Genomic DNA, 57,671 nt, shown 5'->3' with positions numbered 1-57,671 from the left:
GCCACGTCCGGACCCACGTCCGGGCGGGTCAGGAGCTTGGTGTAGTCCAGACCCTCGGCCTTCCAGTGGTTGATGGCGCGACGCATTTCCAGGCGATCTGCCTGGCCGATCATCTCGTCCATGGTGCGGAAGCCCAGCTTGGCCATCAGGCGGCGGACCTCTTCGGCCACGAAGAAGAAGTAGTTGATCACATGCTCCGGTTTGCCAGTGAAGCGCTTGCGCAACTCCGGATCCTGGGTGGCCACGCCCACCGGGCAGGTGTTCAGATGGCATTTGCGCATCATGATGCAGCCTTCCACGATCAGCGGCGCGGTGGCAAAACCAAACTCATCGGCCCCCAGCAGGGCGCCGATGACCACATCACGGCCGGTGCGCAGACCGCCGTCCACCTGCAGGGAAACGCGCCCGCGCAGACGGTTCATCACCAGGGTCTGATGGGTCTCGGCCAGGCCGATCTCCCAGGAGCTGCCGGCATGCTTGATGGAGGTGAGCGGACTGGCGCCCGTGCCACCGTCATAGCCGGCAATGGTGATGTGATCCGCGTGGGCCTTGGAGACGCCCGCGGCCACGGTACCCACGCCCACCTCGGAGACCAGCTTCACGGAGACGCGGGCCTTGGGGTTGACGTTCTTCAGGTCGTGGATCAGCTGCGCCAGGTCCTCGATGGAATAGATGTCGTGGTGCGGCGGCGGCGAGATCAGGGCCACGCCGGGGGTGGAATGACGCACCCGGGCGATCTGGGCATTCACCTTATGACCGGGCAGCTGGCCCCCTTCGCCGGGCTTGGCGCCCTGGGCCACCTTGATCTGGATGTCGTCGGCGTTCACCAGGTATTCGGTGGTCACGCCAAAGCGCCCCGAGGCCACCTGCTTGATGGCAGAACGCTCCGGGTTTCTGGCGCCGTCTGCCAGGGGCAGGAAACGCTCCGGCTCCTCGCCGCCCTCACCGGTGTTGGACTTGCCACCGATGGCGTTCATGGCCTTGGCCAGGGTGGAGTGGGCCTCGTGGGAGATGGAGCCGAAGGACATGGCCCCGGTGGCAAAGCGTTTGACGATCTCCTTGGCCGGTTCCACCTCGTCCAGGGGGATCTCGCGGTCAGCGAATCGGAAGTCCATCAGGCCGCGGAAGGTGAGCAGGTTCTCGGTCTGCTCGTCGATCATGCGGGAGAACTCGGCAAAGGTGGCAGCATCGTTGGCACGGGTGGCGTGCTGCAGTTTGGCGATGGTGTCCGGGTTCCAGACATGGCTTTCGCCACGCAGACGGAACGCATAGTCACCGCCCACATCCAGCTGGTCGCGGTAGATCTCTGCATGGCCATAGGCCTGCTGGTGCCAGCGCACGGCCTCTTCGGCCACCTGGGCCAGGCCAATGCCTTCCACGCGGGTCTGGGTGCCGGAGAAGTATTGGTCCACGAAGGGCGTGTTCAGGCCCACGGCATCGAAGATCTGGGCGCCGCAATAGGACTCCAGGGTGGAGATGCCCATCTTGGACATCACCTTGAGCAGGCCCTTGCCCACGGCCTTGATGTAGCGTTTCTGGGCCTCTTCAAAGCTCAGCCGCTCGGGCAGACGGTCCAGCATGGACTGGATGGTGTCGAAGGCCAGATAGGGGTTGATGGCCTCGGCGCCATACCCCTCCAGGGTGGCGAAGTGATGCACCTCCAGGGCGGCGCCGGTCTCGACGACGATGCCGGAGCTGGTGCGCAGGCCCTTGTCGATCAGGTGATGATGCACGGCCGAGGTGGCCAGCAGCATGGGGATCGGCACGCGGTCCTGGTTGGTGTCACGGTCGGACAGGATGAGGATATTGAAGCCATCCAGTACCGCCTGTTCGGCCTTGGCGCACAGGGTCTCCAGGGCGGTTTCCATGCCCTCGGCCCCTTCGGAGGCCGCGTAGCACACGTCCAGGGTGCGGGTGCGGAAGGCGCCGCTGGAGTTGTATTCGATGTGACGGATGCGCTCCAGATCCTGATTGGTGAGCACCGGTTGCGGTGTCTCCAGGCGCCAGTGCTGGCCGGCCTCGTTGATGCCCAGCAGGTTGGGGCGCGGGCCGATCATGCACACCAGCGACATGACCAGTTCCTCGCGGATCGGGTCGATGGGCGGGTTGGTCACCTGGGCAAAGTTCTGCTTGAAGTAGTTGGACAGGTTCTTGGGCCGGGTCGAGAGCACCGAGGGGGGGTTGTCCGCACCCATGGAGCCCACGGCCTCCTGGCCGGTGAGCACCATGGGGGTGAGCAGGAACTTGAGATCCTCCTGGGTGTAGCCGAAGGCCTGCTGGTAGTCCAGCAGGGTGGCGTCATCGGGGGCCATGGGGCCGACGCCGGTGGGCAGGTCTTCCAGGCGAATCTGGGTCTTCTTGAGCCATTCCCCATAGGGGCGGGCCTCGGAAAGCTGGGCCTTGACCTCGTCGTCACTGATGATGCGGCCTTCTTCCAGGTCGATCAGCAGCATGCGACCGGGCTGCAGGCGCCATTTCTTGACGATGCGCTCCTCGGGGATGTCCAGCACACCCATTTCCGAGCCCAGGATCACCATGTCGTCATTGGTGACCAGGTAGCGGGCCGGGCGCAGGCCGTTGCGGTCCAGGGTGGCACCGATCTGACGGCCATCGGTGAAGCACATGGCGGCGGGGCCATCCCAGGGCTCCATCAGGGCCATGTGGTATTCGTAGAAGGCGCGGCGCTTCTCGTCCATCAGGGTGTTGCCCGACCAGGCCTCGGGGATGAGGATCATCATGGCGTGGGCCAGCGAGTAGCCTCCCATCACCAGCAGTTCCAGGGCGTTGTCAAAGCAGGCGGAGTCGGACTGGCCCTCGGGGATCAGCGGCCAGATGGTGTCCAGGTCATCCCCCAGCACCTCGGAGCGCATGGTGTGGCGGCGGGCCGCCATCCAGTTCACATTGCCCCGCAGGGTGTTGATCTCGCCATTGTGGCAGACCATGCGGAACGGCTGCGCCAGATCCCAGGTGGGGAAGGTGTTGGTGGAGAAACGCTGGTGCACCAGGGCCAGGGCGCTGACGAACGTCTCATCCTGCAGGTCCAGGTAGTAGTGGCCCACCTGGCCGGCCAGCAGCATGCCCTTGTAGTTGACCGTGCGGGAGGACATGGAACACACGTAGCAGGCATCCACGCCGTGCCCGGCATCGCGGATGTCGTTGTCCATGCGCTTGCGGATCACGAACAGTTTGCGTTCGAAGGCGTCCTGATCGGGGCAGTTATCCCCCTGACCGATGAATACCTGGCGCACCACCGGTTCGCTGGGCAGCACGCTCTCGCCCAGGTCGCTGTTGTCCACGGGGACGTCGCGCCAGCCCAGTACGCTCTGGCCGCCTTCCTGGATGTGCTTTTCGATGATGGTCTGCATCTGTTCGCGCAGGCCGGCATCCTGAGGCAGGAAGATCACCCCCACGCCATAGCGGCCGACCTCCGGCAGGTCGAACCCGACCTTGGAGCGGAAGAAGGCGTCCGGAATCTGCACCAGGATACCGGCCCCATCGCCGGCCTTGGGGTCGGCGCCGACGGCACCCCGGTGATTGATGCGTTCCAGGATTTCCAGGCCCTGAGCGACGATCCGATGACTCTTCTCGTTTCTGATGTGGCACACAAAGCCGACACCACAGGCATCGCGCTCCAGGGATGGATCATATAGGCCCTGTTCGGGCGGTAAGGCGTGAAAACTCATCGTTGACCTCGCTGATATCTGGTCGCTGGTCGGCATCCGCGGCAATCTGACGCAGGGGGCTGGCGTTGCAAGGGCTGGGGATCGCCCACTCTCACAGGCCCGCGCGGAAGGCCATCAACCGGCGGGCTTGGGAGAGTAAAGCGAAACTTTTCATTGTGCCAGTGTTTGTCACCTAAAAGGGCAAGGAATTGTGTGGTATGCACTATTTCAGTGCGCACTTGCGCCATTTTGGGGCGCTATTGACCTCCTTGCAGGCTGGCACCCGTGGCCGCCAGAGGCGTCATGTCCCGAATATGCAGGTCCATCTGAGGATAAGCAATTTCGATGCCCTCCTTACGAAAGCGCTTGATGATGGCGTGATGCAGTTCGCTGATGGTGAGCAGCCGCTCCCGCAGCTGGCACACATACACCCGCAATTCGAAGGTGAGCGCGCTGTCGCCGAAGTTGAGGAAGAACACCGTGGGTTCCGGATCATCCAGCACCTGGGGGTTCTCCTGGGCCACTTCCATCAGGATCTCCTGCACCTTGTCCACATCCGAGTCGTAGCTGACGCCCACCGGGATCACCAGGCGGGTCGTGGTGTCGGAGAGGGTCCAGTTGATCAGGCGTTCGGTGATGAAGTTCTTGTTGGGTACAACCACTTCCCGGTTGTCCCAGTCCACGAGGGTGGTGGCCCGGGTGCGTATGCGGGCCACGGTACCACTGTATTCACCAATGGTGATGGTGTCGCCCACACGGATGGGGCGCTCCAGCAGCACGATCAGGCCGGAGACGAAATTGGCCACCACCTCCTGAAGGCCAAAGCCCAGACCCAGGGTGAGCGCCGCCACCATCCACTGCAGTTCGCTCCAGCGCAGGCTCAGCAGGGAAAAGACAGTGATCACCGCCACCACAGCCAGCACATAGCGCAGCAGCATGGTGGTGGTATAGCGGCCGGCGGCGTCCAGTGTGGTGCTGCGGGCCAGCAGGATCTCCACCAGCCCGGGCAGATTGCGCGCCGCCAGGGTGAAGACGACCCCCAGGAATCCGGCCAGCAGGAAATCCTGCAGGCTCACCCGACTGAGTATTTCAGCATCGCCCACGACGATGGTGCGTGACCAGAGGGTGACGCCATCCAGCCAGGTCAGCGCCGGCAGCATGTCCGACCAGGCCCAGAACAGGGCCAGGATCATCCCCGCCCCGGCGGCGGTGCGCAGCAGGGTGCGGGTCTGCTGGTTCACGTCCTCCAGGCTCAGGTGGCGCTCGGGGATATCCAGGCCGCCCTCGGCGCCGGCGATGCCGCTGCCCTCCGCGGCAGCGGCCTTGGCCCGTTGCTCTCGCATGCGGCGGATGAGCAGGCGGGTTTCGCTGAGGATCAGTGCCCGGGCGGCCAGGCTGGAGGCCAGCCACACCAGCCCCAGGACAATGACCGTATCGATGATGCGTGCCATCAGTTCGCCGACGGTGAGCAGGTATCCGGCCAGGGTCAGGGTGGCCAGGATCAGGGTGGCGGTTGCCAGGGTCATGCGCAGCAGGCGCCGGCGTCGTTCCGGGATCGGGAAAGGTGTGCCCTCGGGGGGCTGCGCCAGCAGGTTCCAGCCCAGCAGGCCCGTGATGATGACGGAGGCGAGCAGGCCCAGCCGCCCGAAGATATCGAAGACCAGCTCGCTGGGATGGGCAAAGGCCAGTGCCAGGAAGAGGATCAGCGCCAGTTGCGTGGGCAGGTACCAGGTGAGATGGCGGCGCAGGCGTTGCAGGGTCAGTTCATTCCAGCCGAAATGGGCGCGTGCCACGCCATGGGTCGATGTGAACAGCAAGACCAGGTGACCCGCCATCCACCAGATGGAGGCACTGAAGAGCATGGTGGCCAGGACCTCGACGCCGAATTCCACCTCCGGCATCAGTTCCAGGCGCAGCGAGGTGATCATCAGCAGTAACGGGATGGGGGCGGCTCGTACCAGGCTCCACCCCAGGGCCAGCAGGGTCAGTTTGATGTGATCGGTAAAGCGGTGCCGAGTCTTTTCCGCCAGCGCCCTGAGTTGACTCGGCGTGCCCCGGCCCCAGGCGTAGAGCACGCTCACCACCAGTAGGGTAAGCAGCATCTCCACCGGGCTGCCAATGGTCACTTCCCGAAGTGCCCAGCGGATTTCCCGCCATGAAGCGGGGTCCGCCAGGCTGTTGACGGCGCTGGGGGCCGCCATGGCCCAGTCCAGGCTCACTGGCGTGTGGCTGGGCCACCACAACAGGGTTTCCCTGAGGATCTGTTGCAATTCGTCCACCAGTGCCACCACGGACCGGGCACGCAGGTCCGCCTGGCGTAGCTGGTCGGCCAGGACCTCCTCCGCCTGCAGATGAACCGCCAGCGCCTCCTGCTGGATGCGTGTCAGTCCCGCCCGGGCCCGGTCGTCGGCGGCAGTGATGACCGGGGTGGGAGAGGACCGCACGGTCTGTTCCCGCAGGCTGATGCTCTTCAGTCTGGCTTGAGCCAGTTCCTGCTCAATGTCAGCCAGGGCGTAACTGATTTCGTCCAGGTCGCGCAGGCGTCGCTGCTCTTCAAGGAACAGTCCGCCCAGGGCCTCATTGAGGCCGCTGACCTCCAGACGCTCGCGTACATTCGTCAGCGTTTGTGTCAGTTCCCGCTCCAGGCGGGTGTAGCGTTCCCGGTCCGCCTGCAGTTCCCGGATGCGGGTCTGGGTGCGGGCAATCTCCTGGAAGCGGGTATTCAGGGACTGAATTTCGCCAGCAAACCGTGTACGGGCATCCGGTTCCTGGTTTACCAGGCGCCGCAGGTCGGCGCGCAGGTTGCGCAGTTCCTCCGTGGAACGCTCATTCAGTTCTCGCTGTAATTGGGTGGTGCGCAGGACCAGCCAGCGGGACTCCAGCTCCAGGGCCAATGCCTCCAGGGACAGGGTTTCCATGCGCGGAGGCAAGGTCTGGGCATCCAGTTGCGCGGCGATGATGCGGGCATCCGCCTGGCGTATCAGGGCCTGGGAAGCGGCTTCCTGTGCCTCGTTCATCTCCGCGCCATTGATCGTCTGGCCCTGATCCATGGCCTGTTGACGCTCGCGGCTCAGACGTTCCAGGGTTTCGGCTTGGCTGCGGGATTGCTCCTCCAGACGCGTCAGGGTGATTCGCTTCTGGTCCAGCTCCAGCGCGGCCTGCTGGCGTCGACGCTCCAGGGTCGTGAAGTCCTGGTCGATATCCTCAATGGTCCGCTCGGCCTCGATGGGGGTCAGGGGGGCCACCGATTGCCGGATTCGGTCCATCACATCGTTCAGCCGCTGCGGTGTGGAGCGGGCCGTGTTGGCCCGTTCCAGTGCGCCACGCACGCGGTCGGCAGCCGCCTGCTCCCGCTCCAAGGCGCTCTGCCAGAGGGCTTGTTCAGTGCCTTCCAGGCTTTCGTCCCCGGCCCGTTGAGTCAGGTGTTGCTCGGGACTCTGCTCCAGCCAGTCTTCGGCTGGCCGGGTGTCAATGGAATCAATCAAGGGGCCCAGGCGGTCGCGGCCCGCCGCCATTTCGCCCAGCAGTGCCTCTATCTCCGCCTGGGTGACCTGGGACAGGGGGGCGGGGCCTTGCGGCTCCTGGGCATGCAGGGGGAATGACAACGGCAGGATCAGACACAGGATCAGCAGGCTGGACAGGATGCGGTACATGGTCTTCCGAGGGGTTGAAAAGAGGGCGTCGCGACCCGAAGGTATCCGCGATACCGCCCGTTACATTATCTTGTCAGTTTATACACATTGCCGGTGTCGCCCATCATGAATACAGCAGAATCCACGTCTCGATCTTCCACTGCCCGCACCGTCTCGCTGGTGCTCGGTTCCGGCGGTGCCCGCGGGCTGGCGCACATCGGCGTGATTCAGGAACTGGAGGCTCAGGGCTATGAGATCCGGGCCATCGCTGGCAGTTCCATGGGGGCGCTGGTGGGCGGGATTTATGCGCTGGGGGAGCTGGATACCTATGCAGAGTGGGTCAAGGGCCTGGAGCAGTCGGATGTGCTGGGTCTGCTGGACTGGAGCTTTTCCGGGGGAGGAATCATACGGGGTGAAAAGCTCATCAAAAAGCTCAAGGAGCTGGTGGGGGAGCGCGACATCGAGCATCTGCCCATCAGCTATACGGCGGTGGCCGTGGATATCGAGCGGGGCAAGGAGCTTTGGATTTCCGATGGTTCACTGTTCGATGCCATCCGCGCCTCGATTGCCATTCCCGGGGTGTTCACGCCGCATTGCTATCGGGGGCGCACCCTGGTGGATGGGGGGCTGCTCAATCCGGTGCCGGTGGCGCCGACCCTGCGCACCCTGACGGATCTGACCATTGTGGTGGATGTGAATGGTCCTGCCTCCGAGTCCAGTTCGGAGACGGACGAGGAAGGCGCACCGGCCAATGGCAAGCAAGGGCTGCTGAGGCGGATGCGTGGCTATGTGGAATCCTTGGGTAGTGATGGCAGTCCGGAGGCTCCCGAGGGGCTGGCGGTGTCCGAGGTGTTGATGCGCTCACTGGACACCATGCAGGCGGCGCTGACGCGACAACACCTGGCCGTGTTTCGCCCGGACCTGGTGATCAGTGTGCCCAAGAATGTCTGCATGATCCATGAGTTTCACCGCGCGGGGCCGGTGATTGACCTGGGCCGGGAATTGGCTCGGGAGGCCCTGGACAGCGCCCGGAGGGCGTCTTCAGGGCCGCCATGAGGGGAGGGCACGCAGAGTCTACTTTCCCCGTTCGCCTTCCTTCGGTTCCAGCCCGTAGGGCTCCACCAGGCGCCATACATGGTCCGGGATCATGTTGTGCATGCGCTTGGGCAAGGCCCGACGCAGGTGCAGGACCGTCTCCACCGCCTTCATTTCCACCCGGGCGCGGGCGAACTCCAGGCCGCGGGGGCCGATACGCGGCATCAGGAAGGCGGCGAGGGGGCGGGCCCAGTCGGGCATGCTGCGCAGCGGCAGGCCGCCGGCGGCCCGCTCGGTGTTCTTCATGAACCCGGTCACCGGCCCCTGGCGCTTGCCGGCACTGGTGGGCGCCTTGAGGGTGACCTCGTCCCCCAAAAGGTCCAGCATCTCCTGCCCCCGGTCATTGCGAACCACCAGCCACTGCTCCCCACGTCCGGCCATGTAGCCCACCGTGATGTCCGCCAGCACATTGGTGTAGTCCACGCAGGTCTGGCAGGTGAGGGGAAAGAAGTCCCTGGGCAGCTTGGAGATGGGCAGTTTGAGGAAGGGGATGGTGCGTACCCGACCGTCGGTGAAGCGCAACTCCACATGGTAGTCGGCGCGAAATTCCAGGTAGGTGACGGTTTCCGGTTGTTCCGAGAGCAGGGTCAGAAACTCGTGAAAGTGCTCTGTCGTGGTGTTGTCGGAGCACGGGGTGCCGATCACGTAAAGTGACTCGATATCCAGTTCCTGCTGCAGGGCGCGCAGGGGGTACACCTGGCAGGGTAGACCGATGATCGCCAGTCGCTTGTAGCCTTGTGCCAGTGCCGGTTCCAGGTGTGCCAGCAGCGGGGCATAGCCCATGCGCATGCCCCGGCAGCGGGCCATGTCCTCGGCGCGGGTGACGAGCACCGGTTCCGGGCGCCAGAAATCATCGGCGGCGGGTTGCATGGTGAGTACCGCATCCACACGGCTTGTCTCCAGCAGGCGTTCGGCCAGTCGGGTGGTGATGCCCGTCCATTGGGCGCCCTTCCGCGGCGGTTGCAGCGCAGCCTGGTGCATCGCCTGATAGGGGCCGAAGAAGCCTTCGTCCTCGTGCTCCGGGTTGCGGGCACGGCCGTGCACCTGGGCCTCCATCCGGGGGTAACGGGGATGGATGAACTGGCAGGCATGGCCGCAGCGGCGCGGATCGTGGGTGCGGGTGATGCCGCAATCGGTGCACAGGTCCCGGTGAGGGAGTGCCTTGTCGGTGGGCGCATTCTGCTGCGTGGGGGACTGCAGGGGCATGGAACAGGCTCCTGATCGGTGCCGGGCGGTAACTGGAGGGGGTGAGCTTACTGCATTTCATGGGGCTTATCCCAGTTGCCACCCGCCACGATGCTGAGATGCTTACGGCAGCACCCTGTCGATACGCAGATTGACCCGGCCCTCCGGGTCCGACGGATCCACCGGGTCGCTGATGCCCTCCAGGTCGCCGCTGCGGGCCTCGGCCATGCCGCTGCGGCTGACGCGGGCGACCACTTCAATCCACTGGTACTGAGTCATGGAGGTCTGTGTGGCCATCCCCATGCCACTGCCATCCTCCAGGCTGACCTGAAGTGGGAAACGGGCGTCGGTGCGGACCACGGCCAGGGGCATGCGTGGACCGTCCACCGGACGGGCGAAGACCATGACCTGCTCATCACCGGTGAGCCGCTCGGCCAGGGCGTTGTCCAGTTCGATGTTCACTTCCAGTACCGTGGTATCACCCTGCGGGTCAGTCCCGGCCGGGGCGCTATCGGTCTGCTCCTGCTGCATGGCTGCGCCCACCTCCCGCAGTGCATCCTGCACTGCGCGGGCCGATCCGGTGTCGGGGTCCAGCAGGGTCTGGAGGTGCTCCAGATGCTCCCGGGAGCGGGTCAGTTCACCTGCCTGGAAGGCGCCGATGGCCGCCAGCCAGAGGGCATTCTGGTTGTCCGGCTGTTGTTCCAGGGCGGTGTTCAGTAGCCGGGCAGCCTGGCTGGATACACGACCGTCCTGGGCGACCACCAGGGTCTCGGCATAATCCACGTTCAGCATGGGGTCATCGCCGATGATCCCATGGGCGCGCTCGTAAGCCTGGGCGGCGTCGTCGAAGCGTTCCAGGAACCGATAGGTGCGCGCCAGGACCACCCAGCCTTCGGCATCGTCGGGCTCCTGCTCCAGACGGGCCTTGAGTTGGTCAATCATGCGCTCCACTTCATCAGGATCGTGTTGAGCCGCATCCTGACCCATCTCCGGGTTGTTGGAGGGGGCCTGTCCCATGGCAATGGTCTGGCGTGGGTCCGGCCCGGCGGGAGCCAGTTGGAAGTGGATCAGCAGGGCCAGGATGGGGATCAGGATGGCGGAGACCAGCAGCACCATGCCGCCCTGATGCTGACCGGACCCGGTGCTGGGTACCACGGGAGCCTGGGGTGCATCTTCCTCGTCCGTGATCAGATTGTCTTCCAGTTCCAGGCGCGCGGCCTCGTACTGTTCCCGGTTCATGAGTCCCGAGGCCAGTTCCTGGTCCAGTTCCGCCATGCGCTGCCGGTAGATGGTGAGGTTCAGGCCCCGGGCCTCCACTTGTGGCCCGGGCCGACGGCGCAGGAACGGCCAGATGACCAACATCATGGCCGTGAGCATGAGCAGCGCGGCCGCGATCCAAAAACCCATTGTCATACGTCTTTTCCTTCACCCAGCAGGCGTCGAGCCCGTTGGCGTGCGGCGCTGTCCACGCCGGTGGTCCCGGTGCCCTGACGGCTGCCCCGGGAGGTCAGATACAGTGCCACGAATCCCAGCCCCAGGAGCACGAAGGGTCCGATCCAGAGCAGGTAGGTGGCAGGCGAGAAAGGGGGGCGGTAGAGCACGAAGTTGCCGTATCGCGACACCATGTAGTCGATGATCTCATCGTCGCTGGAGCCGGCATGGATCTGGGTACGCAATTCCCGGCGCAGGTCCTGCGCCAGGCCGGCATCCGAGTCCGCCAGGGATTGGTTCTGGCACACGGTACAGCGCAACTCATGGAGCAGGCCGCGGTAGCGTTCTTCCAGTTCGGGCTTCTCGAAGTTCGTCGGGTCCACCCCGGCGGCCTGGACCGTCGGCGAGAACGCCAGCAGGGCCAGCAGTGGGATCAGGGGTAACCAGGTGGTCATAGGGTTTCGCTCCGCAGGCGCTCCACCAGGGGCAGCACGTCGTTCTGTATCTTGTCCCAGGTGAGTGGGCCAACGTGCTTGTAGCGGATCCGGCCCTCCCCATCGATGACAAAGGTCTCTGGCGTGCCATACACGCCCCAGTCGATGCCGACACGACCTTCCAGGTCATGGGCATTCCATACGTAGGGATTACCGAATGCCCGCAGATAGTTGAGGCCGTCCTCACGCTCATCCTTGTAGTTCAGCCCATAAATGGGCACGCCATACCGATCGGTCATGCGTGCCAGCAGTTGGTGCTCCTGACGACAGGAGACGCACCAACTGGCCCAGATATTGAGGAGCACCACCTCGCCGTTGAAATCCGCCGAGCCCACCTTGCGTGCGGGGTCTTCCAGGGCCGGCAGTTCGAAGGCCGGGACCGGCTTGTCCACCAGAGGAGAGGGCACCAAGCGCGGGTTGAGGCCCAATCCGATCAGCAGGAACAGGCCCAGCAGGAGCAGGAGCCCCATGGGCAACAGGTACATGAGTCGTTTCATGCCGAGGGGCTCCGTTGGGTGGGCTGGGGGGCCGTTTCCCGGTCATTGGCCACGCGGGCGTCTTCAGTCCGCGGGCTGGCCGGCTCGCTGGCCCGGCGTCGGGAGAAGACCCGGTAACGTCGATCGGCGGCCGCCACGAATCCTCCGAGCACAATCATCGTAGCCCCGATCCAGAGCCACATCTGGAAGGGGTTGTGATAAATCCGCAGCGACCACGTTTGGCCCGACATGGGCTCCCCCAAGGCAACCAAGATGTCGCGGGTGAAGCGGGATTGATACGCCGCCTGGGCCATGGGTTGGGTCTGCACCCGGTAGATTCGGCGCTGAGGATACAGGTCCGTGACCGGTTCACCGTCACGGGTGACGTGCACATGGGCCTCCAGGGCATCCCAGTTGGGGCCGGCCACATCGTAGACGTCCCGCAACTCATAGGTATAGCCCCCCAGTTCATGGCTCTGCCCCAGGCCCATGCGAACGTCGCGTTCCTGTTCAAAGGCCATGAGCAGGGTGATGCCCATCACCAGCACGGCAAAGCCCAGGTGACCGATGGTCATGCCCCAGTAGCTGGCGGGCAGTTTGCGCAGGGTTGTCATGGGCGTACCGCGCTGGCGCAGCCGGCTATAGAGATCCCGACCGGATGCCAGCATGACCCAGACGGCCAGGCCCACACCCAGGGTGATCATCAGCGATGTGCTGCCCATCAGGGCCAGGGGGAAGACCACGCCCACGGCCAGGGCCGCGAGCAGGGTATGCCACAGGCGCAGGGTCACCTCCCGGGCAGAGGCGCTCTTCCAGCGCAGCAGCGGCCCCAAACCTACCAGAAAGACCAACGGGAGCATCAGCGGCGCGAACACGGCGTTGAAGTAGGGAGGCCCCACGGAGATCTTGCCCATGTTCAGGGCATCCAGCAGCAGGGGATACAGCGTCCCCAGCAGCACGGCTGCCAGGGCCACCACCAGAATGACGTTGTTGGCCAGCAGGGCGCCTTCGCGGGAGATGGGCTGGAATTCGGCGTGGCTGCGCACGTTGGGGGCCCGCCATGCATACAGGGCAAAGGAGGCCCCGGTCACCGCCAGCAGCAGCGCGAGGATGTACACGCCCCGGGCGGGGTCGGTGGCAAAGGCATGCACGGAAACCAGCACCCCGGAGCGCACCAGGAACGTGCCCAGCAGGCTCAGGCAGAAGGCCATGATGGCCAGCAGCACCGTCCAGGTGCGAAAGGCCCCCCGTTTTTCCGTTACGGCCAGGGAGTGGATCAGGGCCGTGGCGGCGAGCCAGGGCATGAAGGAGGCGTTTTCCACCGGGTCCCAGAACCACCAGCCACCCCAGCCCAGGGTGTAGTAGGCCCACCAGCTGCCCAGGGCGATGCCGGTCCCCAGGAAGGCCCAGGCCACCGTGGCCCAGGGCCGGGTCCAGCGGGCCCAGGCCGCATCCAGGCGTCCGCCGATCAGGGCGGCAATGGCAATGGCGAAGGGCACGGCCAGGCCCACATAACCCATATAGAGCATGGGCGGGTGGATCACCAGACCCGGATCCTGCAGCAGCGGATTGAGGTCGCGCCCGTCAGCCGGTACCGGGAAAAGGGTTTCAAAGGGGTTGGAGGTGAACAGGGTGAAGGAGAGGATGCCCACGCTCACCAGGCCCATGACGGCCACGGTGCGTGCTGCCATGTCCGTGGGCAGCCCCTTGCTGAGCCAGGACACGGCCAGCGACCAGCCGCCCAGCATCAACGCCCAGAGCAGCAATGACCCCTCATGGCCGCCCCAGACTCCGGAGATGCGATACATCAGCGGCAGTTCGGAGTTGGAGTGGTTGGCCACGTAGGCCACCGAGAAATCGTGCGTGATGAAGGCATGGGTGAGCGCGATATAGGCGATCACCAGGAAAAGAAACTGACCGCCCACGGCCGTGTGTGCGGTGGCCATCCAGGCCGGTGTGCCCCGATGGGCGCCGATGAGGGGGATGATGCCCTGTACGGTGGCCATCAACAGGGCGAGGATGAGGGCGAGTTGTCCGATCTCCGGGATCATGATCAGTAGACCCTGTCGCCGAGATGTTCTTCGTAGCCCACGGCTTTCAGGGCGTCCGCCACCTCGGGGGCCATGTAGTTCTCGTCGTGTCGTGCCAGCACACGCTCGGCGCGGAAGATGCCATCGTTGCCCATGCGGCCGTGAGTGACCACCCCCTGACCCTCGCGGAACAGGTCCGGGAGCAGGCCGACGTACTGCACCGGGATGCTGTGGGCCGTGTCGGTGATGCTGAACTGCACGGTCAGGTCGGTATCGTTGTGCTGGAGGGAGCCTTCTTCCACCAGCCCGCCCAGGCGGATGATGCGTTCGCCCGGTGCCTCTCCCTGGGCCAGCTGCGAGGGCCCGTAGAAGTACATGAGGTTCTCGCTAAAGGCGCTCAGGGCCAGGGCCGAGGCGGTGGAAACCGCCAGCACGACGAGTAGCACCCCGGCCATTCGTCTCTTCTGTCGAGGTGTCATCGTTTTCTCCTGCCTGGGTGTATCCAGCTGATTATCATGGTGTTGCCGCTCACGGGCCCGGCTGCCCCCGGAGTGCCGGCCATAGATAGCACCAACGCGGTCGGGGTCGCAAGCAAACGGGCGCTTGCCATTTCTATCCGTATTGAAGACAACCTGGATCGTGTCAGGTTCGATGGTGTGGAGTCATCCATGTGATCCAGATCAGAAACCCGGTGCCTGCGTGGCGGGACGGATGGACCGCGGCGGGCGTGTACGCTGCCGGGTCCGCTGGTAACATGGGCCTGTGGATCATCTGGAGCGCCGTCATGGCTGAGCATCACTGGGGGTCATCCCTGGAATCCAATCGGGTGGCTGGTAGCCGACTCGAGTTGCTGTTGTTTCAGCTTCAGGGCCAACAGCTCTACGGCATCAATATCTTCAAGGTGCAGGAAGTCATTCCCTACCAGCCACTCTCCCATCTGGCGGGTGCGCATCCTCTGGTGAAGGGGATTGCCACCCTCAGGGGCATTACCATGCCCGTCATGGATCTTTCGCTGGCCATTGGTGGCCCGCCCCTCAAGGCGCCGGAGGAGGGTTACATCATCATCACCGAGTACAACCGCTCGGTGCATGGCTTCCTGATCCGTCGCGTGGAACGCATCATGAATACCCAGTGGGGTCAGGTTCAGCCACCGCCTCGGGCCACGGGTCGCAATGCCTTCGTCACTGCCATCACCCTGCTGGACGATCGCATCGTGGAGATCCTGGACGTGGAAAAGGTGCTGGATCAGGTGGTGCACGCCAGCACCCAGGTGTCGGCGGATCTGAGTGATGGTTTTCGTGCCGAGGACTGTAAGGTCCTGGTGGTGGATGACTCCACGGTGGCCCGTAATCAGATCCGTGCCGCGCTGGAACAACTCGGCGTACAGTGCACCCTGGTGACCGATGGCAAGCACGCCATCGACCTGATCGAGCGCATGCAGGCCGAGGGGGTGGATGTGGCCCGGGAATTCATCATGATGGTGTCCGATATCGAGATGCCGGAAGTGGATGGTTATCAACTCACCACCCGGGTTCGCGAGGACGCCCGCCTCAAGGATCTCTACATCCTGTTGCATTCGTCCATCAGCGGGGTCTTCAACGTGGACATGGTGCGCCGAACCGGGGCGGACAAGTTCGTTCAGAAATACCACCCGGATGATCTGGCTGAAGCCGTGCGTGAGCGCATGCAACAATTGGGGCAGTGGCCATCATGAGTGATGCGGCTGCCGCGCCGGCCCACACGCCGGGCACGCTCACCCCGCATCCTTTTCCCGCCCATTGCCTGGAAGTGGACAGTTTGGTGCTGGAGCGTGGAGAGCGCCTGCTTTTCAACGGTCTGACGTTCTGCCTGGACGCCGGCGAACTGCTGCAGGTGGCTGGCCGCAACGGGGCCGGCAAGACCAGCCTGCTGCGGGTGCTGTGCGGGCTCACCCGCCCCATGGACGGGGACATGACCTGGGATGGCGTGCCGGTGCGGCGCCTGGATGATGGCCCCGGCGGCCACCTGGCCTACCTGGGGCATCACAACGCCCTCAAGGATGAACTCAGCGCCGAGGAAAACATCCAAAGCCAGTGCCGTCTGCATGGCTGTCCACAAACGCCCGAGGCGGTATTCTCCATGCTGGATGAACTGGGTCTGGGCGGGCATGCCGACCTGCCCGTGAAGCTGCTGTCCCAGGGGCAGAAGCGGCGCGTGGCTCTGGCCCGATTGCTGTTGCTGAGACGACCCCTGTGGATTCTTGATGAACCCTTTGCGGCGCTGGACGTTCAAGTGATCGAGGTGCTCAGACAGGCCCTGGAAGCCCATCTGGCAGCCCGGGGCATGATTATTCTCACGACCCATCAGGTTGTCCCCGTGCGCGGTCCCCAGCGCACCCTGACCCTGGGGGACGGTGCATGATGGCGCTGCTGCGAGCCCTGCTGGCCCTGTTGCAGCGGGACCTGCTGCTGGCGGTGCGTCGTCGCCAGGATGCGCTGGTGGTGCTGGGATTCTTTGTGGTGGTGGTGTCACTGTTTCCGCTGGGGGTGGGGCCGGATCCGCAATTGCTGCGCAGCATGGCCCCCGGGGTGCTCTGGGTATCCGCCCTGCTGGCCACCATGCTTTCTCTGGAGCGCCTGTTCGCCGATGACTTCCGCGATGGGTCCCTGGAACAGCTTTTGCTGACGCCGCAGCCCCTGCCGTTGCTGGTGCTGATGAAGATCCTTGCCCACTGGCTGGTCACCGGCCTGCCGCTGGTGCTGATCTCGCCCCTGCTGGGCATGCAGCTGAATCTGGATGGCGCCGAGATCGTCGTGCTGATGACGGCCCTGTTGCTGGGTACGCCCATTCTCAGCCTGGTGGGTGCCATCGGTGCGGGGCTCACCCTGGGTTTGCGGGGAGGCGGTGTGCTGATCTCGCTGCTGATCCTGCCCCTTTATGTACCGGCACTGATCATGGGGTCGGGGGCTGTGGATGCGGTCATGTATGGGTCGAGCCCCGAGGCTCACCTGTCGCTGTTGGCCGCCTTGCTTATTTTCACCCTGTTGTTGGCGCCCTGGGCCATTGCCGCGGCGCTGCGCATCATGCTGGATTGATTGGAGGAAGGCCGTGGCTCAACCGCGTGTGCAGTGGTTCAAGTTCTCCTCACCGCCAAACTTTTACGACCTGTCGGGGCGCCTGATCCCCTGGTTTGGGGGGCTGGCAGTGGTCCTGTTCATCACGGGTTTGTACACCGGTTTCGTGGTCGCTCCACCGGACTATCAGCAGGGGGACAGTTACCGCATCATGTTCATCCATGTGCCGGCGGCCTGGATGTCCATGTTCCTCTACGTGCTCATGGCGGTGTATGCGGCCATCGGCCTCATCTGGCGGGTGAAGACCGCCGAGGTGATGGCCAAGGCCATCGCCCCCACGGGGGCCCTGTTCACCTTTCTGGCCCTGTGGTCGGGGGCCCTGTGGGGCAAGCCCACCTGGGGAGCCTACTGGGTGTGGGACGCCCGCCTCACCTCGGAGTTGATCCTGCTGTTTCTGTATCTGGGGTATATGGCGCTGCATGGGGCCATCGAGGACCGGCAGCGGGCCGCCAATGCCAGCGCAGTGCTCGCCCTGGCCGGGGTGGTCAACGTCCCCATCATCTATTTCTCGGTGAAGTGGTGGAATACCTTGCACCAGGGGGCCTCCATTACCGTGACCAGTTCACCCACCATGGAAACCGTGATGTTGACGGCGCTCCTGCTGATGACGTTTGCCTGCTGGATGTATTCCATTGCGGTGGTGCTGTGGCGGGCCCGGCTGGAATTACTGGAACGTGAGCGTCGCACCAAATGGGTGCTGGAACGCATGGGGGGCAAGGCATGATGGAATTTCTCGCCATGGGGGGCCATGGGTTGTTCGTCTGGGGCTCCTACGGGGTCACCCTGCTGGTGCTGCTGGGAGAGATGATCTGGCTGCGCCGCCGGCGCCTTGCCCTGCGTCGCCAGTTGGCGCGCCTGGCAAGGCTCCAGGGGGATTCACCCTCGTAGGCCGCCCCGCCCGGGCGCGTCTACTCCTCCTGGGTGAAGCGCGGTGCCTCGAAGCGCAGGGCCTGCAATTCCGGATCATGCCCCGAATCATCATGGCAGGCCTGGCAGGTATCGAAGTTCTCCATCATGCCCGTATGCTGGGCAAAGAACTCGGGTTCATTGGCCTCCACTTCGCTGGTCATGTGGCAGTCGGTGCAGTTGTCGCTGGTCTTCTCCGGGTACAGCCGTGACGGTGGATCGTTGTGGGGGTTGTTCTGGCCGGTGAACATCAGATAGACCTTGCGCACCCCATGCAGCTTGTCGGTCACCAGGCCCTTTGTATGGCAATCCAGGCAGTCGTTGAAGAAGTGGTCACCGTGGTCCCAGGAGACCTTTTCATAGGCATGGCAGGTGATGCAGAACGCGTTTTGCTTGGATACATGGTGGCCCCCCACGCCTCCGCCGACCAGCAGCGCCAGAACGACGACCACGATGGTGATGATCCAGAACCTGCCCATGACGAACTCCTTGGTCTTCGATAAAGAGGTTAACCCATACGTGCTGATTCCCCTGAAGACTGTAGCAGAATGCGACGAAATTCGGGTTGCAGCACAGGGGAAGTCTCCTCAATATCCGCACATAGGGGCAGAATCACCCAGCTCATTTTCCTGGGAGGCGATAAGGGATGAACAATCTACTGGAGCGCTTATCGGTGTTGATAGTGGATGATTTCCACGCGATGCGCTCCAATCTTTCAGGGATGCTGGTATCCATGGGGGCGCGTCAGGAGCCGGATGTGGCGGCCAATGCCCAGGATGCCCTGAGCCAGTTGCGTGCTCACCACTACGACATCATCCTGTGCGACTACAACCTGGGCGGCGGCATGGATGGCCAGCAGTTGCTCGAAACGGCTCGCCGCGAGGGGCGCGTGGGTGTGGGCACGGCCTTTTTGATGATCACCGCCGAGAACACGGCGGAGATGGTCATGGCCGCACTGGAGAGCGGTCCCGATGCCTATCTGGCCAAGCCCATCACCAAGGATCTGCTGGCCGTCCGACTGCTCCGGGTGCTGCGCCGCCGCCTTCCCTTGAGGCCGGTGGCCGAGGCGCTTTCACGGCAGGATCAGTCCGGTGCTCGCCATCTCCTGCGGGACATGCTGGAGACGGGGCGCGGGCAGCGAGCCGATGTGCTGCGTCTGCAGGCGGTTCTGGCTCTGGAGGACGGCGATGCGGACAGCGTGGAGGAGGCGGCTCGCGCGGCCCTGGAGGAGCAGGAGGTGGCCTGGGCCCATGTGGCCTTGGGGCAGGCACAAGAGATCCGTGGTCACGACGACAGGGCGGAGGCCTGTTTTCGCAAGGCCCTGGAGGTGACGCCCCACTTCATGTCCGCTCACGATTGTCTGGCCGGCGCACTGGAACGCCAGGGGCACAGGCAGGAGGCCTTCAAGGTGCTGATCGGGGCCGTGGCGCGCTCTGCTCGTTCCCTCGCGCGTCAACGTCACCTGGGGCGTCTGTCCATGGAGCTTCAGCACTGGGATCAGGCTGCGTCCTCCTGGAAGCAGGCTGTGCAGCTGGGCCAGTCTCAGGGTATGGGGCATCCCTCCGACCCTGTCTGGCTGGCCCACGCGCTGGCCCAGCATGGCCAGGCACGCGCGGCGGCGACGTGTCTTAAACAGATGCGCATCGACTGGAGGGGGCATGATGAGTTTCCCTGGTGGGAGCGGGTGGGGCTGATTCTGGTATGCGGTGAACTGGAACTGGATCAGGCTGCCATCCTGGACGCCCTGGATGTCCAGCTTTCCCGTGGGCAGCCGTCCGCTGCGGTCCGGTCTGCATTGATCCAGGCCCTGTCCCATCTGGGAGAGGTGGAACGGGCCGAGATGCTGCATCAGGAGAACCTCTGATGGTCTTGCTCCCGTGGAAACGGTTAGGATGACGGCAAACGCAACAGGGGGGAGGATGTGAGTCGACTGGATTTCAGCGCGGTGCTGGCCATCAGCATCCATGACATGAAGAATTCGCTCAATATGGTGCTCAATTCCCTCGACGCCCTGTTGGAGGATCATTCGGGTGATTCCATCCAGTGCGATCCCGCCCGTCTCACCCAGCTCCGGTACGAGGCACGGCGGGTCAACGATGCCCTGATTCAGCTGCTCACCCTCTACCGGAACGACAAAGGGGGCTTCACGCCCCGTTTTGCCCCAGTGATGATCCAGGAACTGCTGGAAGACTACTGGTTGAGCAACAAACCCCTCATGGATCACCGGGGGGTGAGCTGCCAGCTCCATTGCGATCCGGATCTGATCTGGGTGATGGATCGCGGCCTGGTGAGTAGCCTGCTGGAAAATGTCATCAACAATACCATCCGCTACACTCAGGATAAGCTGTCCATCTCGGCGTGTCAGGAATGGGGTTGGCTGGTCCTGCAGGTGGATGACAACGGTCCTGGCTATCCCGAAGCCATGCTGGGGCGTCGGTCGCTGGAGGATCAGGGTGATTTTGACCCCACGGAGGGGCGCACCGGGCTGGGACTGTATTTCTGCGCCCTGGTGGCCGACATGCATGCCGACGAGACGCGCCGGGGCTATGTGGAGTTGTCCAACCGGGGTAACCTGGGCGGCGGCTGTTTCACCCTGCGTCTTCCGGAAGTGCTGACCTGAGAGCCCGTTATGTACGACGCCTCCTTCACTGATCGACTCACCGAACTGGCCCGTTTCGTGGAGACCACGAAATCACTTGAGGAGGGGCTGGATCAACTCAGCACATTGGTGGCCCATGCCATGACCTGCCACCACTGCTCCATCATGCTGGTCAGCAGGAATGAGGGCGAGGAGCGGCCGCATCTCAGGGTGGAGGCCCATTGCGGACGCCTCACCGAGGAGGCCCGTCAGCACACGCAGCCCCTGGGAGACGGCATCGCCGGACGGGTGGCCAGTTCCGGCGAGCCCCTGCTGATCCAGGATCTGCATCATTCTCCTTATGCGCCGCTGGCCCGTCGTGGCGAGTCAGGCACCGTGGATGTGATCTCGGTGCCGGTGATCCTGGAAGATCAGGTGATCGGCGTGATCAATGTGGACAGCCCCATCGGCCGAGAGCGTCTGGATGCCTCGGATCTGCGCCTGGCCAGCATTCTGGCCCTGGTGGTGTCCAAGTCGGTGCACATTCATCGTCTTCAGGGCCTGCTCAAGACCCATTTCATGCAACTGACCCTGGCTCGCGAGGCCCGCCGCACCGGACGCATGACCCATGATCCGGAGAAGGTGGCGCGTTTGATGGCCCACACCCTTTATGACGAGATGATCGACGCGGGTTTTGCCCGGGATCATGTGCTGATGGTGGCCACCGAGATCCTCTCACAGGTCCATGATGCCCTGAGCAAGACCTGACCCGGTGCGCAAGGCAGGGGCGTGGCGGGTATAATCCCTCGCCCCTTTCATCATCGGTCACTTCATGTTCAAGAACGCCAGACTCTTCCGCCTGCAGGAACCCCTGAGCCTTTCTGCCGCCGAACTCGAAGACAAGCTCGCCGAACACCGCTTCAAGCCCTGCGGCCCGCTCACCCTGTCCACCATGGGCTGGACCGAACCCCTGGGGAACGACACCCAGGCACTGGTGCACGGTGCGGCCGGCTGCTTGCTGATCTGCGCTCGGCGTCAGGAGCGCCTGCTGCCCTCTTCGGTGGTGGCTGAGATGCTGGAAGAGCGGGTGACCGAGATCGAGGCGGGCGAGGCGCGCACCGTGGGGCGTGCCGAACGCAAGCAGTTGCGCGAGGCCATCACTGCCGAACTGCTCCCCCAGGCCTTCACCCGGTCACGCCGCCTGATGGCCTACGTGGATACCGTTGCCGGCTGGCTGGTGGTGGATGCGGCCAGCGAGCGTCTGGCGGATGACCTGGTCAGCCTGCTGCGGGAGACCCTGGGCAGCCTGCCCGCGGCCCTGCCGCAACCCGCCAATCCCCCGGCCTCACTGATGACTCGCTGGGTCTCCCAGGGTCACGGCGATGAAGGCTTTGAACTGGGCGATGCCTGCGAGCTGCGCGACCCCAAGGATACCCAGTCGGTGGTCCGTTGCCGGGGGCAGGATCTCGCCGGTGAGGAGATCGCCAAGCATCTGGAGGCAGGCAAGCAGGTGGTTCAACTGGCTCTGGACTGGACTGAGCGCCTGAATTTTGTGCTGGCGGATGATTTGTCCATCAAGCGCCTGCGCATGGCGGACGAGTTGATCGAGGAGGGCGGCGTGGCCGAGGCAGAGGATGCCGTGGCCCGAATGGATGCCGAATTCACCCTGCTGGGTCACGAGATGCGGGGGCTGATCCAGCGGCTGGAGGTGGTTTTTGAGTTGCCTCAGCCGGTGTCTTCCGAGGCGGTGCCCTGGTAGGTGATTGAGGGGCGCGTCGCCCCGCGCCCCTCTCCCACAAGCGGGGGGCGGCTATGACTCCGAGCCCGTCGCCCCCGGCATTGGCATCTTTTCCCCCGACTCATCCAGATTCACGAATGTGACGCAGGTGGAGAAGATCGGCTCTTCCTGGCCGCTCTCCAGGTCATCGGCAAAGGCGCTTACTGCGTATTGCACCGAGGTTCTCCCCCGGCTGTGCTCATGGGAGTGGAAGCGCAGCACCGTCCCCTGATGCACCCCCTTGTGGAATTCCACGCTGTTCATGGCCACCGTCACGAACCGGCAACCCGGGTGGTCACGGCTGGCGGCAATCCAGGCGATCTCGTCCACCCACTTGAGCAGAAACCCACCGAAGAGATAACCGTAGTGGTTCAGGTGTTCCGGTCTGACCAGCTTGAACGTGTCCAAGGCGGACTCCTTTCATGTTCTTGAGTGAAAAGGGGACGGATGCCCCCGATTGATGCGGTTAACGTGAAAGAAACAAGGTTCAGCTATAGAAGCTCCCTTCTCCCCTCGGGGGAGAAGGGCCGGGGATGAGGGGGAGGCAGGCACCGTGCCAGCCCTTGTCCCTCACCCCAACCCCTCTCCCCGCAGGGGAGAGGGGCTTGGATTGTGTCTTTCATGATTGGGGGTGCCTCACCATCGCGATGCATGACAGTTAACCCAGGATACGCCAGCCGGCCCAGACCAGGGAGAAGGCGATCAGGAAGAACAGCCCCACCCAGGCCAGGCCCAGCAGCACGGGGCCGGGCCGCGCTGCCGCTGGCATGTGCGCATCGGTGACCACCCGCAGGGTCAGCCAGGCCAGAATCGGGGCCGACAGGAAGGAAATGGTGGTGGCCAGATCCACAAAGGTGGTGAAGCGCTCACCGGCCAGGTGGATCAGGGTCAGGGCGCCGCCGAGGACCACCACCAGGGAGAGCACATAGGGCCAGCGATGGTTGTCCGGCGGGCCCGGCACCACACCCCGCTCATCGGCCCGAGCCGCCTGGATCAGGGCGGTGATCACCCTGGGATAGGCATCGGTCACCGCCAGGGTGGTGCTGAACATGGTGGTCAGGGCGGCCACGGCAATGAGCGGTCGGCTCCATTCGCCCAGGGCGCCGGCATACAGGTCCACCAATTGAGCCGCAAAGCCCACCGCCGAGTCGGCAAGCCCCTGCCCGCTGCCGTGCAGGGTCAGGGCCCCCAGCAGCAGGAAGGCCAGGGCCAGCAGGGTGGCGGCCGTGAAGCCGATGCGAAAATCCGTCAGTGACTGCCCCAGGGAGGGGCGGGTGCCGGTCTCCCGGGAACGTTCCAGGGTCCACAAGGAATGCCAGACGGCAACATCCAGGGGAATGGGCATCCAGCCCAGCAGGGCCAGCAGGAAGGCCACGCCGGCGGCGCTCCAGACCTGCGGGGCCTGCGCGATGCCGGAGAGGGTGGACCAGTCCGGCGCCTCGCCGAAGGCCAGGGCCACGGTGGCCAGGGTGGAGAGGGTCAGGGCACCCATGATCACCTTCATGCCCAGATCGACGCCTCGGTAGTTGCCGATGCCAAGCAGTATCAGACAGCCCCCCATGATCCAGGCCGACAGGGTGGCTGGTGAGGCCTCCATCCCGAAGACCACGCCGAACAGCCCTGCTGTCACCACGGTGACCACTGCCTGGATGATGAACATCGTGCCCAGCGTGACCAGGGCAAACAATGCCAGGGCCCAGCGTCCGAGGCGCCGGTAGCCGATCAGCAGGTTTTCGCCGGTGGCGGCGGCGTAGCGGGGGCCGAACTCCAGGAAAGGGTATTTGAAGAGACAGGCCAGCAGCACCACCGGCAGCAACAGCAGGCCATACTCGGCGCCGGCGCGGGTGGATTGCACCAAGTGCGAGACGCCAATGGCGGCCCCGGCCATGAGCAGTCCCGGTCCGATGGCATGGCGCAACAGACCCGGGCGGAGTGTGTGGTTCATGGGGTGGCCTCCGGAGCGGGCCGGCCAGCGCGGTGATCTTGGGCGGCAATCAACATGGGCGCGGATTATACGAAGCCTGAGGTGCCGGATGCCATGCCGGTGTGCCCCGGTATCGCTCGATCAGGACCGCTTGAGACACTTGAGCACCGGGGCCGGAAAGGGGCGCTCCCGCATCCTTTCACAGGCTACACCCCGGCGCTCCCGCAGCCAGGCCTCGATGGCGGCGTGCTCTTCCTGGCCGCCAGGGTGGCCCCGATACATCATCACGCTGATCACGCCCTCCGGGTGCAGCCAGGCCAGCGAGGCCTCCAGGGCGGCGAGGGTGTCCTGTGGGCGTGTGACGATGCCATGGTCGCCGCCGGGCAGATAGCCCAGGTTGAACATCACCGCCTTGACCTCCCCGCGCAGATTGTCCGGCAGGGAGTGCTCCAGATGCTGATGCCCGGCGTGGATCAGCGTGACCCGCTGCGCCAGCCCCTGGGCCTCCAGGCGCGCCCGGGTGGCCTCCAGGGCCCGGGCCTGGATATCAAACGCCCAGACGTGCCCTGTGGCGCCCACCTGGCGTGCCAGGAACAGGGTGTCATGGCCGTTCCCGGCAGTGGCATCCACCACCTGATCCCCTTCGGTGAGGCAACTCTTCAGATGGTGATGCGCCTGCCGGGTCAATGGCAGGGCGTCCATGGCCGGGGTTGTCTCGGGCCTCATGGTTGGGTGTGCGCCTGACGCTCGCAGGCCTCCAGCATGGCCTGCAGGGGTTCCGGGTCGGCCAGGCGATGATCCCGTCCCACTTCAATGAGGCAACCCTCAGGCAGGCCACTGCGCGCCACCAGTTCCTGGGAATCGGCGAATGGGATGGTCTCGTCCCCGCGCGAATGCAGGATCAGTGTGCCCGGCTTGACGCGGTCGGCGTGGCCCCAATGCCGCCAGGCAGGACATAGCAGAACCAGGGGGATGTCCCCTGAATGCAGGTTCATGGCCACGGCTCCACCCCGGGAGGATCCCACGATCACGTTGGGTTGATGGGCATGTAGGGTGGCCTGAGCGGTCTCCAGCGCCGCCTCGAAATCGTCATCGTCCAGGGGAGGGTTGATCACCTCGTGACCGTGACGTGCCAGATGACTGGGCTTGAGGCCGCCGGGGCTGGATTGCCAGCCGTGCAGGAAAAGGATGCGGATCGGATGCATGGGGATAACAGCCCTTTGAGTGGGATCGGCGCCAGAGATGACCGTATTCTAATCACCCTGTCACGAATCAGGCCATCCTCAGCCGGATGCGCGTGGGTTTCATATGAAATGAAAACCCCTTCGAGTATTAAAAACATCAAGAGTGTTTCCAGGAAGTCTCCTTGATGTTTTATGAGGCACCGCAGCAAAAGGCCGCGTGAAACTCTCGGACTTGCTCAGAAGGGTTCTGTCAGCGAAAATGCAGCGCTCCAAAGTTGTGACCAGGCCACGGAATGCGCAATGTCAAGGTGCCCTGAGGTTCGATCATTGAGGCACCCAAGGTCGTTGCTGCGCGGGTCCCGCAACGTCAGATTTCCGGTTGCCGCGACTGTTGACTGTCGCCGAGAAAAACAAGAACACCGCCACAAGGTGTCGTCGCGGCCACCCTTGTTTTCATCGCTTTAAATCACTTGAGGAGAACTGCATGCCGTCTCGCAAAGAGCTAGCCAACGCCGTCCGCGCGCTTTCCATGGACGCGGTCCAGAAAGCCAAATCCGGTCACCCGGGTGCCCCCATGGGCATGGCCGATATTGCCGAAGTGTTGTGGAATGATTTTCTCACCCACAATCCGGGCAATCCCCACTGGGTGAATCGCGACCGTTTCGTCATGTCCAATGGTCACGGCTCCATGCTGGTGTATTCGTTGTTGCATCTCACCGGTTATGCGTTGCCCATGGACGAGTTGAAACAGTTCCGCCAGTTGCACTCCAAGACCCCGGGCCACCCGGAATACGGCTACACGGCGGGTGTGGAAACCACGACCGGTCCCCTGGGGCAGGGTCTGGCCAATGCCGTGGGCATGGCGATCGCCGAGAAGGCCATGGCGGGTCAGTTCAATCGTCCCGGTCATGAGATTGTCGATCACTACACCTATGTCTTCCTGGGCGACGGCTGCCTGATGGAAGGCATTTCCCACGAAGTCAGTTCCTTGGCAGGTACCCTGGGGCTGGGTAAGCTCATCGCCTTCTACGATGACAACGGCATCTCCATCGACGGCGAGGTGGAAGGCTGGTTCACCGACGATACGCCCGCCCGCTTCGAGGCCTATGGCTGGCACGTGGTGCGCAACGTGGATGGACACGACGCCGAGGCCGTGAAGAAGGCCACCGAGGAGGCGCGCGGCGTCACCGATCGTCCCACGCTCATCTGCTGCAAGACCATCATCGGCTGGGGCTCCCCCAACAAGCAGGGCAAGGAAGAATGCCACGGTGCGCCCCTGGGCGATGACGAGATCAAGCTGGTGCGCGAGACCCTGGGCTGGCAGCACGAGCCCTTCGTGATCCCCGAAGACATCTACGCCGGCTGGAACGCCAAGGACAAGGGTGAGCAGGCCGAGCAGGCCTGGCAGGCTCGCTTTAATGAGTACCAGAAGGCCCATCCGGAACTGGCGGCCGAGTTCACCCGCCGCATGCGTGGCGACCTGCCCGCCGATTGGCAGGAGAAGGCCGCCGCCTTCATCCAGAACACCGTGGACAAGGCCGAGAAGGTGGCCAGCCGCAAGGCCTCCCAGCAGGCCATCGGTGGTTATGCCCCCGCACTGCCGGAACTGATGGGCGGCTCCGCCGACCTGGCCGGCTCCAACCTCACCCTGTGGGGTGGTGCTCGCGGTGTGAGTCGTGAGAACGCCGATGGCAACTACATCTACTACGGCGTGCGTGAGTTCGGCATGGCGGCCATCATGAACGGCATCGCCCTGCATGGTGGCTTCATCCCCTATGGCGGGACCTTCCTGATCTTCAGCGACTATGCCCGCAACGGCCTGCGCATGTCGGCCCTGATGAAGCAGCGTGCCATCTATGTGCTCACCCACGACTCCATTGGCCTGGGCGAGGATGGCCCCACCCACCAGCCGGTGGAACAGGTGCCCAGCCTGCGCCTGATCCCCAACATGTCCCTGTGGCGCCCCTGCGATGCGGTGGAAACCGCGGTGGCCTGGAAGTGCGCCATCGAGCGTCAGGATGGCCCCACCGTCCTGAGTCTGTCCCGCCAAGGCTTGCCCCACCAGCAACGTGACTCGCAGCAACTGTCCAACGTGGCCCGTGGGGGTTACGTCCTCAAGGACACCGACGGCACCCCCGATGCCATCCTCATCGCCACCGGTTCCGAGGTGGGCCTGGCCATTGATGCCGCCGACAAACTGGCCGACAAGGGCCGCAAGGTCCGCGTGGTCTCCATGCCCTGCACGGATCTGTTCGACGCCCAGGATGCCAGCTACCGCGAGTCGGTGCTGCCCACGTCCGTGCGTGCCCGCGTGGCCGTGGAGGCTGCGGCCACCCAGGGCTGGTTCCGCTATGTGGGCCTGGACGGCAAGGTGGTGGGCATGGAAGGCTTTGGTGAATCCGCCCCGGGTGACGCCCTGATGGACTACTTCGGCTTCACGGTGGACAACGTGGTGCAGGCAGTGGAAGACGTCATGTGATCCACCGGCCGCTGCCGGATCCGGTGGCGGCCAACCATTACAAAAATGATGACCCGTAAGATGGAGACAGTAACGTTATGACGATCAAAGTCGGTATCAATGGTTTTGGCCGCATCGGCCGCATGGCCTTTCGCGCCATCGCCCAGGAATTCCCGGAACTCGAAGTGGTCGCCATCAATGACCTGCTTGAGCCCGAGTACCTGGCCTACATGCTGCGTTACGATTCCGTGCACGGCCGCTTCAATGGCGATGTGTCCGTGGAAGGCGCTCACATGGTGGTCAATGGCAAGAAGATCCGCCTGACCGCCGAGCGGGATCCGGCCAACCTCAAGTGGGGCGATGTGGGCGTGGACGTGGTGATCGAGTCCACCGGCTTCTTCCTCACCGAGGAGACCTGTCAGAAGCACATCGACGCGGGTGCCAAAAAGGTGGTGCAGAGCGCCCCCTCCAAGGACGCCACGCCCATGTTCGTGTATGGCGTGAACCACAAGGAATATGCCGATCAGGCCATCATTTCTGCCGCCTCCTGCACCACCAACGCCCTGGCCCCGGTGGCCAAGGTGCTGAACGATCAGTTCGGCATCAAGCGGGGCCTGATGACCACCGTGCACGCCGCCACTGCCACCCAGAAGACGGTGGACGGGCCCTCCCAGAAGGACTGGCGCGGCGGTCGCGGCATCCTGGAGAACATCATCCCGTCCTCCACCGGTGCCGCCAAGGCTGTGGGCAAGGTGCTGCCCAGCCTGAACGGCAAGCTCACCGGCATGGCCTTCCGCGTGCCCACCTCCGATGTCTCCGTGGTGGACCTGACGGTGGAACTGGACAAGGACGCCAGCTACGACGACATCTGCAAGGCGATGAAGTCTGCCTCCGAGGGTGAGCTCAAGGGCGTGCTGGGTTATACCAGTGACAAGGTGGTGGCCACGGATTTCCGGGGTGTGAACACCCCCTCCATCTTCGATGCCGAGGCTGGTATCCAGCTGGATCCCACCTTCGTGAAGGTGGTGGCCTGGTACGACAATGAGTATGGCTACACCTGCAACATGCTGCGTCTGGTGCAGCACGTGGGTTAATCGGCTCCGGCGCGGTTCCGGCGCCCTCACCCCAACCCCTCTCCCCGTCGGGGAGAGGGGCTTTGCCCCCCCTTCTCCCCTCAGGGGAAAAGGGTTGGGGAGAGGGGCTTTGCCCCCCCCCTTCTCCCCTCAGGGGAAAAGGGTTGGGGAGAGGGGCTTTGCCCCCCCTTCTCCCCTGAGGGGAGAAGGGCTGGGGATGAGGGGCCAGCGGAGGGTACCGGAAGAATCCTTTGCCAAGCCCTCACCGGGTTTGCCAAAGTGTTCTTAAAACAAAAAATGCCAAAACCATCAAAGGAGTCTTATCAATGCACGTCATCAAGATGACCGATCTGGATCTCAAGGGTAAACGGGTGCTGATCCGCGAGGATCTCAATGTGCCCGTCAAGGGCGGCAAGGTGACCTCCGACGCCCGCATCCGTGCCAGCCTGCCCACCATCCAGCACGCCATGCAGGCGGGCGCCAAGGTGATGCTCATGTCCCACCTGGGGCGGCCGGAAGAGGGCGTATTCTCCGAGGAGGACTCCCTGGCGCCGGTGGCTGAACACCTCTCCGGTCTGCTGGGCCAGAAGGTAAGACTGGTGCGCGACTACCTGGATGGGGTGGAGGCCCAGGACGGTGAAGTGGTACTGCTGGAGAACGTGCGCTTCAACAAGGGCGAGAAGAAGGACGACGAGGCCCTGTCCAGGCAATACGCCGCCTTGTGCGACATCTATGTGATGGACGCCTTCGGCACCGCCCACCGGGCACAGGCCTCTACCCACGGCGCCGGCAAGTTCGCCCCGGTGGCCTGTGCCGGCCCGCTGCTGGCCGCCGAACTGGAGGCCCTGGGCAAGGCCCTGGGCAATCCCAAGCGCCCGCTGGTGGCCATCGTGGGGGGCTCCAAGGTGTCCACCAAACTCACCGTGCTCGAATCCCTGTCCACCAAGGTGGATCAGCTCATCGTCGGTGGCGGCATCGCCAACACCTTTATCGCCGCCCAGGGTCACGGGGTGGGCAAATCCCTGTACGAGGCCGACCTGGTCCCCGAGGCCAAGCGTCTGATGGAGGCGGCCCGCGCCAAGGGCGGCGAGATCCCGGTGCCCACCGATGTGTGCGTCGGCAAGGAATTCTCCGAGTCCACCCAGGCCTCCAACCGCCCTGTGGATCAGGTGGCCGAGGATGACATGATCTTCGACGTGGGCCCCGAGACCGCCGCCACCTATGCGGAGTTGATGAAGAAGGCCGGCACCATCGTCTGGAACGGCCCGGTGGGTGTGTTCGAGTTCGATCAGTTCGCCGCGGGCACCCGGGCCATGGGCGAGGCCATTGCCGAGAGCGACGGCTTTTCCATTGCCGGGGGCGGTGACACCCTGGCGGCCATCGATAAATACGGCCTGTCCGAGCGCATTTCCTACATCTCCACCGGTGGTGGCGCCTTTCTGGAGTTTCTGGAAGGCAAGACCCTCCCGGCGGTGGCCATGCTGGAGGCCCGGGCCAAGGCCTGAGTTCCGTACTGCGCGGTTCGGCGACCGCGGCTGCTCCCTGTGGTGCTCCAGCCCCTGGTGGGAGCGGCCCCGGCCGCGAATGAACGATCCGGCAGGGGCCAATGGGCCCCCGCCCCGAACGAAGTGCCAGAACACAGGAACAGGCCCAACATGCGAAGAACCAAGATAGTAGCCACGCTGGGACCGGCCACGGACTCGCCCGCAGCCATGCGGGCGCTCGTGCGGGCCGGCGTGGACGTGGTACGCATCAACTTCTCCCACGGCGAGGCGGATGATCACCGCAAGCGGGTGAGCCTGCTGCGGGAGGCCGCCGCCGAGGCCTCCCGCATCATCGCCGTGCTGGGGGATCTGCAAGGCCCCAAGATCCGCATCGCGCGTTTTGCCAAGGGCCATGTCGAACTGAACGAAGGCGATCCTTTCGTGCTCGATGCCGAACTGGATCCGGGCCAGGGAGACGAGCAGCGTGTGGGCCTCACCTACACGGATCTGCCCGGAGATGTGAATGCGGGGGACATCCTCCTGCTGGACGATGGCCGTCTGGTGCTGGAGGTGGTGCGGGTGGATGGCCCGCGCATCCATACGCAGGTAGTGGTGGGCGGCACCCTCTCCAACAACAAGGGCATCAACCGCCAGGGAGGCGGCCTCTCTGCCTCGGCACTGACCGACAAGGACGTGAATGACATCCGCCTGGCCGCGGAACTGGACGTGGACTACCTGGCCATTTCCTTCCCTCGTTGCGCCGACGATATCCTTCAGGCCCGGCAACGTCTGCGTGATGCCGGAGGAAGCGGCGCCATCTGTGCCAAGATTGAACGGGCTGAGGCAGTCACGGCCAGTGACGAGATCCTGGACGCCACCGACGCCATCATGATCGCCCGCGGTGACCTGGGCGTGGAGATCGGTGACGCGGAACTGCCCGGGGTGCAGAAACGCCTGATCCATGATGCCCGCACCCGCAACAAGGTGGTGATCACCGCGACGCAAATGATGGAATCCATGATCACCAATCCCATTCCCACCCGGGCAGAGGTCTTCGACGTGGCCAATGCGGTGCTCGATGGCACCGATGCCGTCATGCTCTCGGGAGAAACGGCCACCGGGCGGTATCCTGACAAGGCGGTGGCGGCCATGGGGCGGATCTGCGAGGCTGCCGAGCGCCAGCGCAGTGCCCGCGTCTCCACCCATCGCATGGACAGTTACTTCTGCCGGGTGGACGAGGCCATCGCCATGGCCACCATGTACACGGCCAACCATCTGGATGTGCGCGCCATCGCCGCCATGACGGAATCCGGTTCCACGGCCCAGTGGATGTCCCGGATCAGTTCCGGTATCCCCATCTTCGGCATGACGCGTCACGAGCGCTGCTGCCGCAAGATGGCCCTCTACCGGGGTGTCTACCCGGTACTCTTCCTGAGCGATAACAGCAGTCATGCCGAGAACAACCGCCAGGTGGTGGATATTCTGCGGGAGGCCGGTGTGGTGCGGGACGAGGACCTGGTCATCATCACCAAGGGGGATCTGACCGGTGTGATGGGGGGAACCAATGCCATGAAGATTGTCCAGGTGGGCGCCCTCCAGGACGGCGCTACCTGAGTGCAGCAAACCGCCGCTGTCGGTCCGGGTAAGTGACCGCGGCGGTCAGGTCATGATAACGATAGCGAACCTGCGATAGATTGACTCTCAAGCAAACCAAAAGGAGGTCCCAATGGCCCTGATTTCTCTTCGACAACTGCTGGACCATGCCGCCGAACACGGCTATGGCATGCCGGCTTACAACGCCAACAACATGGAGCAGGTGCACTCCATCATGCAGGCCGCCGACGAGGTGGACTCGCCGGTGATCATCCAGGCCTCGGCCGGTGCCCGCAAATACGCCGGTGAGCCCTTCCTGCGTCACCTGATCGTGGCCGCGGTGGAACAGTATCCTCACATCCCCGTGGTGCTGCACCAGGACCATGGTAGCGAGCCGGCCGTGTGCCAGGGTTCCATCCAGTCCGGATTTACCTCCGTGATGATGGACGGCTCCCTGATGGCCGACATGAAAACCCCCTCCACCTATGACTACAACGTGGAGGTCACCCGTCAGGTGGCCGACATGGCCCACTGGGTGGGCGTCTCCGTGGAAGGCGAGCTGGGCTGCCTGGGCTCCCTGGAGACCGGTCAGGCCGGCGAAGAGGACGGTTCCGGTGCCGAGGGCACCCTGTCCCACGATCAGCTGCTCACCGATCCCGACGAGGCGGCCGATTTCGTGAAGAAGACCCATGTGGATGCCCTGGCCATCGCCATCGGCACCTCCCACGGCGCCTACAAGTTCACCCGTCCGCCGACAGGGGATATCCTGGCCATCCAGCGCATCAAGGAGATCCACGCCCGCATCCCCGATACCCACCTGGTGATGCATGGCTCCTCCTCGGTGCCCCAGGAGTGGTTGAAGATCATCAACCAGTACGGTGGCGACATGGGCGAGACCTATGGGGTGCCCGTGGAAGAGATCCAGGAAGGCATCAAGCACGGCGTGCGCAAGGTGAACATCGACACCGACCTGCGCATGGCCTCCACCGGTGCCGTGCGCAAGTTCCTGGCCGAGAACCCCAAGGAATTCGACCCGCGTAAATTCCTGAAGGCCTCCACTGCCGCCATGAAGGATGTCTGCAAGGCTCGGTACGAAGCCTTCGGTTGTGCCGGCATGGCGTCCAAGATTCGTCCCATGAATCTGGAGGCCATGGTTGCCCGCTACAAGTCCGGCGAGCTGGACCCCAAGGTGAAGTAAGCCTGGGGCCGGTGCCAGGCCGGCCCCTCACCCCAACCCCTCTCCCCCAAGGGGAGAGGGGCTCCCATCCATGAAGCTCCCTTCTCCCCTTGGGGGAGAAGGGTTGGGGATGAGGGGAGGGGGGGGGGCACCGTGCCATCAGTCATTTCCCCTGCTTCAAGCTGCTCGCTCCCCCCGCAACCGGGTCGGGCTGCCCGCTTGCACCCGATACACCGCCGCCTGCGAAGGCGCCAGCGCCTCACGGCCCCGGATGTGGTCGGCAATCTTCTCGGCCATCATGATGGTGGGCGCATTGAGGTTGCCCGTGACGATGCGCGGCATGATGGACGCATCCACCACCCGTAGTCCCTCCACACCATGCACCCGTCCCTGGTCGTCCACCACGGCCATTGCATCATCCTTCGTGCCCATGCGGCAGGAACCGCAGGGGTGATAGGCCGTCTCGGCATGGTTGCGCACGAACTCGTCCAGTTCCAGGTCCGACGTCGCCTGGGCCCCGGGGGCCAGCTCGCGGCCCCGGTAACGATCCAGCGCCGGCTGGGCCATGATCTCCCGGGTGAGTCGGATGGCGTCCCGGAACTCCCGCCAGTCCTGCTCGTGGCTCATGTAATTGAACCGAATGCGCGGCGCCTTGAGCGGATCCGGGCTGGCCAGACGCACATGGCCGCGGCTGGGGGAGCGCATGGAGCCTACATGGGCCTGGAATCCATGGGCCTCCACTGCCTGAGTGCCGTTGTAATTGATGGCGATGGGCAGGAAGTGATACTGCAGATTGGGCCAGTCGAAGCCCGTTTCACTGCGGATGAACCCCGCCGCCTCGAACTGATTACTGGTCCCGACGCCGCGTCCTCCCAGCAGCCACTGGGCGCCGATCCAGGGCTGATTCCACCATTTGAGTGCCGGATACAGACTGATGGGCTCCTTGCACTCGTACTGCACGTAGATCTCCAGATGGTCCTGCAGGTTCTCGCCCACGCCGGGCAGCGCATGGGTCAGCGGGATGCCCTGCTCGCTCAGTTCCTGCGCCGGGCCGATCCCCGAGCGCTTCAGGATGGCGGGGGAAAGGATGGCGCCGGCACAGATCAGTACCTCCCGTTCGGCCCGGGCCTCCTGGCGGCGACCCCGCTGGATGTAACTCACGCCCCGAGCGGTCTGGCCTTCCATGATGACGCGATCGGTGAGGGCGTGAACCTGGATGTCCAGGTTGGGCCGCTGCCGGGCCTGGTCCAGGTAGCCACGCGAGGTGCTGGCGCGGCGCCCTCGGGCCGTGGTGGTGCGGTCCATGGGGCCAAAGCCCTCCTGCTGGTAGCCATTCACGTCCTCGGTACGGGGGTAACCGGCCTGCTCACCCGCCTGGATGAAGGTCTGGAACAGGGGGTTGTTATCCGACTTCGGGGTGGTGACATACAATGGCCCCTGGTCTCCATGGTAGTCATTGGCACCGATATCCCGGGTTTCGGCCTTGCGGAAATAGGGCAGGCAGTGGGCGTATTCCCAGCCGGGCAGGTCGAAGTCACTGGCCCAGTGGTCATAGTCCAGGGCGTTGCCACGGATGTAGCACATACCGTTGATCAGGGAGGATCCGCCCAGCCCCTTGCCCCGGCCGCAGTCCATGCGTCGCCAGTTCATGTGGGGTTCCGGCTCGGTCTGGAAGGCCCAGTTGTATTGTCGCCCCTGCAGCGGGTAGGCCAGCGCAGCGGGCATCTGGGTACGAAAGTCCAGCCGCCAGTCGCGGCCACCGGCCTCCAGCAGCAGCACCCGGGTGTCCGGGTCTTCGGTGAGGCGTGCCGCCAGCACGGCCCCGGCGGAGCCGGCGCCGATGATGATGTAGTCGTATGTATTTGTTTTCATGGGGTAATGCCCCTTGGTTGAATGGGTTGGGGGTGCACAGATGGGGGCGTGCCCTCCGTTACCCCCTCATCCCCGACCCTTCTCCCCGAGGGGAGAAGGGAGGAGAGCCTGAGCCCCTCTCCCTTTTGGGGAGAGGGGGTGGGGTGAGGGGCGCGGAGCCCCCCTGTCAAAACACGCTCTCCACCTCTCCCAGTTCCACATACACCGACTTGCGCTGGGTGTAGTGCTCCAATGCCGCCAGCCCGTTCTCCCGCCCAAGCCCCGATTGTTTGTATCCCCCCACCGGCATCTCCACCGGCGAGAGGTTGTAGGTATTGATCCAGCAGATCCCAGCTTGCAGTTGATGGATCACCCGATGGGCCCGGGCCAGATCGCGGCTGAATACCCCCGCCGCCAGGCCGTAGCGGGTGTCATTGGCCCGCTGGATCACCTCTTGCTCGGAGTCGAAGGATTGCAGCACCATCACCGGCCCGAAGATCTCCTGGCGCACGATGGGGTGATCGTCGGGGCAATCGGCAAACACGGTGGGGGCTACGAAGGCGCCATCCGGGGCCGACGCGGGGCTGAGGGTCTCACCCCCGATGAGCAGCCTGAGGCCATCGGCACGGGCACGGTCGATATGGCTCATCACCTGATCCCGGTGGGCCTGGCTGACCAGCGGCCCCAGGTTGGTCTCGGGATTCATGGGATCCCCGGCACGGATCTTACCCATGCGTTCCAGCAAGCGCGCCTCGAACGCTTGGCGGACGGACGATTCCACGAACACCCGGGTGCCGTTGGTGCAGATCTGGCCGCTGCTGTAGAAATTGGCCATCAGGGCCGCGCTCACGGCCTGCGCAAGGTCCGCGTCGGCAAAGATGATCAGGGGCGATTTGCCTCCCAGTTCCATGGTGACCTGCTTGAGGTTGCTGCTTGCCGAATCGGCGGTGACCGCCTTGCCCGTTTCCACCTCCCCCGTGAACGAGATCTTGGCAATCTCCGGATGACCGGTCAGGGCGCGCCCCGTGTCCGCATCTCCTTGCACCACGTTGAACACCCCCTCCGGCAGCCCGGCCTCGGTGAGGATCTCCGCCAGCGCCAGGGCCGAGAGGGGTGTGACTTCACTGGGCTTGAACACCATGGCATTGCCGGCGGCCAGGGCAGGAGCCGCTTTCCAGCAGGCGATCTGCAAGGGGTAGTTCCAGGCGCCAATGCCCGCGCACACCCCCAGGGGCTCGCGGCGGGTGTAGATGAAGGCCTGCTCTCCCTGAGGGATCTGTTCGCCTTCCAGTGCCATGGCCACACCGGCAAAGTACTCCAGTGCGTCTGCCCCCGTCTGGATGTCCACGGCGGTGGTCTCGCTGAGGGGTTTGCCGGTGTCCAGGGTCTCCAGGGTTGCCAGCGCATCGTTCCGCTCGCGCAGCAGGTCCGCAGCCCGGCGCAGCACCCGGCTCCGTACCATGGGGCTCAGGGCGGCCCAGGCCCGCTGGCCCTCGCGGGCTGATTGCACGGCGGCATCCACCTGCTCCGGGGTGCTGCTTTGCACACGGGCCAGGGTCTGGCCCGTGGCCGGGTTGACCGTGTCGAAACACTGGCCATTGGGGTCGGTGACCCGGCGGCCATGAATGTAGTTGCCCTGCAGTGGGTCGATCTGAGGAATGGGCATGGGAGGCTCCGGAATGTCAGGTGGGTTTAAAGGCCCTGCGCGAGCCAGAATCGGGCAGTGTCCCGCGCCAGGCGGCGGCAGCCCTCGATGTCGATGCCGTCGGGGTGCAGCGCGCCGCGCAGCCACAGGCCGTCGATCAAGCCAGCCACCGAGCGGGCCGCATCCCGTGCCTGAGCGGGCGGCAGGCGTTTGCGGAACTGGTGGCACAAATTCGAGTATAGGCGCCGTTCGTTCACCCGCTGCAGTCGTTGCAGCGCAGGTTGGTGCATACTGGATGCCCAGAACTCCAGCCAGGTACGCATGGCGGCCCGGTTGGTCTGGGTGGAATCAAAATTGCCATCGATGATGGCGTCCACGTGACCCTCCACATCATCGACATCCAGGCCCTGGCGGCGCTCCGTGACGGCCTGACCCAGTTCAGTGAGCAGGTGGCGCATGGTGGCCTGCATCAGTCCGGACTTGCCGCCAAAGTAATGGCTGATGATGCCGGTGGACACTCCCGCCAGACGGGCAATGCGCGCAATGGTGGCATCTGCCAGTCCATACTGGTGAATGGCCGTCAGATTAGCCCGGATGAGTTGTTCGCGGCGTCCGTTAAGTGATTCGTTGTAAGGCATGATCCATCTCTAGCCGAGGAAACTGCATTCACTCTAACGAAAATTGAATGATCGTTCAATCTGTGTTTGAATGAACGTTCAATCAGTATTCGATTCACTGTATGGGAGAGAACCTTGATGGCTTCGTTACCCCGAATGCTTACCGCCGGTGCGGCGGTCTTCATGCTGGCCACCCCCCTCGCCACCCTGGCGAATGGCGAAGAACCTGCGGCCTGTGGCCAGGTGCGCTTTGCCGAAGTGGGCTGGACAGACATCACGGCCACCACCGCCACCGCCCGCGTGGTGCTGGAAACCCTGGGCTACGACACCACCAGCCTCACCGTGTCGGTGCCCATCGCCTACGGCGGCCTGGCCAATGACGATTTCGATGTGTTCCTGGGCAACTGGATGCCCAGCATGGCCAGCATCATCGAACCCTACGAGACCCGTGGCACGGTGGAGACGATCGCCACCAACCTAACGGGCGCCAAATACACGCTGGCGGTTCCCCGGTATGTGCACGATGCAGGTGTCACCCACTTTGCGGATCTGGCAGCGCATCGCGGGGAGTTCGATGGCCGGATCTACGGTCTGGAATCGGGTAATGACGGTAACGAGATCATCCATGACATGATCGACCAGGATGCCTACGACCTGGGTCGATTCCGGCTGATGGAGTCCAGTGAGGCGGGCATGCTGGGCGAGGTGCTTCGCAGCACGGGCAACGGGGATTGGATTGTGTTCCTGGCCTGGGAGCCTCATCCGATGAACACCCGTTTCGACATTGCCTATCTGGAGGGGGGCGAGGATTTCTTCGGTCCGGACTTCGGTGCGGCCACTGTGCACACCAATGTGCAAACGGGCTATGTGGACCGTTGCCCCAATGTGGGCCAATTCCTCAAGCAACTCAGCTTTACCCTGGAGATGGAAAACCACCTCATGGATCAGATCATGAACCAGGACGTGGACCCCAAACAGGCAGCCCGTGAGTGGCTGCAGGACAACCCCGAAGCGATGGCGCCCTGGCTAGAGGGTGTCACCGACCGCCAGGGTCGTCCGGCGCTGGAAGTGGCCAAGGACGCGATCGAGGGCTGATCATCGCACCGCCAAGGGGCCGCTACCCCCCAGTGGGAGCGGCCCTTGGCCGCGAAGGGCCAGCCCGGACACCCCGAGGTCCGGACAGTGCGGAGTCTTTTTGGAAGAGCCCTTCGCGGCCGAGGGCCGCTCCCACGGGGGCGGGGTTCGTGCCTGGGGTGGCTCTCTGCGGACCTGCCTTCCATCCGGGTAGCTTGCTGGCCTATGCTGTCGCCTGACCCCAGCCCAACATCCCCCATGCCCTCCAACCACTGCGCAAGGTGCCTGCCGATGCCCCGTGACTTCAGCAGGCTCTCCCCGCTGACACTCCTGTTGATGGCCTCCTGGTCGATGCCGGTCTTGGCCAGCACCTGGGAGGACTGTGCCCGGATCAACGCGGATGCCGAACGGCTGGCCTGTTATGACGCGCTGGCCGGGGAACGGTCGGATGCGGCCCCCGCCGCGGAGGCGCTTACCGCCATCGAATTACCCGAGCCGGAGTCGCCCGCCAGCGAGTCGAAGGAGGGGCGTGACGATTCCCGGCTCGCCAGCACCTGGGGTTTCTCGCCCGACTCCGATGCGCACATGCTGCGGGTGCATCAACCCAACTACTTCTTGCTGGCCCGGTACTCCGACCGAACCAATGACCGGCCCTTTGCCCCATTGGCAGACATCAATCCCGCCGCCGACCAGGATCTGGACTCGGTGGAGGCCAAGTTTCAGTTCAGCTTCAAGGCACGCCTGTGGACCACCCATGACCGTCGCTGGGGGGTATGGGCCGGGTACACCCAGCAGAGTCAGTGGCAGGTGTACAACGAGGACGTCTCGCGCCCGTTCCGGGAGACCAACTATGCGCCCGAGTTGATCCTGAGCTACCACCCCGGACTGCATCTGGGTGGCTTTGACTGGGAGGTGCTCAACCTGGGCTTTCTGCATCACTCCAACGGTCGTTCCGAGATCCTTTCCCGCAGTTGGAATCGGTTGTATGCCGGCGTGGGTCTGGAGCGGGATAACCTGGCGCTCATGGGGCGATTGTGGTATCGCCTGCCTGAAGGGGATCACCAGGACGATAACCCGGACATCACCGACTACTATGGCCACGGAGACCTCACCGTTTCGTATGGCCAGGGGGGCCATCGCTTCACCGGCACGGTGCGTGGCAATCCGTCCACCGGTCGGGGTGCGCTGTCAGCAAGCTGGACGTCGCCGCCTGTGCTCGGACCGCTGCGCGGCTATGTGCAGGTCTTCTCCGGCTACGGCGAGAGCCTGATCGATTACAACTGGTACCAGAACACACTGGGCCTGGGGGTCACCCTCAATGATGTGGTGGACTGATGCGTTGAAGCAGGCTCACTCCATGAGGTCCACCGACCCGATTTCCAGCACGAATGGCCCGGGGGCCTTGTCGGCCAGCATGAATCCCACTTGACGGATGCGGGCCGGGTCCAGCAGCGGGGCATCCGGCAATACACGGCCCCGGTATACCGGCTCAAAGCGGCTGAAGGGCAGTTGCACTTCCTGCCATTGTCGGTCCGTGGTGGCAAAGTGCTGGCGGTAGGCCATGGCGTTATCGTCGGTGTCGCTGCGCAGTCGTAACTGATACGTGCGCCCGTCGCCACGCACTTGCAGACGGATGCCGCGGGCCTGGCCCATTCCAAGGGCCTCTGGCGCACGGCGCACGGAGGCAAAGCCGCCGCTGTTGGCCAGGGAGATCTCGCCGGTGAAGACCGCCACCCCGTCCTCGCTGATGTCAAAACGGCTGCGTGACAGCCCCCCCATGACGCCATCATTGATGACGTGCCAGCGCGCCGTCTCATCGGGTGCATGCAGGTTGATCAGTGTCGTCATCATTCCCTCCTGGATCGAGAAGAGCAGTGGCTGGGGCGGGTCTTGAGTCACCCTATCATCGGAAACGGGTATCAAGCGATTCTCCGGCACCGTGCCGGTCATGATCCTCTCGGGCGGGCCCCACACGCCCTTCAGATAACCCGCCTTCTTCAACTGCGGCACCTGGTGTTCGATCCAGGCCTGACGCTCCAGTACATAGGACGAGGGTTGATTGGCCCGCAGGCGGACAGGGCCCGGCAGCACCGCCGCCAGGCGGGCCGCCTCCGACTGGGTGAGGGCACTGGCCGGTTTGTCGAAGTAGGCCTGGCTGGCAGCTTCCACCCCGTAGATATTCGGTCCGAACTGGGCGGCGTTGAGATACACCTCCAGGATGCGCTGCTTGGGCCAGAGCCACTCGATGAATACCGTGAGGTAGGCTTCCACGCCCTTGCGCAGTAGGCTGCGTTCTGGCCACAGGAACACGTTCTTGGCTGCCTGCTGGCTAATGGTGCTGGCGCCCCTGAGTCGCCCCCCCGCGCGATACTCCCGGATGGCTGCGCGGATGGAGCCGAAATCAAACCCACGATGGTTCATGAAGTTTTGATCCTCGGCGGCGATCACCGCATAAGCTGCCTCGGGGGCAATGTGTTCCCGTGACACCCACTCATGGCGCACCGGCACTTTGTACCCGGAGGTTGCGCTGGAATTCTCATGCCGCAAGATGAAGGCAGTGGTGGGCGGATCCATCCAGCGCAGCCCGCCGATCACAACGGTCGTGGAGACCAGCAGCACGAGTGCGATGCCAACCAGAAGGCGGGCCATCAGGCGCCGGAATGACCAGCGACGGTAGGGGGGGCGATTGCGTCTCACAGGGGCAATATCGCAAGTTCGCGGCAAATTTTCCATTATCCACAAAAGCTGTGGATAACTCTGTGGAGTATCTGTCCGAAACGTTGGCCAGGCCGCATGGCGTGGGGGGTTGTGTTTAAACTGGTTAATTTGTAATCAATTTGTTAACTATTTGTTTTTTATTGATTATTTTTAAAACGATTTAACCATGAAAAGTTGAGAGACCTCCTGGTGCATTTTTTACGCGCCCCCTCGGCCTTGTGCATAATGTCAAGCATCCAGGGGCCTTTCGGACTCGATTTACCCAGCCGGATGGCCCCGATGACCCTTTCCTGCATGGATTCCGCCCACCTTGCACCGTTTCATTCTTCCCGCACTGTTGCTGATGACCCTGCTGCTGGGAACGCCGGCCTGGGGGCAGACTGATTGGCAACTGGACATCGGTGATCTGCGAGGGGAGGGCTGGTCCATGACGGGGGTGACGCTGCGTCTGGGGCTGGCCGAGGAGGCGGACACCCTCCATCTTCAGGTGGCGCGCCTGCGTCTGCCCCATCCGGTGGGGGTGATCCAGGACCTGGAGGTGGCCTGCCCCGGCGGACATCTGCAGAACACCCGTTTGAGGTGTCCCTCCCTCCGGGTGTCCGGGCGGCATCCCTGGCTTGAATTGCGCCAGGTACCGGGGCGGCTGGATCTGGGTTTTGAGGGGCGTCTTGACCTGGAACTGGAAGGACTCCCCCTGGCGGATGGGCAAGTGGGCCTCTCCATCAACCATGATGCGGGTGCCTGGGCGTTAAAGGCCCGTGGGCGGGCCCTGGACTGGCGGGAGATCCAGGGCCTGGCGGAAAGGATCGGGCAGCCCCTGGAGGATCGCCTGCCTGATGGCTTCCAGATGGCAGGTCAGCTGGATTTGGACTTCCGGGCCCGGGGTGGGATGGATGGCATCCATTTTACCCAAGGCCGCGCCGTGTGGGATGAGGGCACCTTTGCCAGCGCGGTGGGCACCCTGGCAGGGGAAGGGCTCGGCATGGCCCTGCAGTGGGATGCACAACGGACGGGGGCGGCCTGGCAGGGGGATCTGGTGCTGGACTGGGAGACGGGTGCCGTGTATGTGGATCCGGTCTTCGTGGAGGCCGATGCCGCATGGCCGATGCAGTTCAGCACCCGGCTGAACTGGCGGGAGGGCAGGCTGTCCGCAAAGGATCTGACCCTCTCCTGGGGGGATGATCTGCGCCTGGCGGGGGAGGCGGGTCTGGATGTGGCCGATCCGTCCCATAGCTTGCAAGCCACCCTGAACGTGGACTGGGCCAGGCTGCCGGCGGTGTACGAGACCTTTGTGAAGCCCTTTGCGTACGGCACGGCCCTGGATGACCTGGACACCGGTGGCCTGATCTCCGCGCGCCTGAAAATCCGTGAGGGCACCTTGCGGCAAGTGGCCCTCACGTTGGCGCAGGTGGATGCGGACGATCGCAAGGGTCGCCTGGGGCTCTATGGTCTGGATGGACGATTGATCTGGAAGTCTGATGGAACGGCGCCGGTGAGTCACGTCTCCCTGGAAGGCGGCCACCTGTATCGTATTCCCGTGGGCATGACGCGCATGCCACTGCAACTGGAGCGGGACGGCATCCGGCTGATCCAGGAGGCGCGCATTCCGATACTCGATGGGGAGTTGCGGGTTCATGGCCTGGAGGCCCGGGGGCTACGCAGCGAAGATCCTTTGATGACCTTTGAGGCGAGTGTCATGCCCATCTCCATGGAGCGTCTGGCGGCCACCCTCGGGCGCCCCCTGTTCACCGGGACCCTGGCGGGCAGCATCCCCCGGGTGCGCTATCAGGACGGCGAACTCACCCTGGGGGGGCGCCTGGTGATCCAGGCCTTCGATGGCATGATCCGCGTCGGCAACCTGCGCCTGCGGGATCCCTTCGGTGTGGCACCCGTGCTCTGGGCGAATATCGAGATGGACACTCTGGATCTGGCCTCCATCACCAACACCTTCGAGTTTGGCCTGATCGAGGGGCGCCTCAAGGGCCATGTACGGGACATGATCCTGGTCAACTGGGAACCGGTGCGCTTCGATGCGGCCCTCTACACGCCTCTGGATCAGCGCTTTCGGCGCCGCATCAGTCAGCGGGCCCTGGACAACCTTGTGAGCCTCGGCGGCGGTGTCGGTGGCATGCTGGGCACAGGATTCCTGCGTTTCTTCGATTCCTTTGGCTACCGGCAGTTGGGGCTGTCGTGCCAATTGCGTGGGGAGGTGTGCCTGATGGATGGCGTGGCGCCCGCACCGGATGGTGACGGGTATTACATCATCCAGGGTGCTGGCCTGCCGCGCGTGGAGGTGATCGGTCACACGCGCCAGGTGGCCTGGCGAGACCTCATCCTGCGCCTGCAGGCAGCGGTGACTTCAGGGGAGGTGAGTATGGGGGATGAAGGCCCTTGATGGCCCGGTCCTGTGCTATCGTCCCGCCATGAACGCCCCGGAACTGCTCGCCCCCGCCGGCACCCTCAAGAATCTGCGCTACGCCCTGGCCTACGGCGCCGACGCCGTCTACGCCGGGATGCCCCGCTATTCCCTGCGGGTGCGCAATAATGACTTCGCCTCCCTGGAATCCCTGGCCGAAGGCATCCGTCTGACCCATGCGGCCGGACGGCGCTTCTTCCTCGCCGCCAATATCAGCGCCCATCAGGCCAAGCTGGCCACCTTTGCCCGGGACATGGCGCCTGTGGTGGAACTGGGGCCCGATGCGCTGATCATGTCCGATCCCGGGCTGATCATGCAGGTGCGCGAGCGCTGGCCCGACATCCCCGTGCATCTCTCCGTGCAGGCCAATACCGTGAATGCCGCCAGCGTGCGCTTCTGGCAGGGTCTGGGGCTTGGCCGGGTCATCCTCTCCCGGGAGTTGTCCCTGGGGGAGATCGAGTCCATCCGTCAGGCCTGCCCCGATATGGAACTGGAGGTGATGGTGCACGGGGCCATGTGCATCGCCTATTCCGGACGTTGTCTGCTGTCCGGCTATTTCAATCATCGCGACGCCAACCAGGGTGCCTGCACCAACGCCTGTCGCTGGCGGTATCGCCTGTACGCGGCCGACGAAGACGCTGGTGGCGATCTGATCCCTCGGGACGATGCCTCTTCGGCCGGTCGCCATCCCCTGGCGGGTGAGCCTTTCCTGCTGGAGGAAGGTGAGCGCCCCGGGCAACTCATGCCGGTGGAGGAGGATGAGCATGGCACCTATATCCTCAACTCCATGGATCTGCGGGCAGTGGAGCATGTGCAGCACCTGGTGGCGATCGGCGTGGATGCCCTGAAGATCGAGGGTCGCACCAAGTCTCATTTCTATGCCGCGCGCACGGCCCAGGTGTATCGCCGGGCCATCGACGATGCCACCACCGGTCGGACATTCGATCCTGCCCTGCTGGATGCCCTGGAAGGGCTGGCCAACCGGGGCTACACGGATGGCTTTCTCACCCGGCCCCGGGAGCGCACCGCCCAGAACTATGCACGCGGACACTCCGAGTCCGACCGGCGGCTGTTCGTGGGAGAAATCGAGGCCTATGACCCGGCCTCGGGATTGGCCCGCGTGGACGTGAAGAACCGCTTTTCGGTGGGTGATCGCCTGGAGATCATGACCCCCGCAGGGAGCCGCGAGGTGGTGCTCGATGCCATCACGGGTCGCGAGGGCCTGCCCGTTGAACAGGCACCTGGGGCCGGTCATCGGGTCTCCATTCCCTTGCCGCCAGGGGACTATCACATGGGCCTGATCCTCAGGCATGTGAACACACCGTCCTCCCCTTGATGCCGGCGTCGGGGTGGCCGAGACTATCCACCAGGAACCCTCATTGTACTGGAGATCAACCATGACCCCGATTGCCCGATATGCGCGCCCCTTGGCGTGGTTCGGTCTGACCTGCCTGTTAACCGCCTGCGTGACCATCAACATCTACTTTCCGGCGGCGGCGGCAGAGGATGCGGCCCGCATCATCGTGCGCGACGTGCTGGGCGAGACGGAGGAACAGTCGCCGCCAGCCCGGGAAGACTCCGGGGAATCCGGGGCACCGGATCAGGGAGCCCTGCGGGAGATGGGGGGACGGGTCATGGTGGCGCTGGTCAACGGGTTGATCTCCCCCGCACAGGCCCAGCAGCCGGATATCAATATCCGCTCCCCGGCCATCGATTCACTGCGGGCCTCCATGCGTCAGCGCACCTCGGCCCTGCGGCCCTATTTCCAGTCCGGGGCGGTGGGTTTCACCAGTGATGGCCGGGTGGCGGTGCGCGACCTGAATGCCGTGCCCCTGCGGGATCGTTCCTCCGTGCAGCGCCTGGTCGCCGAGGAGAACGCCGACCGCGACGCCCTGTATCGCGAGATCGCTCGGGCCAACGACCGGCCGGAATGGGAATCGGATATCCGCAAGACCTTCGCCCGGGTCTGGGTGGAGGAGGCTCCCTCCGGCTACTGGTACCAGGATGACCGCGGCCGCTGGCAGCAAAAATAGCCGTCGTTTTCAGGGGGAAGGGCTGGCACAGTGCCTATCCCCGGCCCCCGGGTTCGTCCTCAGGAGGCTCCGTTCGCCCCCAATGCCTTGAGTACCGCATCGGCCGAGCTTTCCACCACCTGCCGGGGTTTGTCCACGCCGAGCCACTGCAGCTCGCCATTGTCCACGATCATGGCGTAGCGCCGGGAGCGGATGCCCATGCCGCTGCCGGAGGCATCCACGTCCAGACCGACGGCGCGTGTGAAGTCGGCATTGCCATCGGCCACCATGAGGATGCGGTCACCCACCTCGTGGATCTCCCCCCAGGCATTCATGACGAAGACGTCATTCACGGCCACGCACATCACCCGCTCGATGCCGGCGGCCATGAGTTGCTCGTGGCGGGCAATGAAGCCGGGCAGGTGGATGCCCGAGCAGGCAGGGGTGAAGGCGCCGGGAACGGCGAACAGGGCCACCTTGAAGCCGGTGAACAGCTCGGATGTGGTCACGGGGTGATCCCCCGAAGGGGTCATGATCCGCAGCGTGACCTCGGGCATTTGATCACCGATCTGGATGGTCATGGCAGGATCCTCCTGGGGGTTGTGAGGGCGGGTATTTTAGAGGCAGCTTATGATGGCTGGCTAGGGGGCGTGCCGTGATGGTCCCATCGTGCCCTGGCTTGTATCCTGACAGGGTCACTCACCGAAAAGATACCGACCCATGAAGATCAAGGAACAGTCTCTGCAGATCAGACGCATGGTGGAACAGGGGGATATCCGACAGATGTCCCGCTCCCAGGCTTGGTCGGTGGGCGCCGTGCGGGCGTTGATGGGGATCGGCAAGGAGGTTTCCGGCGGTCAACTGAACCTGCACGCCATGAGCTTGGTGTATACCAGTTTGCTGTCCATGGTGCCCTTGCTGGCCCTGTCCTTTTCGGTGCTCAAGGCCTTTGGTGCCCATAACGCAGTGGAGCCATTCCTGCTCACCTTGCTGGAGCCCTTGGGGGCGCAGGGGGAGGAGGTCGTCGTCAACGTGGTGGAGTTCGTGGAGAACATGCGGGTGGGGGTACTGGGTTTTGTTGGCCTGGTGTTCCTGTTCTTCACGGTGGTGGGGTTGATCCAGAAGGTGGAGGCGGCCTTCAACTACATCTGGCACGTGGATACACCGCGCAACTTCGTGCAGAAGTTCTCCAGCTATCTGAGCGTGATCCTGGTGGGGCCGGTGCTGATCTTTTCCGCGTTGGGGATCACCGGTACGGTGATGGCCACGGACATCGTGCAACGGGCCATGGAATACGGCATCGTGGGTGGATCGCTGGAACTCCTGTCAAAGCTGGTGCCGTATCTCCTGATCACCCTGGCCTTCACCTTCATCTATGTCTTCGTGCCCAACACACGGGTGCGGCCGGTGCCCGCCCTGATGGGCGCACTGGTGGCGGCGATCCTGTGGCAGAGCCTGGGCTGGGGGTTTGCCTCCATGATGGCCGGCTCCACCCGTTACGACGCCATCTATTCCAGCTTTGCCATCATGATCATGCTGTTGTTCTGGCTCTACCTGAATTGGCTGATCCTGCTGGTGGGCTCGCAAGTATCCTTCTATCTGCAGAATCCCACTTATCTACTGATCACCGACGGTGCCAAGGCCAGCCTTTCGGGCAACCTGCAGGAGCGCCTGGCACTGCGCCTGATGCAGATCCTGGGGACGCGTTTCTATGAGGGCGGAGAGCCTGTCTCCCGACAGGATCTGGCCCGTTGCGTCGGTCTGCCCGAGGAGGCCCTGGAAAGGGTGCTGCAGGCCCTGGAGAAGAGTGGATTGGTGGTGTCCACATCCAGGTATCCCAGCCGCTACCTGCCGGGACGGGACCTGGGGCAGATCGCCCTGAAGGATATCCTGGACGCGGTTCGGGGTTACGGCAATTCCCTCCCCGGCGAGCAGGAATCCGACCTGGACGATCAGGTGGACCGGGTCTGCAAGGAGATGGAGCAGGCCATGAAGGGCGCCCTTGGCAGCCAATCGCTGCGTGACCTGGTGCAAAACGCCAGCAGGAAGGGAGGGAACGCCGAGTCAACCATGGTGCCTTGAACATTCTCCGTGGCCGACCTTCGTGGTCACCATCCGACGCGCGTTGGCAAAGAGGGGAATGAACGGTCTTTTCGGTCCGCCGGAATCAAACCTCTGTCACACTTCACCTCTAACATGACGTCTCTGATTCCCCAATGAACCATCCGTGGGGCCGTGCAGGCCCCACCCAAGAGACGTCATGACCAGCACGCTTCTCTCGCGGCCCGTCGAACCGGCCGTCCGTCGTGGTAACGCCATGGATCGCCGGGTTGCCCGGGATCTGCTCGTGCATGTGGAACCGGCCCATCCGGATCACACGAACGAAGATATCGCCGCGCGTTTTGCCGCCGATCGCTCCCTGCAAAACCTGCCCGTCACCTTCGGGCGGCGCCCCATGGGGCTGATCAACCGCAGCCTGTTTCACAACATGATGGCCAAGCCGTTCTATCCGGAGTTGTACAGTCGGCAGAGTTGTATCGCCTTCATGGACAAGAGTCCCCTTGTGGCGGATGCCGGACTGGCCATTCACCAACTCACCGCGCTGGCCATCCAGGCTGGCGAAAAGGTGTTCGCCGATGGTTTCATCCTGGTGGAAGACGGTGATTATGTCGGTGTGGGTCAGATGCTGGACCTGATGCAGGCCATGACCGAGCTGCAGGAGCGGCAGCATCGGCAACTGAGAGAGAGCATCGATTACGCCAGCATCCTGCAGGCCTCCCTGCTCAAGCCCTCCTGTCAGGCCCTGAAGGATGCCCTGCCGGAGCAGCATTGGTTGTGCTGGCGTCCCCGGGATGTGGTGGGCGGCGACTTCTATCATTTCCTGCCCCTGTCAGACGGGTTCCTGCTGGGGCTGTTCGACTGCACGGGCCATGGTGTACCCGGTGCCTTCATGACCCTGATTGCCGTGGCAGCCCTGGAGCGGGCACTTGCCGAACAGGGGACAGATGATCCCGCTGCGCTGCTCCAGGCCATGAATCGTCGCATCAAGCAAAGCCTGAATCAGCAGGGGGATTGTGATTGCAATACCCGACGGCTGGAGGATTCTGACGATGGTCTCGACGGGGCGATACTGCGGTTTTACGCCTCCAGCCACCAGGTATGCTATGCAGGTGCCCACATGCCCCTGTTCCGGGTGACGCCGGCTGCCGAGCCGTCATGCGAGCAGATCAAGGGTGACAGGGCGGGCGTGGGTTACACGGGCACGCACTGGGATCAGGAATGGCGGAACCAGACGCTGGAATGCCAGCCCGGGGAAAGGCTGTATCTGGTCAGTGATGGCGTGATCGACCAGATTGGTGGCGACAAGCGTATCGCCTTCGGCAAGAAGCGGCTGCGGCAATGCCTGCTGGAGACACGCCAGCTGACGCTGCCCGAGCAGGGCAGGGCCCTTGAGAAGGCACTGGATGATTATCGTGGCGAAGAGCCGCCCCGTGACGACATCACCTTGATCGCCCTGGCGTTGCCCGATGGCTCCCATTCCCTTTGAGGTTTCCTCCATGAATCAAGCACTGTGCATCTGCACCAACAAGCCCCAGGAGTGCGCGCGGCAAAATGGCGACCTGATTTTCTACTACGTGGGGGATTTTTCCCAGAACATCATCCACGCCATCGGCGATGCGGTGAAGCTTCGCCTGGAAGCCAGTGAAACGCCCGGCAGCACCCGGCGCAAGCTCTTCTCCATCTTTATCGAGATGGCGCAGAACATCATCCATTATTCCAGCGATCCACTGCAGGCGAACGATGCGTCGGCGGGGGAGATACGCGCCGGGTCGGTGTGTATCTGTCGTTCCGGCGAGCAGTTTCAGATCATTTGCAAGAATCCCGTCACCCGCGACTGGGCAGATCAATTGCAACAGACGCTGTCCGCCCTGCGGGAGATGTCGCGCGAGGAAATCAAACGTTCCTACCGGCAGCAGTTGCGCGCCGACGAGCCACCGGCCAACAGCAAGGGAGCCGGCCTGGGGCTGCTGACCATCGCCCGGGACAGCGCCGCGCCCATCGACTACGAGATCGGGGAACACCCCTTTGGGCACATGACGCTGACGCTGCGCGCCTACCTTTGAAGTTCAATCGGGAGAACACGTCCATGGACAATCGCCTTTACATCCCCGCCACACCAGACACCCCGGAAGTGGACTTCGATTTCGACGCCTGCCATCTGTGCCTGCGTGGGGAGTCCTATCCCGAGAGTGCCGTGAGTTTTTACCATGACATCCTGGAACGCACGCGGGAATTTCTCGATGCCTGCAAGGATACGGAGGTCCAGGTCACCATCGAGCTCAAGTACTTCAACAGTTCCAGCACCAAGATGCTGTTCAATCTGGTGGATTTGCTGAACTACTCCATTGTTCGCGGCAATCATGTCCGGTTGAACTGGGTCCATGACGAGGAAGACGAGACCATCCTGGAATTCGGCCAGGAACTGGCAGAGGACTTTCCCGATATTGATTTCCGCGCCATGCCCACACAGGCCCTCTGACATGGATGCCCCCGATCTCTTTGCCCCGGAGAAAGCGGCCCTGCGCCGAGCCAGGGAGGCACTTGAACAGGGGGATGGCGAGATTGCCCACCGGGCCCTGGCGGAATTGATTCAGGGCTTTGATCGCATGATTCGCGACACGGGTCGACTGATCAACCACGCGGATCGCACGGAGCGGGAACTCAATCGGGCCAATCAGAAGCTGCGGGAACTCACCGAAGAGCTCACCTTCAGAAGCCGACACGACGGGCTCACCGGCCTGCTCAATCGCGAAACCTTCATTGGCGAGACACTCCCGCTCATGGAGTCTGATCCGGTCATACTGCTGCTGCTGGACATCGATCACTTCAAGCAGGTCAACGACCGTTACGGGCATCCCGTGGGGGACAAGATCATTGTAGGTGTGGCCCGGGTGCTGCGCGAGTTGAGCCCGGAGCAGGCCCTGTGCGGTCGCCTGGGAGGCGAGGAATTCGCCATCCTCCTGGCGCGCGGGGATTGGGCAGGGGCGCTGCGGCTGGCCAATGGCATCTGCGCCGCGATCAGAGAGATCCGTGAGTCTCCGCACCCGGGCCTGCGGGTGACCGCCTCCATGAGTGCGGCCGCCAGTGTCCCCGGCACCCGTTTCGACACGCTGTATGTCTGTGCCGACGATGCCCTCTACCGGGCCAAATCTCTGGGACGGGATCGCATTGAGGAGGTGCCCGACTGGATTACCCCAGACGACTGATGGGCATCGGATCCGCTATGCACAGGCCCTGATCGCTGGCAAGGCGACGATCGACAAACAGGGCATTGCCCGCCTGTCGCTTGGCGCAGCGTTTCACCTCGCTGGCCCGCTGGGCGATATCCAGGTGAGAATCAAACGTACCCGGGTCAATGGGGACCACCCCGATGGACAGGCTGAGCAGGGGGAAGAAGTGTGGCTTTCCCTGTCGATCCGGCAACGCAACGCCCCCGGCTGCCCGGTCGCCGTCATCATAGAAATCTCCCACCTGCGCGGCAAAGGCGTCCAGTAACCACTCGCACTGGGCGCGCCAGTCTTCCTCTTCAGTGAAGACGAGTATGAAGTCATCGCCACCCACGTGTCCGACAAAGTCTCCAGGGCGCTTGGGTAGCCGGCGCATCAGGTCGCTGAGTGCGCGGATCACGCGATCACCCCGGGCGTAACCGTAGTGATCATTGAAGGGTTTGAAGTGGTCTACATCGCAGTAGGCCACCGTAAAGGGCTTTGCCTCCCGCAGCAGCAGGTCCAGGTGTTCGTTGATGGGCACGTTACCTGGCAGCTGAGTCAGTGGATTGGCGTAGCGCGCATAATGAAGCTGCAATTTGGTCAACTTTCGTAGCAGCTCGACCAGCCAGCCCATCCCCAGGTAATCCCCGGTCTGGGCATCGACGATCACGAACTCCTGATCCACCTGCCAATGCGCGGTGATGGTCTCGCTCAATTCTTCCAGCGGTTGGTCAGCCGGTACCAGGAGCGGATCCACCCGCATGAAATAGCGTAGCGGGCTGCGGTCGTGCAGTTCGCGGGTGAACCGCTGGGAGTAGAGCATGAGCAGTTCATGGCGTCGCACGATACCGACCGGCCTTCCTCCGTCCACCACGGGAAGACAATGCAGGTCTGGTGATGCCTGGAAACGCTCCACCGTTTCTGCCAGCGTCTGGTTCGGGGTGGCCACGGGATTGGGGCGGATCAATTCCTCTGCCCGACTGCGACGCGCCGGGAACCAGGCCTGTTCCTTTGCAGGTCGCTTGCTTCGGTGCCATTCCTGCGTCTGTGCGGGTTGGGCTGCGGGTCGCGCGATGTGGTAGCCCTGCCCCAAGGGGATGCCCAAATGTCGAATGACATCGTATTCCTCGGCGGTCTCGATCCCCTCGGCGATGATGCGCGTGCCCAGCCCGTGGGCAATCTCGTTGATGGAGCGCAGGAATTGTCGTTTGACGTCATCGCGATCGACGTTCTGCACGAAATGCATGTCGATCTTCACGTATTCCGGCTGCAATTCAGACCAGTGGCGCAGGCTGCTGTAACCGGCCCCCAGGTCATCCAGGGCAATGGAAAAACCCATGTCCCGGTAATGCCGCACGGCCTCGCGCATGATGGAATAGTCGACGATGGGTTCCTGCTCGGTGAGTTCGATCACCACCCGCTCGGGTGCGATTCCGGCCTCTTTGAGGAACCGCAGGGTGACGCCGTGTATTGCCTTGCGGTCCAGCAACACATCAGGGGTCACGTTCAGAAACAACTTGCCCTGAAGCTCCAGGTGGGCAAACTGCTGCAGGATCACCTCGCGACAAAGCACGTCCAGTTCAAATAATCGTCCTTGTCTCCGGGCCTCCGCCAGGAGTTTCTGAGGGGCGTGCCATGGGCTGTCGGAAGGCCCCCTGATCAAGCCTTCATAGCCTCTCACCGCCCCATCTCTCATGTCGACGATGGGCTGAAACAAGGCATGAAGATCCCCGCCCGCGATGATGTGGTCGAGCGTTTGACAACTGGACACTGGGTTTCCGATGTATAGGCTTTTGAACAGGTGCGAAGGGTAGCGCGGATGCGTGACATGTCTGTGACAGGGGTCACCTCCGCCCAGGGGCGCCTCGGTCCAGTCAGTTGACCCAGTATGAGTGTCATCAAAATGTCATCTATGCTTCACAAAGCTGACACCCCTGCTTTCCATACTCTCGGTCGTCAAAACCGGATTCCGCCCGGGTTCGCCTCGGGTGGGGGTCGGCTTGCCATCCATCCCGCAAGAGAGGCATTTCATGAAGCACCTCAAGAAAACTTTCGTTGCCGCTAGCGTATCGGCCGCGCTGCTCATCGCTGGCCCCGCGCAGGCGGATCGGGTTGATCCGGACCTGCCTGACTATGAGCGTGTCTCGGGCGTTTCGGGCAATCTGTCCTCCATCGGTTCAGACACCCTGAACAACCTCATGACCCTGTGGGCCGAGGAATTCAGCCGCTTCTACCCCAACGTGAACATCCAGATCCAGGGCGCCGGTTCCGGCACCGCCCCGCCGGCCCTTGCCGAGGGCACCGCCAACTTCGGTCCCATGAGCCGCCCCATGCGCTCCTCCGAAAAGCAGACCTTCGAGGAACGCCACGGCTATCCGCCCACGGAAGTGCCCGTGGCCATCGACCTGCTGGCGGTGTTTGTGAACAAGGACAACCCGATCGATGGTCTGACCATTCCCCAGGTGGATGCCATCTTCTCCGAGACCCGCCGTTGCGGGCATGACGAGAACATCACCCGCTGGGGCCAGGTGGGCCTGACCGGTGGCTGGGAAAACCGTGACATCGCCCTGTATGGCCGTAACTCCGTGTCCGGCACCTACGGATACTTCCGTCAGCACGCCATGTGCGGTGGCGATTTCAGCAACGATGTGAACGAGCAGCCTGGTTCTGCCTCCGTGGTGCAAGGTGTGACCGAGTCCATCAATGGCATCGGTTATTCCGGTATCGGGTATCAGACGGCTGGCGTCAAGGCCATTGCCCTGGGGCGTGAGGATGGCACTTTGTACGAGCCGAATGCTGAAAACGCCCTGAACGGCAATTACCCGCTGGCCCGTTCCCTGTTGGTGTACACCAACGCCAACCCCAACCGCGGTCTGCCCCCGCTGGAGCGCGAGTTCCTGAAGATGGTGCTCTCCAAGCAGGGCCAGGAAGTGACGGCGCGTGATGGCTTTGTGCCGCTGACCTCCGGTGTGGTGGAACGCGTACGAGCCGACCTGGAAATCGAATGATCGGGTAGACCCCGGATCCTCATTTCATGCCGATCTGACCAGGGCCCCCGACGGGGCCTTGGTTTTTCCATTGTGTCGACTTCATTGCGCCGTCATGGAAATGTCATTTTCCTGAGTTACCGTTGGCGCCAACACGGTGGGCCCCTGCCGGGGTCGCCAGCCTTTCTCCCTTGATAAGACGACGATCACCATGAGCACAACCAATGCGGCCATTGGCAAGGACGGTGGGAGCCCTCGGGGCGAGGCCCTCCTGCCCAGTGGCACCCAGCGTGCCCGGCTGAGAAAGTGGCGCTATTTCAAGGACGGCGTCTCCCGTTATGGCGTGGGCGCCGGGGGCCTCGGTGTTGTTTTTGCCCTTGGCCTGATCTTTGTCTACCTCTTCTATGAGGTGGCCCCCTTGCTCATGTCGGCGGATGTCACGCCCCATGAGAGCTACCAGATCCCCGGCGAGCCCGGGGCGCAAACACTGCACCTGGCCATGGAACGTTACGAGGAGCTTGGCGTGCGCTTCTCGGATGATGGTGTGGCCACGTTTTTCGAGACGCAGGATGGCACGGTACGCAAGTCCGTGGAGTTGCCCATTCCGCCGACGGCCCGCATCACCGGCTTCTCTGCGGCTGAATCGCGTCAGCGCCTGGTGGCCTACGGGCTGTCGGACGGTACGGCCGTGGTGGCACGGCACGACTATGATCTGACCTACCCGGATGACACACGCTACATTGAGCCCAAGCTCACCTTCCCCCTGGGCAAAGAACCGGTGGTGATGGACTCATCAGGGGAACCGCTCATCCAGGTGGCCATTCAAGAGGGTACGCGCGGATTCGCCATGGCTGCCCTGACCGCAAACAACCGGCTGGTGTTCAGCCTGTATCGTACCTCCACCAACTTGTTCACCGGCGACAGCGAGATCAGCCGCAGCGAGTATGAGCTGCCATCGCCCCCCGGTGTGGCCCGGCGCGTGCTGGTGGACTCCGATCATCGGGCGGTGTTTGTTGCCGACAACCAATCCCGTCTCCATTATTACGACGTATCCCAGCCGCGCAACCCACGGCTGGTGGAGAGCGTGCGCGTGGTGGACGAGGGCCATCAGGTGACCACCATGGAATTCCTGGTGGGCACCCAGTCCGTCATCATTGGCGGCTCGGACGGCTCCCTGACCCAATGGTTCCTGGTCCGGGACGATAACAACGAGCGGCACTTGCAAGAGGTGCGCAGCTTCGAGCCGCAGCCGGCGGCCATTGCCACCATCGCCCCGGAACTGGCCCGCAAGGGGTTTGTGGTGGGCGATGCCGCGGGTGGACTCAGCATTCACTACGCCACATCCCATCGCACCCTCCTGCAGGAAGACATCCTGGATGGGCCCATCCAGGCCATCGGCCTGTCGCCGGTGAATCAAGCCATGCTGATGCTGGGTCCGGACGGGCGCGTCACCCCCATGACGCTCAAGAATCCCCACCCGGAGTTTTCCCTGGGCGCGCTTTGGGGGAAGGTGTGGTACGAGGGTCGTGAAGAGCCCACCTACACTTGGCAATCTTCCGGGGCCACGGACGAATTCGAACCCAAGTTCAGTTTGATTCCCGTGACTCTGGGGACCATCAAGGCGGCCTTTTACGCCATGTTGTTCGCCACGCCCCTGGCCATCATGGGCGCCATCTACACCGCCTACTTCATGCAGCGCCATCTGCGGGGTTTTGTGAAACCCACGGTGGAGGTGATGGAGGCGATGCCCACGGTCATCCTGGGTTTTCTTGCCGGCCTGTGGCTTGCGCCTTTCATCGAGGCCCATCTGCCCGCAGTGTTCAGCATCTTTATCCTCTTGCCGTTGTTGATGCTCGTGGTGGGGTTTGCCTGGTCCCGCCTGCCTGGGGCGATTCGTCTGCGGTTCCCGGCGGGCCTGGAGATGCTCATTCTGGTGCCCGCCATCATCATCATGGTCTGGCTGTGCATCCAGGTGAGTCCGCTGATCGAGATCTGGTTCTTCGGTGGCAGCACCCGGCAGTGGCTGACGGACGTGGGTATCAGCTTTGACCAGCGCAATGCCCTGGTGGTGGGTATCGCCATGGGCTTTGCCGTGATCCCCACCATCTTCTCCATTGCCGAGGATGCCGTCTATACGGTCCCCAGGCATCTCACACAAGGCTCTCTGGCCTTGGGGGCCACGGCCTGGCAAACGGTGGTGGGGGTGGTCCTGCCCACGGCCAGTCCGGGCATCTTTGCCGCCGTGATGATGGGCTTTGGCCGTGCGGTGGGCGAGACCATGATCGTGCTCATGGCCACGGGCAACACGCCGGTCATCAACTTCAATATCTTTGAAGGCATGCGCACCCTGTCGGCCAATATCGCCGTGGAACTCACCGAGACGGCGGTGGGCGGTACCCACTACCGGATCCTGTTCCTCTCGGCACTGGTGCTGCTGGTGCTCACCTTCGTACTCAACACCGCCGCCGAGATCGTGCGCCAGCGTCTGCGCCAGCGTTACAGCAACCTGTAGGCCCGGAATCCTGACCAATGACAATCAAGAAATGGTTTAAAAGCGGCTCCCCCTGGATCTGGCTTAACGCGGGTGCCATTGCCATCAGCATGATCATGGTGGTGGGCCTGCTGTCGCTGATCCTGGTGCGAGGTTTCTCGCACTTCTGGCCAGCGCCCATCGTTGAGACCACATTGACACAGCCGGATGGCCGACAGGTCCAGCTGCTGGGTGAACTGTCCCGGTCACAGACGCTTCCTGCGCAGGTGATGCGCGAGGCTGGGGTGGACATCCCCAGTGACATCGACCTGGTCACGCGCCACCTGATCAAGCAGGGTAATCGGGACGTCTGGGGCCGCGACTTCGTCTGGTATCCGGAAACGGGCATGGACGAATGGCGTTACCCGAAGGAAGCGATGCGCCTTGAGCGACGTGAATGGGGTGATTTCTATGGCTATCCGGTGCGTCTGAAGGAGGAGGGACGTACGGTGGCCGAGGGTGAGAAACTCTGGCCGGAACTGCAACAGCGGGTTGATCGAGCCAATGAGCTCTTCGACGAGATCCGCGGGATTGAGCGCGGAGATATCGGCGCCGTCAATCACCGGATGGAGCGTGTGCGGCTGGAAGAGCGTCGTCTTGACATGGATCGCCGTGCCGGGCGCATTGATCGTGCCTCCATGGAAGAGGCCACGGTGGAACTCGAGGCCCGGCGAGCCGAACTGGCCGATGAGTACGCGGTGCTGCAGCAGCGCCTGGATCAGCTTTATCAGGACGTGCGTCGCGACACGCTGGTGGGTCGGGTGATGGATGGCCGGGAGGTGGAGATTCCGGTCGGCCAGATCATCCGGGCCGTCCAGCCCAACGACATGTCGGTGGTCTCCAAGGTGGGGCTGTACGTGGCGCAATTCTGGGACTTTCTCAGTGGTTATCCCCGCGAGGCCAACACCGAGGGCGGTATCCTGCCGGCCATTTTCGGCACGGTGACCATGGTGTTCGTCATGTCCATCATCGTCTCTCCATTCGGGGTACTGGCGGCCATCTACCTGCGGGAATACGCTCGACAGGGGCCCTTGCTACGAGTGATCCGTATCTCCGTCTATAACCTGGCGGGCGTGCCTTCCATCGTGTTTGGGGTCTTTGGTCTGGGCTTTTTCGTCTACTTCGTGGGGGGCGCCGTGGACCAGCAGTTCTTCCCGGCGGCACTGCCATCACCCACCTTCGGAACCCCGGGGCTGCTCTGGGCCGCGCTTACCCTGGCATTGCTGACATTGCCGGTGGTGATTGTGGCCACGGAGGAGGGGCTGGCCCGTATCCCCAG

General features: G+C 63.6%; 47 protein-coding genes (2 of these 47 running past the window's edge). 28 read left to right on the top strand and 19 right to left on the bottom strand.

Annotated features, from left to right (window positions below; translation table 11 throughout):
- A protein-coding gene (gene gltB / locus BMY52_RS11580) for a glutamate synthase large subunit (protein ID WP_090254561.1) crosses the window boundary here: on the bottom strand, positions 1 to 3,683 show its 5' portion. It extends 991 nt beyond the left edge of the window; 3,683 of the gene's 4,674 nt are visible here — the first part of the coding sequence; it begins with the start codon at positions 3,681 to 3,683; the stop codon falls past the left edge of the window.
- A gap of 236 nt (positions 3,684 to 3,919) precedes the next feature.
- On the bottom strand, positions 3,920 to 7,315 hold the full coding sequence (locus BMY52_RS11575) for a mechanosensitive ion channel domain-containing protein (RefSeq protein ID WP_090254559.1): 3,396 nt from the start codon (positions 7,313 to 7,315) through the stop codon (positions 3,920 to 3,922).
- A gap of 105 nt (positions 7,316 to 7,420) precedes the next feature.
- Here BMY52_RS11575 and BMY52_RS11570 point away from each other — a divergent pair, with 105 nt between their 5' ends.
- Positions 7,421 to 8,350 (top strand): patatin-like phospholipase family protein, encoded by a 930-nt coding sequence (locus tag BMY52_RS11570; protein WP_090254557.1) that lies wholly within the window; start codon positions 7,421 to 7,423, stop codon positions 8,348 to 8,350.
- An 18-nt stretch (positions 8,351 to 8,368) separates the two neighbouring features.
- On the opposite strand, the gene BMY52_RS11565 is transcribed toward BMY52_RS11570, so the two are convergent.
- From BMY52_RS11565 to ccmE, 6 genes are all read right to left on the bottom strand, one after another.
- Positions 8,369 to 9,595, bottom strand: a complete 1,227-nt coding sequence (locus BMY52_RS11565; protein ID WP_090254555.1) for a Coenzyme F420 hydrogenase/dehydrogenase, beta subunit C-terminal domain — start codon at positions 9,593 to 9,595, stop codon at positions 8,369 to 8,371.
- A 102-nt stretch (positions 9,596 to 9,697) separates the two neighbouring features.
- Positions 9,698 to 10,987 carry a c-type cytochrome biogenesis protein CcmI gene (gene ccmI, locus BMY52_RS11560; protein WP_090254554.1) on the bottom strand — a complete coding sequence of 430 codons (1,290 nt, stop codon included), beginning with the start codon at positions 10,985 to 10,987 and terminating at the stop codon, positions 9,698 to 9,700.
- Positions 10,984 to 11,460 carry a cytochrome c-type biogenesis protein gene (locus BMY52_RS11555; RefSeq protein ID WP_090254551.1) on the bottom strand — a complete coding sequence of 159 codons (477 nt, stop codon included), beginning with the start codon at positions 11,458 to 11,460 and terminating at the stop codon, positions 10,984 to 10,986. The genes ccmI and BMY52_RS11555 overlap by 4 nt, the downstream gene beginning before the upstream one ends.
- Positions 11,457 to 11,996 carry a DsbE family thiol:disulfide interchange protein gene (locus BMY52_RS11550; RefSeq protein ID WP_090254549.1) on the bottom strand — a complete coding sequence of 180 codons (540 nt, stop codon included), beginning with the start codon at positions 11,994 to 11,996 and terminating at the stop codon, positions 11,457 to 11,459. Before BMY52_RS11550 ends, BMY52_RS11555 begins: the two co-directional genes overlap by 4 nt.
- Positions 11,993 to 14,026, bottom strand: a complete 2,034-nt coding sequence (locus BMY52_RS11545; protein ID WP_090254548.1) for a heme lyase CcmF/NrfE family subunit — start codon at positions 14,024 to 14,026, stop codon at positions 11,993 to 11,995. The genes BMY52_RS11550 and BMY52_RS11545 overlap by 4 nt, the downstream gene beginning before the upstream one ends.
- A gap of 2 nt (positions 14,027 to 14,028) precedes the next feature.
- Positions 14,029 to 14,484 (bottom strand): cytochrome c maturation protein CcmE, encoded by a 456-nt coding sequence (gene ccmE, locus BMY52_RS11540; protein WP_090254545.1) that lies wholly within the window; start codon positions 14,482 to 14,484, stop codon positions 14,029 to 14,031.
- 191 nt (positions 14,485 to 14,675) lie between these two features.
- Here ccmE and BMY52_RS11535 point away from each other — a divergent pair, with 191 nt between their 5' ends.
- From BMY52_RS11535 to ccmD, 5 genes are read left to right on the top strand one after another with little or no spacing between them, the layout of a single operon-like run.
- Positions 14,676 to 15,719: a chemotaxis protein gene (locus BMY52_RS11535; RefSeq protein WP_245740810.1), complete on the top strand. Its 1,044-nt coding sequence runs from the start codon at positions 14,676 to 14,678 to the stop codon at positions 15,717 to 15,719.
- The gene (gene ccmA / locus BMY52_RS11530) at positions 15,716 to 16,405 is read left to right on the top strand and encodes a cytochrome c biogenesis heme-transporting ATPase CcmA (RefSeq protein WP_090254592.1); all 690 of its coding nucleotides are present in this window, start codon (positions 15,716 to 15,718) and stop codon (positions 16,403 to 16,405) included. The genes BMY52_RS11535 and ccmA overlap by 4 nt, the downstream gene beginning before the upstream one ends.
- Positions 16,402 to 17,079, top strand: coding sequence for a heme exporter protein CcmB (ccmB, locus tag BMY52_RS11525; protein ID WP_425429234.1), 678 nt, complete (start codon positions 16,402 to 16,404; stop codon positions 17,077 to 17,079). The genes ccmA and ccmB overlap by 4 nt, the downstream gene beginning before the upstream one ends.
- Positions 17,080 to 17,092: 13 nt before the next feature.
- The gene (locus BMY52_RS11520; protein WP_177169944.1) at positions 17,093 to 17,842 is read left to right on the top strand and encodes a heme ABC transporter permease; all 750 of its coding nucleotides are present in this window, start codon (positions 17,093 to 17,095) and stop codon (positions 17,840 to 17,842) included.
- Positions 17,839 to 18,006, top strand: coding sequence for a heme exporter protein CcmD (ccmD, locus tag BMY52_RS11515; protein WP_090254540.1), 168 nt, complete (start codon positions 17,839 to 17,841; stop codon positions 18,004 to 18,006). The genes BMY52_RS11520 and ccmD overlap by 4 nt, the downstream gene beginning before the upstream one ends.
- A gap of 20 nt (positions 18,007 to 18,026) precedes the next feature.
- Here the strand turns inward: ccmD and BMY52_RS11510 are convergent, their stop codons facing one another.
- Positions 18,027 to 18,503 (bottom strand): NapC/NirT family cytochrome c, encoded by a 477-nt coding sequence (locus BMY52_RS11510; RefSeq protein WP_090254538.1) that lies wholly within the window; start codon positions 18,501 to 18,503, stop codon positions 18,027 to 18,029.
- 167 nt (positions 18,504 to 18,670) lie between these two features.
- On the opposite strand from BMY52_RS11510, the gene BMY52_RS11505 reads away from it, so the two are divergent.
- From BMY52_RS11505 to BMY52_RS11490, 4 genes are all read left to right on the top strand, one after another.
- Positions 18,671 to 19,888, top strand: a complete 1,218-nt coding sequence (locus BMY52_RS11505) for a response regulator (protein ID WP_090254537.1) — start codon at positions 18,671 to 18,673, stop codon at positions 19,886 to 19,888.
- 57 nt (positions 19,889 to 19,945) lie between these two features.
- Positions 19,946 to 20,644 (top strand): sensor histidine kinase, encoded by a 699-nt coding sequence (locus tag BMY52_RS11500; protein WP_090254535.1) that lies wholly within the window; start codon positions 19,946 to 19,948, stop codon positions 20,642 to 20,644.
- 9 nt (positions 20,645 to 20,653) lie between these two features.
- Complete coding sequence (locus BMY52_RS11495; protein WP_090254533.1) at positions 20,654 to 21,370, top strand: GAF domain-containing protein; 717 nt, start codon at positions 20,654 to 20,656, stop codon at positions 21,368 to 21,370.
- Positions 21,371 to 21,434: 64 nt separating this feature from the next.
- The gene (locus BMY52_RS11490) at positions 21,435 to 22,361 is read left to right on the top strand and encodes a recombination-associated protein RdgC (RefSeq protein WP_090254531.1); all 927 of its coding nucleotides are present in this window, start codon (positions 21,435 to 21,437) and stop codon (positions 22,359 to 22,361) included.
- Between the two features lie 51 nt (positions 22,362 to 22,412).
- On the opposite strand, the gene BMY52_RS11485 is transcribed toward BMY52_RS11490, so the two are convergent.
- From BMY52_RS11485 to BMY52_RS11470, 4 genes are all read right to left on the bottom strand, one after another.
- Positions 22,413 to 22,787 (bottom strand): acyl-CoA thioesterase, encoded by a 375-nt coding sequence (locus tag BMY52_RS11485; RefSeq protein ID WP_090254530.1) that lies wholly within the window; start codon positions 22,785 to 22,787, stop codon positions 22,413 to 22,415.
- 250 nt (positions 22,788 to 23,037) lie between these two features.
- A complete protein-coding gene (locus BMY52_RS11480; protein ID WP_090254528.1) occupies positions 23,038 to 24,324 on the bottom strand; it encodes an NRAMP family divalent metal transporter in 1,287 nt (428 codons plus the stop codon).
- A gap of 120 nt (positions 24,325 to 24,444) precedes the next feature.
- Positions 24,445 to 25,029 carry a tRNA 5-(aminomethyl)-2-thiouridylate-methyltransferase MnmM gene (mnmM, locus tag BMY52_RS11475; protein ID WP_245740809.1) on the bottom strand — a complete coding sequence of 195 codons (585 nt, stop codon included), beginning with the start codon at positions 25,027 to 25,029 and terminating at the stop codon, positions 24,445 to 24,447.
- A complete protein-coding gene (locus tag BMY52_RS11470; RefSeq protein ID WP_342707704.1) occupies positions 25,026 to 25,508 on the bottom strand; it encodes an alpha/beta hydrolase family protein in 483 nt (160 codons plus the stop codon). The genes mnmM and BMY52_RS11470 overlap by 4 nt, the downstream gene beginning before the upstream one ends.
- A 463-nt stretch (positions 25,509 to 25,971) precedes the next feature.
- On the opposite strand from BMY52_RS11470, the gene tkt reads away from it, so the two are divergent.
- From tkt to fba, 5 genes are all read left to right on the top strand, one after another.
- A complete protein-coding gene (gene tkt, locus BMY52_RS11465) occupies positions 25,972 to 27,966 on the top strand; it encodes a transketolase (RefSeq protein WP_090254524.1) in 1,995 nt (664 codons plus the stop codon).
- Between the two features lie 77 nt (positions 27,967 to 28,043).
- Positions 28,044 to 29,039 (top strand): type I glyceraldehyde-3-phosphate dehydrogenase, encoded by a 996-nt coding sequence (gene gap / locus BMY52_RS11460; protein ID WP_090254523.1) that lies wholly within the window; start codon positions 28,044 to 28,046, stop codon positions 29,037 to 29,039.
- A 305-nt stretch (positions 29,040 to 29,344) separates the two neighbouring features.
- Positions 29,345 to 30,523, top strand: a complete 1,179-nt coding sequence (locus BMY52_RS11455; RefSeq protein ID WP_090254521.1) for a phosphoglycerate kinase — start codon at positions 29,345 to 29,347, stop codon at positions 30,521 to 30,523.
- A gap of 150 nt (positions 30,524 to 30,673) precedes the next feature.
- The gene (pyk, locus tag BMY52_RS11450) at positions 30,674 to 32,116 is read left to right on the top strand and encodes a pyruvate kinase (RefSeq protein WP_090254519.1); all 1,443 of its coding nucleotides are present in this window, start codon (positions 30,674 to 30,676) and stop codon (positions 32,114 to 32,116) included.
- A 112-nt stretch (positions 32,117 to 32,228) separates the two neighbouring features.
- Positions 32,229 to 33,293, top strand: coding sequence for a class II fructose-bisphosphate aldolase (gene fba, locus BMY52_RS11445; RefSeq protein ID WP_090254517.1), 1,065 nt, complete (start codon positions 32,229 to 32,231; stop codon positions 33,291 to 33,293).
- Between the two features lie 156 nt (positions 33,294 to 33,449).
- Here the strand turns inward: fba and betA are convergent, their stop codons facing one another.
- The 3 genes from betA to betI form a co-directional block, all read right to left on the bottom strand.
- A complete protein-coding gene (gene betA, locus BMY52_RS11440) occupies positions 33,450 to 35,144 on the bottom strand; it encodes a choline dehydrogenase (RefSeq protein ID WP_090254515.1) in 1,695 nt (564 codons plus the stop codon).
- A 166-nt stretch (positions 35,145 to 35,310) separates the two neighbouring features.
- Positions 35,311 to 36,789 carry a betaine-aldehyde dehydrogenase gene (gene betB / locus BMY52_RS11435; protein WP_090254513.1) on the bottom strand — a complete coding sequence of 493 codons (1,479 nt, stop codon included), beginning with the start codon at positions 36,787 to 36,789 and terminating at the stop codon, positions 35,311 to 35,313.
- Between the two features lie 26 nt (positions 36,790 to 36,815).
- Positions 36,816 to 37,406 (bottom strand): transcriptional regulator BetI, encoded by a 591-nt coding sequence (gene betI, locus BMY52_RS11430; protein WP_090254512.1) that lies wholly within the window; start codon positions 37,404 to 37,406, stop codon positions 36,816 to 36,818.
- A gap of 117 nt (positions 37,407 to 37,523) precedes the next feature.
- Between betI and choX the strand changes: the two genes are divergently transcribed.
- Positions 37,524 to 38,480 carry a choline ABC transporter substrate-binding protein gene (choX, locus tag BMY52_RS11425; RefSeq protein WP_218140429.1) on the top strand — a complete coding sequence of 319 codons (957 nt, stop codon included), beginning with the start codon at positions 37,524 to 37,526 and terminating at the stop codon, positions 38,478 to 38,480.
- A 270-nt stretch (positions 38,481 to 38,750) separates the two neighbouring features.
- The gene (locus BMY52_RS11420; protein WP_090254508.1) at positions 38,751 to 39,794 is read left to right on the top strand and encodes a phospholipase A; all 1,044 of its coding nucleotides are present in this window, start codon (positions 38,751 to 38,753) and stop codon (positions 39,792 to 39,794) included.
- Between the two features lie 15 nt (positions 39,795 to 39,809).
- On the opposite strand, the gene mtgA is transcribed toward BMY52_RS11420, so the two are convergent.
- Positions 39,810 to 41,156, bottom strand: a complete 1,347-nt coding sequence (gene mtgA / locus BMY52_RS11415; protein WP_090254506.1) for a monofunctional biosynthetic peptidoglycan transglycosylase — start codon at positions 41,154 to 41,156, stop codon at positions 39,810 to 39,812.
- Positions 41,157 to 41,487: 331 nt separating this feature from the next.
- Here mtgA and BMY52_RS11410 point away from each other — a divergent pair, with 331 nt between their 5' ends.
- From BMY52_RS11410 to BMY52_RS11400, 3 genes are all read left to right on the top strand, one after another.
- Positions 41,488 to 43,572, top strand: a complete 2,085-nt coding sequence (locus BMY52_RS11410; protein ID WP_090254504.1) for a translocation/assembly module TamB domain-containing protein — start codon at positions 41,488 to 41,490, stop codon at positions 43,570 to 43,572.
- A 28-nt stretch (positions 43,573 to 43,600) separates the two neighbouring features.
- Entirely contained in the window at positions 43,601 to 44,929 is a 1,329-nt protein-coding gene (trhP, locus tag BMY52_RS11405; protein ID WP_090254587.1) for a prephenate-dependent tRNA uridine(34) hydroxylase TrhP, read from the top strand.
- Positions 44,930 to 44,990: 61 nt separating this feature from the next.
- The gene (locus BMY52_RS11400) at positions 44,991 to 45,626 is read left to right on the top strand and encodes a YdbL family probable chaperone protein (protein WP_090254502.1); all 636 of its coding nucleotides are present in this window, start codon (positions 44,991 to 44,993) and stop codon (positions 45,624 to 45,626) included.
- Positions 45,627 to 45,685: 59 nt separating this feature from the next.
- On the opposite strand, the gene BMY52_RS11395 is transcribed toward BMY52_RS11400, so the two are convergent.
- Entirely contained in the window at positions 45,686 to 46,186 is a 501-nt protein-coding gene (locus BMY52_RS11395; protein WP_090254500.1) for a peroxiredoxin, read from the bottom strand.
- Between the two features lie 139 nt (positions 46,187 to 46,325).
- Here BMY52_RS11395 and BMY52_RS11390 point away from each other — a divergent pair, with 139 nt between their 5' ends.
- The 5 genes from BMY52_RS11390 to BMY52_RS11370 all read left to right on the top strand — a co-directional run bounded on the left by BMY52_RS11390 (position 46,326) and on the right by BMY52_RS11370 (position 50,872).
- Positions 46,326 to 47,687, top strand: a complete 1,362-nt coding sequence (locus BMY52_RS11390) for a YhjD/YihY/BrkB family envelope integrity protein (protein WP_090254498.1) — start codon at positions 46,326 to 46,328, stop codon at positions 47,685 to 47,687.
- A 178-nt stretch (positions 47,688 to 47,865) separates the two neighbouring features.
- Positions 47,866 to 49,152, top strand: coding sequence for a SpoIIE family protein phosphatase (locus tag BMY52_RS11385; protein WP_090254496.1), 1,287 nt, complete (start codon positions 47,866 to 47,868; stop codon positions 49,150 to 49,152).
- 10 nt (positions 49,153 to 49,162) lie between these two features.
- A complete protein-coding gene (locus BMY52_RS11380; RefSeq protein WP_177169942.1) occupies positions 49,163 to 49,729 on the top strand; it encodes a SiaB family protein kinase in 567 nt (188 codons plus the stop codon).
- A gap of 23 nt (positions 49,730 to 49,752) precedes the next feature.
- Complete coding sequence (locus BMY52_RS11375) at positions 49,753 to 50,145, top strand: DUF1987 domain-containing protein (protein WP_090254583.1); 393 nt, start codon at positions 49,753 to 49,755, stop codon at positions 50,143 to 50,145.
- A 1-nt stretch (position 50,146) separates the two neighbouring features.
- Positions 50,147 to 50,872 carry a GGDEF domain-containing protein gene (locus BMY52_RS11370; protein ID WP_177169941.1) on the top strand — a complete coding sequence of 242 codons (726 nt, stop codon included), beginning with the start codon at positions 50,147 to 50,149 and terminating at the stop codon, positions 50,870 to 50,872.
- Here the strand turns inward: BMY52_RS11370 and BMY52_RS11365 are convergent.
- Entirely contained in the window at positions 50,856 to 52,646 is a 1,791-nt protein-coding gene (locus BMY52_RS11365) for a GGDEF domain-containing protein (RefSeq protein WP_090254492.1), read from the bottom strand. The genes BMY52_RS11370 and BMY52_RS11365 overlap by 17 nt on opposite strands.
- A 259-nt stretch (positions 52,647 to 52,905) precedes the next feature.
- Here BMY52_RS11365 and BMY52_RS11360 point away from each other — a divergent pair, with 259 nt between their 5' ends.
- From BMY52_RS11360 to pstA, 3 genes are all read left to right on the top strand, one after another.
- The gene (locus tag BMY52_RS11360) at positions 52,906 to 53,883 is read left to right on the top strand and encodes a PstS family phosphate ABC transporter substrate-binding protein (RefSeq protein ID WP_090254490.1); all 978 of its coding nucleotides are present in this window, start codon (positions 52,906 to 52,908) and stop codon (positions 53,881 to 53,883) included.
- Between the two features lie 190 nt (positions 53,884 to 54,073).
- The gene (locus tag BMY52_RS11355; protein ID WP_090254488.1) at positions 54,074 to 56,374 is read left to right on the top strand and encodes an ABC transporter permease subunit; all 2,301 of its coding nucleotides are present in this window, start codon (positions 54,074 to 54,076) and stop codon (positions 56,372 to 56,374) included.
- A 23-nt stretch (positions 56,375 to 56,397) separates the two neighbouring features.
- On the top strand, positions 56,398 to 57,671 hold the 5' portion of the coding sequence (pstA, locus tag BMY52_RS11350) for a phosphate ABC transporter permease PstA (protein WP_090254581.1). Its footprint extends 400 nt past the window's final position; the window shows 1,274 of its 1,674 coding nt (coding positions 1–1,274); it begins with the start codon at positions 56,398 to 56,400; its stop codon lies off the right edge, out of view.

The sequence above is a fragment of the Ectothiorhodospira marina genome, assembly GCF_900109495.1.
GTDB lineage: Bacteria > Pseudomonadota > Gammaproteobacteria > Ectothiorhodospirales > Ectothiorhodospiraceae > Ectothiorhodospira > Ectothiorhodospira marina.
This window is presented reverse-complemented; position numbering and strand designations above follow the sequence as displayed.

Excerpts from the sequence above, each read along its gene's own strand:
- betA (WP_090254515.1), bottom strand. The coding sequence starts at position 35,144 with ATGAAAACAAATACATACGACTACATCATCATCGGCGCCGGCTCCGCC.
- BMY52_RS11385 (WP_090254496.1), top strand. The coding sequence starts at position 47,866 with ATGACCAGCACGCTTCTCTCGCGGCCCGTCGAACCGGCCGTCCGTCGT.
- betB (WP_090254513.1), bottom strand. The coding sequence starts at position 36,789 with ATGCCCATTCCTCAGATCGACCCACTGCAGGGCAACTACATTCATGGC.
- betI (WP_090254512.1), bottom strand. The coding sequence starts at position 37,406 with ATGCCTTACAACGAATCACTTAACGGACGCCGCGAACAACTCATCCGG.
- pyk (WP_090254519.1), top strand. The coding sequence starts at position 30,674 with ATGCGAAGAACCAAGATAGTAGCCACGCTGGGACCGGCCACGGACTCG.
- BMY52_RS11470 (WP_342707704.1), bottom strand. The coding sequence starts at position 25,508 with ATGCATCCGATCCGCATCCTTTTCCTGCACGGCTGGCAATCCAGCCCC.
- BMY52_RS11395 (WP_090254500.1), bottom strand. The coding sequence starts at position 46,186 with ATGACCATCCAGATCGGTGATCAAATGCCCGAGGTCACGCTGCGGATC.
- BMY52_RS11360 (WP_090254490.1), top strand. The coding sequence starts at position 52,906 with ATGAAGCACCTCAAGAAAACTTTCGTTGCCGCTAGCGTATCGGCCGCG.
- ccmE (WP_090254545.1), bottom strand. The coding sequence starts at position 14,484 with ATGACACCTCGACAGAAGAGACGAATGGCCGGGGTGCTACTCGTCGTG.
- choX (WP_218140429.1), top strand. The coding sequence starts at position 37,524 with ATGGCTTCGTTACCCCGAATGCTTACCGCCGGTGCGGCGGTCTTCATG.
- trhP (WP_090254587.1), top strand. The coding sequence starts at position 43,601 with ATGAACGCCCCGGAACTGCTCGCCCCCGCCGGCACCCTCAAGAATCTG.
- BMY52_RS11505 (WP_090254537.1), top strand. The coding sequence starts at position 18,671 with ATGAACAATCTACTGGAGCGCTTATCGGTGTTGATAGTGGATGATTTC.
- BMY52_RS11570 (WP_090254557.1), top strand. The coding sequence starts at position 7,421 with ATGAATACAGCAGAATCCACGTCTCGATCTTCCACTGCCCGCACCGTC.
- tkt (WP_090254524.1), top strand. The coding sequence starts at position 25,972 with ATGCCGTCTCGCAAAGAGCTAGCCAACGCCGTCCGCGCGCTTTCCATG.
- BMY52_RS11400 (WP_090254502.1), top strand. The coding sequence starts at position 44,991 with ATGACCCCGATTGCCCGATATGCGCGCCCCTTGGCGTGGTTCGGTCTG.
- mnmM (WP_245740809.1), bottom strand. The coding sequence starts at position 25,029 with ATGAGGCCCGAGACAACCCCGGCCATGGACGCCCTGCCATTGACCCGG.
- BMY52_RS11420 (WP_090254508.1), top strand. The coding sequence starts at position 38,751 with ATGCCCCGTGACTTCAGCAGGCTCTCCCCGCTGACACTCCTGTTGATG.
- BMY52_RS11390 (WP_090254498.1), top strand. The coding sequence starts at position 46,326 with ATGAAGATCAAGGAACAGTCTCTGCAGATCAGACGCATGGTGGAACAG.
- BMY52_RS11490 (WP_090254531.1), top strand. The coding sequence starts at position 21,435 with ATGTTCAAGAACGCCAGACTCTTCCGCCTGCAGGAACCCCTGAGCCTT.
- BMY52_RS11380 (WP_177169942.1), top strand. The coding sequence starts at position 49,163 with ATGAATCAAGCACTGTGCATCTGCACCAACAAGCCCCAGGAGTGCGCG.
- BMY52_RS11550 (WP_090254549.1), bottom strand. The coding sequence starts at position 11,996 with ATGAAACGACTCATGTACCTGTTGCCCATGGGGCTCCTGCTCCTGCTG.
- BMY52_RS11575 (WP_090254559.1), bottom strand. The coding sequence starts at position 7,315 with ATGTACCGCATCCTGTCCAGCCTGCTGATCCTGTGTCTGATCCTGCCG.
- BMY52_RS11565 (WP_090254555.1), bottom strand. The coding sequence starts at position 9,595 with ATGCCCCTGCAGTCCCCCACGCAGCAGAATGCGCCCACCGACAAGGCA.
- BMY52_RS11510 (WP_090254538.1), bottom strand. The coding sequence starts at position 18,503 with ATGGGCAGGTTCTGGATCATCACCATCGTGGTCGTCGTTCTGGCGCTG.
- BMY52_RS11370 (WP_177169941.1), top strand. The coding sequence starts at position 50,147 with ATGGATGCCCCCGATCTCTTTGCCCCGGAGAAAGCGGCCCTGCGCCGA.
- ccmI (WP_090254554.1), bottom strand. The coding sequence starts at position 10,987 with ATGACAATGGGTTTTTGGATCGCGGCCGCGCTGCTCATGCTCACGGCC.
- ccmB (WP_425429234.1), top strand. The coding sequence starts at position 16,402 with ATGATGGCGCTGCTGCGAGCCCTGCTGGCCCTGTTGCAGCGGGACCTG.
- BMY52_RS11555 (WP_090254551.1), bottom strand. The coding sequence starts at position 11,460 with ATGACCACCTGGTTACCCCTGATCCCACTGCTGGCCCTGCTGGCGTTC.
- BMY52_RS11455 (WP_090254521.1), top strand. The coding sequence starts at position 29,345 with ATGCACGTCATCAAGATGACCGATCTGGATCTCAAGGGTAAACGGGTG.
- BMY52_RS11495 (WP_090254533.1), top strand. The coding sequence starts at position 20,654 with ATGTACGACGCCTCCTTCACTGATCGACTCACCGAACTGGCCCGTTTC.
- BMY52_RS11375 (WP_090254583.1), top strand. The coding sequence starts at position 49,753 with ATGGACAATCGCCTTTACATCCCCGCCACACCAGACACCCCGGAAGTG.
- fba (WP_090254517.1), top strand. The coding sequence starts at position 32,229 with ATGGCCCTGATTTCTCTTCGACAACTGCTGGACCATGCCGCCGAACAC.
- gap (WP_090254523.1), top strand. The coding sequence starts at position 28,044 with ATGACGATCAAAGTCGGTATCAATGGTTTTGGCCGCATCGGCCGCATG.
- ccmA (WP_090254592.1), top strand. The coding sequence starts at position 15,716 with ATGAGTGATGCGGCTGCCGCGCCGGCCCACACGCCGGGCACGCTCACC.
- BMY52_RS11545 (WP_090254548.1), bottom strand. The coding sequence starts at position 14,026 with ATGATCCCGGAGATCGGACAACTCGCCCTCATCCTCGCCCTGTTGATG.
- BMY52_RS11480 (WP_090254528.1), bottom strand. The coding sequence starts at position 24,324 with ATGAACCACACACTCCGCCCGGGTCTGTTGCGCCATGCCATCGGACCG.
- ccmD (WP_090254540.1), top strand. The coding sequence starts at position 17,839 with ATGATGGAATTTCTCGCCATGGGGGGCCATGGGTTGTTCGTCTGGGGC.
- BMY52_RS11355 (WP_090254488.1), top strand. The coding sequence starts at position 54,074 with ATGAGCACAACCAATGCGGCCATTGGCAAGGACGGTGGGAGCCCTCGG.